Source organism: Ruegeria sp. BHSA163 (genome assembly GCF_059613365.1).
Genome location: NZ_JBXWSJ010000040.1, coordinates 1 through 40,983 on the forward strand (window position 1 = coordinate 1; position 40,983 = coordinate 40,983).

The 40,983-nt window shown below is 53.8% G+C and carries 32 protein-coding genes and 1 pseudogene; 15 read left to right on the plus strand and 18 right to left on the minus strand.

The genetic code is table 11. The features are described from left to right. Positions 1-223, plus strand: a 223-nt coding sequence (locus tag AC2FNV_RS16995; protein WP_496773958.1) for a hypothetical protein, incomplete at its 5' end; no start/stop codon positions are given. A gap of 216 nt (positions 224-439) precedes the next feature. On the opposite strand, the gene AC2FNV_RS17000 is transcribed toward AC2FNV_RS16995, so the two are convergent. After that, positions 440-3,781, minus strand: a complete 3,342-nt coding sequence (locus tag AC2FNV_RS17000; RefSeq protein ID WP_170608512.1) for an adenylate/guanylate cyclase domain-containing protein — start codon at positions 3,779-3,781, stop codon at positions 440-442. Positions 3,782-4,110: 329 nt separating this feature from the next. Between AC2FNV_RS17000 and AC2FNV_RS17005 the strand changes: the two genes are divergently transcribed. Continuing rightward, positions 4,111-5,082: an adenylate/guanylate cyclase domain-containing protein gene (locus AC2FNV_RS17005; protein ID WP_496773961.1), complete on the plus strand. Its 972-nt coding sequence runs from the start codon at positions 4,111-4,113 to the stop codon at positions 5,080-5,082. 170 nt (positions 5,083-5,252) lie between these two features. Here AC2FNV_RS17005 and AC2FNV_RS17010 read toward each other — a convergent pair. The 5 genes and pseudogenes from AC2FNV_RS17010 to groL form a co-directional block, all read right to left on the minus strand. Then, positions 5,253-5,459 (minus strand): annotated as a pseudogene (locus AC2FNV_RS17010) (IS6 family transposase); the annotation flags it as partial. Between the two features lie 301 nt (positions 5,460-5,760). Beyond that, entirely contained in the window at positions 5,761-6,744 is a 984-nt protein-coding gene (locus AC2FNV_RS17015; protein WP_170608753.1) for an ATP-grasp domain-containing protein, read from the minus strand. Beyond that, positions 6,741-8,612, minus strand: coding sequence for a peptidase MATCAP family protein (locus AC2FNV_RS17020; RefSeq protein ID WP_170608752.1), 1,872 nt, complete (start codon positions 8,610-8,612; stop codon positions 6,741-6,743). Before AC2FNV_RS17020 ends, AC2FNV_RS17015 begins: the two co-directional genes overlap by 4 nt. Continuing rightward, entirely contained in the window at positions 8,609-9,430 is an 822-nt protein-coding gene (locus AC2FNV_RS17025) for an N-formylglutamate amidohydrolase (RefSeq protein WP_174823297.1), read from the minus strand. The genes AC2FNV_RS17020 and AC2FNV_RS17025 overlap by 4 nt, the downstream gene beginning before the upstream one ends. Before the next feature lie 537 nt (positions 9,431-9,967). Next, the gene (gene groL, locus AC2FNV_RS17030; protein ID WP_170608751.1) at positions 9,968-11,590 is read right to left on the minus strand and encodes a chaperonin GroEL; all 1,623 of its coding nucleotides are present in this window, start codon (positions 11,588-11,590) and stop codon (positions 9,968-9,970) included. 345 nt (positions 11,591-11,935) lie between these two features. Here groL and AC2FNV_RS17035 point away from each other — a divergent pair, with 345 nt between their 5' ends. The 6 genes from AC2FNV_RS17035 (at position 11,936) to AC2FNV_RS17060 (ending at position 19,028) form a co-directional block, all read left to right on the plus strand. Beyond that, positions 11,936-12,706, plus strand: a complete 771-nt coding sequence (locus AC2FNV_RS17035; protein ID WP_170608750.1) for a sulfite exporter TauE/SafE family protein — start codon at positions 11,936-11,938, stop codon at positions 12,704-12,706. A 375-nt stretch (positions 12,707-13,081) separates the two neighbouring features. After that, positions 13,082-14,788: an AMP-binding protein gene (locus AC2FNV_RS17040; RefSeq protein ID WP_170608749.1), complete on the plus strand. Its 1,707-nt coding sequence runs from the start codon at positions 13,082-13,084 to the stop codon at positions 14,786-14,788. A 3-nt stretch (positions 14,789-14,791) separates the two neighbouring features. Continuing rightward, complete coding sequence (gene pdhA, locus AC2FNV_RS17045) at positions 14,792-15,856, plus strand: pyruvate dehydrogenase (acetyl-transferring) E1 component subunit alpha (RefSeq protein ID WP_170608748.1); 1,065 nt, start codon at positions 14,792-14,794, stop codon at positions 15,854-15,856. Further along, on the plus strand, positions 15,849-16,829 hold the full coding sequence (locus tag AC2FNV_RS17050; protein WP_170608747.1) for an alpha-ketoacid dehydrogenase subunit beta: 981 nt from the start codon (positions 15,849-15,851) through the stop codon (positions 16,827-16,829). Before pdhA ends, AC2FNV_RS17050 begins: the two co-directional genes overlap by 8 nt. Continuing rightward, complete coding sequence (locus tag AC2FNV_RS17055) at positions 16,826-17,911, plus strand: dihydrolipoamide acetyltransferase family protein (protein ID WP_170608746.1); 1,086 nt, start codon at positions 16,826-16,828, stop codon at positions 17,909-17,911. The genes AC2FNV_RS17050 and AC2FNV_RS17055 overlap by 4 nt, the downstream gene beginning before the upstream one ends. A gap of 4 nt (positions 17,912-17,915) precedes the next feature. Beyond that, entirely contained in the window at positions 17,916-19,028 is a 1,113-nt protein-coding gene (locus tag AC2FNV_RS17060) for a Glu/Leu/Phe/Val family dehydrogenase (protein WP_170608745.1), read from the plus strand. On the opposite strand, the gene AC2FNV_RS17065 is transcribed toward AC2FNV_RS17060, so the two are convergent. Further along, complete coding sequence (locus AC2FNV_RS17065) at positions 19,025-21,685, minus strand: cation-translocating P-type ATPase (protein ID WP_170608744.1); 2,661 nt, start codon at positions 21,683-21,685, stop codon at positions 19,025-19,027. The genes AC2FNV_RS17060 and AC2FNV_RS17065 overlap by 4 nt on opposite strands. 543 nt (positions 21,686-22,228) lie before the next feature. Between AC2FNV_RS17065 and AC2FNV_RS17070 the strand changes: the two genes are divergently transcribed. Together AC2FNV_RS17070 and AC2FNV_RS17075 are read left to right on the plus strand one after the other, a co-directional pair. Continuing rightward, positions 22,229-24,019 carry a PHA/PHB synthase family protein gene (locus AC2FNV_RS17070; protein WP_170608743.1) on the plus strand — a complete coding sequence of 597 codons (1,791 nt, stop codon included), beginning with the start codon at positions 22,229-22,231 and terminating at the stop codon, positions 24,017-24,019. A gap of 202 nt (positions 24,020-24,221) precedes the next feature. After that, positions 24,222-25,415, plus strand: coding sequence for a pyridoxal phosphate-dependent aminotransferase (locus tag AC2FNV_RS17075; protein WP_170611149.1), 1,194 nt, complete (start codon positions 24,222-24,224; stop codon positions 25,413-25,415). Positions 25,416-25,689: 274 nt separating this feature from the next. Here AC2FNV_RS17075 and AC2FNV_RS17080 read toward each other — a convergent pair whose 3' ends face one another. Next, a complete protein-coding gene (locus tag AC2FNV_RS17080) occupies positions 25,690-26,160 on the minus strand; it encodes a baeRF12 domain-containing protein (protein ID WP_170608741.1) in 471 nt (156 codons plus the stop codon). A gap of 211 nt (positions 26,161-26,371) precedes the next feature. Between AC2FNV_RS17080 and ppsA the strand changes: the two genes are divergently transcribed. Next, positions 26,372-28,750, plus strand: a complete 2,379-nt coding sequence (ppsA, locus tag AC2FNV_RS17085) for a phosphoenolpyruvate synthase (RefSeq protein ID WP_170611154.1) — start codon at positions 26,372-26,374, stop codon at positions 28,748-28,750. Here ppsA and AC2FNV_RS17090 read toward each other — a convergent pair. Further along, the gene (locus AC2FNV_RS17090) at positions 28,657-29,298 is read right to left on the minus strand and encodes a PfkB family carbohydrate kinase (RefSeq protein ID WP_496773967.1); all 642 of its coding nucleotides are present in this window, start codon (positions 29,296-29,298) and stop codon (positions 28,657-28,659) included. The genes ppsA and AC2FNV_RS17090 overlap by 94 nt on opposite strands. Positions 29,299-29,304: 6 nt before the next feature. Here AC2FNV_RS17090 and AC2FNV_RS17095 point away from each other — a divergent pair, with 6 nt between their 5' ends. Further along, on the plus strand, positions 29,305-29,658 hold the full coding sequence (locus AC2FNV_RS17095) for a hypothetical protein (RefSeq protein ID WP_496773969.1): 354 nt from the start codon (positions 29,305-29,307) through the stop codon (positions 29,656-29,658). Between the two features lie 129 nt (positions 29,659-29,787). Here AC2FNV_RS17095 and AC2FNV_RS17100 read toward each other — a convergent pair whose 3' ends face one another. From AC2FNV_RS17100 to AC2FNV_RS17125, 6 genes are all read right to left on the minus strand, one after another. After that, positions 29,788-30,159 carry a hypothetical protein gene (locus tag AC2FNV_RS17100; RefSeq protein WP_170608738.1) on the minus strand — a complete coding sequence of 124 codons (372 nt, stop codon included), beginning with the start codon at positions 30,157-30,159 and terminating at the stop codon, positions 29,788-29,790. A 231-nt stretch (positions 30,160-30,390) separates the two neighbouring features. After that, the gene (locus tag AC2FNV_RS17105) at positions 30,391-30,636 is read right to left on the minus strand and encodes an acyl carrier protein (RefSeq protein ID WP_170608737.1); all 246 of its coding nucleotides are present in this window, start codon (positions 30,634-30,636) and stop codon (positions 30,391-30,393) included. Continuing rightward, complete coding sequence (locus AC2FNV_RS17110; protein WP_254442658.1) at positions 30,633-31,196, minus strand: 2-oxo acid dehydrogenase subunit E2; 564 nt, start codon at positions 31,194-31,196, stop codon at positions 30,633-30,635. The genes AC2FNV_RS17105 and AC2FNV_RS17110 overlap by 4 nt, the downstream gene beginning before the upstream one ends. A 186-nt stretch (positions 31,197-31,382) precedes the next feature. Then, positions 31,383-31,649, minus strand: coding sequence for a hypothetical protein (locus tag AC2FNV_RS17115; protein WP_170608735.1), 267 nt, complete (start codon positions 31,647-31,649; stop codon positions 31,383-31,385). A 494-nt stretch (positions 31,650-32,143) separates the two neighbouring features. Next, positions 32,144-32,578: a DsrE family protein gene (locus AC2FNV_RS17120; protein WP_170608734.1), complete on the minus strand. Its 435-nt coding sequence runs from the start codon at positions 32,576-32,578 to the stop codon at positions 32,144-32,146. Between the two features lie 113 nt (positions 32,579-32,691). Then, positions 32,692-32,949, minus strand: a complete 258-nt coding sequence (locus AC2FNV_RS17125) for a helix-turn-helix domain-containing protein (RefSeq protein WP_170608733.1) — start codon at positions 32,947-32,949, stop codon at positions 32,692-32,694. Positions 32,950-33,195: 246 nt separating this feature from the next. On the opposite strand from AC2FNV_RS17125, the gene AC2FNV_RS17130 reads away from it, so the two are divergent. Together AC2FNV_RS17130 and AC2FNV_RS17135 are read left to right on the plus strand one after the other, a co-directional pair. Beyond that, complete coding sequence (locus AC2FNV_RS17130) at positions 33,196-34,491, plus strand: sulfite oxidase (protein ID WP_170608732.1); 1,296 nt, start codon at positions 33,196-33,198, stop codon at positions 34,489-34,491. Positions 34,492-34,547: 56 nt separating this feature from the next. Beyond that, positions 34,548-35,255 (plus strand): c-type cytochrome, encoded by a 708-nt coding sequence (locus AC2FNV_RS17135; RefSeq protein WP_170608731.1) that lies wholly within the window; start codon positions 34,548-34,550, stop codon positions 35,253-35,255. Between the two features lie 8 nt (positions 35,256-35,263). On the opposite strand, the gene AC2FNV_RS17140 is transcribed toward AC2FNV_RS17135, so the two are convergent. Next, a complete protein-coding gene (locus tag AC2FNV_RS17140; RefSeq protein WP_170608730.1) occupies positions 35,264-35,971 on the minus strand; it encodes an anti-sigma factor in 708 nt (235 codons plus the stop codon). Positions 35,972-35,973: 2 nt separating this feature from the next. After that, positions 35,974-36,474 carry an RNA polymerase sigma factor gene (locus AC2FNV_RS17145; RefSeq protein ID WP_170608729.1) on the minus strand — a complete coding sequence of 167 codons (501 nt, stop codon included), beginning with the start codon at positions 36,472-36,474 and terminating at the stop codon, positions 35,974-35,976. A gap of 228 nt (positions 36,475-36,702) precedes the next feature. Between AC2FNV_RS17145 and AC2FNV_RS17150 the strand changes: the two genes are divergently transcribed. After that, positions 36,703-37,650 carry a 1-phosphofructokinase family hexose kinase gene (locus AC2FNV_RS17150; RefSeq protein WP_170608728.1) on the plus strand — a complete coding sequence of 316 codons (948 nt, stop codon included), beginning with the start codon at positions 36,703-36,705 and terminating at the stop codon, positions 37,648-37,650. A 353-nt stretch (positions 37,651-38,003) separates the two neighbouring features. Here AC2FNV_RS17150 and AC2FNV_RS17155 read toward each other — a convergent pair whose 3' ends face one another. Continuing rightward, the gene (locus tag AC2FNV_RS17155; protein ID WP_170608727.1) at positions 38,004-40,655 is read right to left on the minus strand and encodes an erythromycin esterase family protein; all 2,652 of its coding nucleotides are present in this window, start codon (positions 40,653-40,655) and stop codon (positions 38,004-38,006) included. Positions 40,656-40,983: the final 328 nt, after the last annotated feature.

Genomic DNA, 40,983 nt, shown 5'->3' on the forward strand with positions numbered 1-40,983 from the left:
ACCTCTGTTTCGCCGACTATACGCAGAGCTGCCACCAACTGCCGAGATCGAACTTCACGACTTACCGGTGACCCATAAGCCCGAACTCATGGCGGAGTTCGACGACTGGCTTTCCAACCATATCGGCCAAATGTTCGCAGAGCGACTCTCAAAGCGGGTCTTTGCCTTGATGGCTTGGGAAACCGACCCTAGAGAACTCGCAGAGCCAATTCGGCCATTTTAGAGGCAGGTTTGTTGATATAGCCGTCGCGCGCTTGGTTTGCTGCATATCGCCAATCGGATGTCGGGTACTCGCGTGTTTGGCCATTTCGAGAAAAGGACATTTTCGACCGCTCTGGGCTCGAAGCAGACGATCGCTGCGCTAGTACGAATGTCCGCTTTGCGGACAAACCAGTCACTCATTCGGAGGTGAATGAGCCGAAATGTGTTTGCAACTTCCTTACTCCAAATTGCATCGATCCAGAATTTCTCTCGCTCTGAGAAAATCCGGCAAATCTCTTCCCTCCGTGAACTTTGTCAGGATTGGCTCCAGATGGTCGCGCGCTGCTTGCAGATCCCCGGACTGCAGGCGCAACTTCGTGAGATCCACCGCCGCCCGCAGCTCGAAAAGCCGCGCTTGCCGCGCTTGGGCTGCTGCCTTGGCTCTCTCGAAGCACTCCTTCGCGGCGTGATGCTCCGACGCGTCTTTGCAAAGAAGAATGTTTCCGCGGATCCGGTTAAATTCCGCATCCCACCAATGACCACCCGTATTTCCACCCATCTCGGACGCAGTCTCAACGATCTGCAGCGCAGCCTCGGCATTGCCCTTTTGGGCGAGCGCCAACGCAAAGGCGGCGTCCAACGGAAAACACCAAGCTCCCCAGAAACCCTGCCATCCGGAAATCGACCTTTCCATACGAGCCAAGCCCTCGGTTTCGGAGCCAGTTTCGGTTTCCACCCAGCCGACAAAACCACTTGCCAGATCGCGTGCCTCCGGCGGTAAACGTCCGGCATCCGTCAACGCGATAAGGCGACCGGCTTGTGAATTGATCGCATCATACTCCGATCTGAGCATCATGACGATCAACGAACAGAAGAGCGTTTCGAGAAGCGAATAGCCGTGGTTCAGGCGAATTGCCTGCCCGATCGCTTTATCCGCAATCTCCTTGGCGCGATCCGGATACCCTAAAACACACAAGTTCACTGCCTTCAGACTGTGGGCACAAAGCCCCGGATCGTGACCACCGTAGTGAAATGTCATCCAATGATGTTTTTCCTCTTCATAAGCCTCAATGCCTTTTTCCGTGGACGTCAGCGCACCGGCAAAATCGCCCAGCAAGGACAGAGCAGCCCACTCGCAGTGGTGACCTTCCAATTCGAGCGCTTCGTCTCCGATTTCCTTTGCCAGTGGAATAAGTCGATTAGCGAGGTCGTGCATCTTTGGCACTGCGCCGAGCATGAAATAGTAGAACCAAAGGCCCCAGAGTGCTTTGAACCGTTGCTCCGGCGCCCCGTGATCATCGCCAAGCTGCAGGGCGGTAAAGTAAGTTTCATACACTTCATCACTGGCGGGGCCGAGCACCTGTACCTGGCACGGTCCAATTGAAAGCAGGACGTCGATTTCCTTTGCGTGGCGCGCTTCGCTCGCCGAAATCTCCCGCAAGTGTTCCAAAGCACGCGAATAGTTCTCAAGTGCTTCGGCAAATCCAGCAGTTTCATTGGATCGATCACCCGCCGCGATCCAAAAATCGATCGCCTCCGGGCGCAGACCAGCCTCCGTCAAATGATAGGCGATCATCGCAGGATCACTGTTTTCGGCGTGTTCCATGAGATGGCGTCCGATACGCTCGTGCAACTCGGACCGTCGCGACTTGAGAAGCGACCCATAGGCGGCTTCCTGGATCAAGGCGTGCCGAAATTCGTAGACGGCTTTGGGCCCCGAACCGCGCCGTGACAAAAGCCCTTCTAGTTCAAGTGTTCTTAGCGACGAAAAAAGTGTTTCTTGATCGGCTTGAGAAGCAACCAGAATAAGATCGGCTGTGAAACGACGACCAATGACTGCGCCAAGCTGTGCAACGTCTTTGACAGGCGACAATCTGTCCAGCCGCGCCATCAGTGTCTCTTGCAACGTCATGGGAATGGCTTGCTGAGGGATGGCACCCGCGACCACAAGGCGGTCCCCATCCTCTCGCAGATAGTCCGAATGAAGTATCGAGCGTGTCAATTCCTCAATAAATAAAGGCACACCGTCCGTACGTTGCGCGATCTGGTCTTGCACGCCGGCGGGCAACGAACGACCTTGCGTAACCGCTTGAATAAGAGCTCGCACCGCCTTCCGGTCCAGTCGCTTCAGCATCATGAATGAAACATGCGGATCGTTGGTCCAAGCCACTTCGACACCTGGGCGTGTTGTGACGACCAGTAAAATCGGCAGTATGGACGCGGCGTCGACAACTCGATTGACGAATTCCAGTGTTGAATCATCGCTCCAATGCAGATCTTCGAACACGATGAGCATGGGCCCCTTCGCGCTGCGCAACTCAACCATTTCCATTAGCTCAACCAGAACACGTTCCCGGCGCAATTCCGGATCAGGTTCGATGTCCGACATCGTACGAGCGTTTTTCAGACGGAGGAGAGACGCGGTTATCTCGTTTGGATTTTCACCAAGCGCGGACTTGAACTTGGACAAGCGTCTTTCAGGGTTGTCGTCGTGGGCAAACCCTGCCACGTGCTCAAAATACCCGATAACTGGCGCAAAAGCGGTTCCCCTGTGAAAATTCGAACACTGGAATTGCAGTCGGGTGATGTCGTCATTCACAATTTCGCGTCGCAGGCTTTTGAGAAGCCTTGATTTGCCAATTCCAGCTTCTCCCGAAATGAAAACAACGGAACCGGTTCCCTGCTCCACCGAAGCCCATCGGCGCCGAAGCAGGTCGGCTTCCTCTGATCTGCCCACCAAGTCCGTAATGTCGGCGCCGCGCAGCACATCGAACCGGTTGGTGCCTGTCTTCTCGTGTAAAACGCGCCATGCGGGCAAAGGATCGGAAAAACCGGAGATTTGTTGCGCGCCCAACGCTTCGTAATCGAAGACATCTCCGACCAACGCGTGAGTTTCTGCCGAGATGACGATTGAACCGGGGTCGGCCAGGGTTTGGAGGCGGGCCGCCAAATTGGGTGTCTCACCGACGACCGAGTCAAAATCAGTCACTGACGCACCCGTCATATCACCGATCACGACCGTGCCTGTTGCAATCCCAATTCTGACTTCCAGACTGTCCGGGGCGCCAGGTCCGACGGGTGAGACTTGGCTTACACTCGAGACGACATGTCGCGCCGCCCGAACAGCGTTTTCACTGTCATTTTCTTTCGCGTCCGGAAACCCGAAGTAGGCGAGGACCCCGTCGCCCAGCAACTTGGCCACATGGCCACCATGATCGACTATCGTTTGGGAAACTGCGTGATGATACTGCTGCATGAGGCGACGGAGATCTTCCGGGTCGAGTTGGGCAGACAGTTTGGTCGACCCCACTAAATCGCAGAACATAACGGTCAATTGCCGCCGTTCGGCCAGCACGTCTTCCTGCTCAGTTCTTGGCTGTTTCTTTTCAGAGGTTTCGTTCGTTTCCAAGAAATTGAGCGCGGCACTCAATTTTCGCCGGTGACCAAGGGAAAGGCCCAACGAGATCAGATCATCATCAGTCAGATGGTGCAGTGTCTCGAAATCCACATCGTTATCGTTGAAAACACTCAGATACTGCCCAAGGGCCAAGCTCTCGAGAAACTCAGTCAGATCTACCATCGGCGCCCCTCTCAAACCTTTAACTCGCGCTCACGGCACTCGTTGCAAAGAGACCCTAGCAATAACTTAGAAAGTTGTCGCTGCTTACTCGCGTTTATCCAAAACCGAAAAAGTTTTCCATTCTAAACATCGTAAGCTTCTACGCCTAGTCCAAACGCCTACGACCGCTCAGGGCTCGGTGCAGACATTCAGTTAATTACGCCCAACGTCTGCCTTGCGGACAAAGTTGCCCTTTGAGTTGCTAGGCAATTCCGGTATTCATTAAGTAGGAACCATTTGCTTAACCGCGGCAACAGCGATAGCAAGCCGCGGCCGCTTGGAAAGAACATGTGATCAAGCCTTCTCCAGAATTGCTTGCTGTCTCGCGTCGCTGGTACATGAACCACAGCAGTGGCAATCAGATAGCTTTGCCCAATTTTCTATCCAACAGCGAAAACCTTCGCTTTCTAGGGTCGGCGAGTGGCGAGAACTGGTGCGGACAGGAAGTAAGAGACGCGGTTGCCGCGTATTTTCAAGATAAGCCTGATATTCTGCACTTGGAGGAGCTATTCGCGGAAGCCTTTGAAACAGGCGGCATTGGATGGGCCACCATCATTAACAAGGTCACTTTAGTGGGCAGGTCCGAAAAACCGTTCGAATTTCGCGATACATTTGTATTCGTGCTGGAGCAAGGGAGCTGGAAAATTGTCAGTCGGCACGGCTCTGTGCCAACACCCAATACAGTCATCAACGGGGCGGAGATGACGTCAATGTCTCTACTGGCCGAGGCCGCGCGTGAGAGTATGTCGTTAGGCCAAACCGAGGGACTTGCTTCCATAATGTTTACGGATGTTGTGGCATCCTCTGTCATCGCAAAAACACTAGGGGACCGTGCGTGGTCTGCAAAGATCAATGCTCATTTTGCGGCAGTAAGACGGGTTATTGAGGAGAATGGAGGCCAATTCGTCAAAACACTTGGCGATGGTACGATGTCGTCTTTTGCGTCAGCTCGATCTGCTATGTCGGCAGCAGGTGAAATTCAGCGTGATCTGGCGAACGAAATTGACGAGCCCCGGCTCGCCGTCAGAGTTGGAATTCACACTGGCGATGTAGTGCAATCCCACGAAGATTTTTTTGGCTCAGTTGTCAATATTGCCGCTCGTATCGCGGCTGTTGCTGGTCGAGGCGAGGTTCTTGTATCTGACGTGACGCGTGCATTGGTTGGTGATGATCCAAACCTGAAGTTTGAATTTTTGGGCGAATTTGAATTGCCGGGTCAACAGGGTACAAGCATTTTACATGCCATGAATTGGCGATCATGACCTTCTGAAGTGATGGTCCGCTTTGGGCTCAAGGCGGTCATCTGAGTCTTTCTGTCAGATGACTGCTTAGGGGCGGATAGCAGTCATAGCTAGGTCGCTTTTCAAGTCACACAATGAGGTTTGCCGATGTCACAGAACTTCCATTTCGAGAATGCACGAAGTTGCTGGACCCGTTTGCGTCTAATCTCAGAAGCAAACATTGGGCCGAACCTGTTCCACCAGTATCGGACGGTTTCATGGCTGACATCGATCCCGCGCTCGTGCAGCAGATCTTCGACATTCCGCAGCGAAAGTGGAAATCGGACATAAAGCATCACGGCCAGGCGGATGATCTCGGGACTGGTTTTGAAGTACTTGAAAGAGGCAGGTTTGGTCATGGGCAAAAGCTACGCAACCGCCCTGCCCTGCTCAAGCCAAGTTCTTCTGACAAGACCGTTCAAACCGGAAAATCCAACCTACCGGTCGCATTCCATAACCTGAATTCTGGACATTAATTACGCCAGGATCAATGCCAGCACGCCTGTCCTGTCTAATCCCTATTGCCTGCCTTGCTCACCAGAGCATAAATTGGCGAACTGCGGTAAAGCGGGACGACAAAAACCGGTAGGCGTGCAACTAAAAGAGAAGTCAGACTCTCCTTTATCGTTCAAACAAAGGGTAACAGAACTAAGTTTATTTCTAGCATCTTGCTTCTAACGCATCAATTACAGTCTGAGCGAAGTTTGTTTTGTGAAGCCGGTTTGCGGACCACATACCTCCGGGGCTGAAAACGTTGATCTCCAGTAGCTTGTCTTCCACGATGTCGAGGCCAACGAGAAACATTCCGTCGTCAACGAGCCGCGGCGCAACCTTATCTACCAGTTTTTTCATGGAAGGCGTGATTGAAGCGGCTTCAACTGTTGCTCCGACTGATATGTTACTACGCACATCGCCCTGTGCTCGCAGGCGTCGTATTGCCGCTGCTTTTCCGTCGCGTTCGAGTATCTGACCGTTCATAACGAAAAGGCGGACATCACCTTTTACTGCCGCTGGCAAGTATTCTTGGGCGAGGATGTGTCCTTCCTCCAGAAGTGTCTCAAAGATTTGGTTGATGTTTTCCGGACGATCAAGGCGGAGGTAAAAGACATTGTGCCCGCCCGATCCGTGTAGCGGCTTCACCATTATCTGTTCGCCACAATTGGTCGCAAAATCCAGTAAATCGGCCTTAGATCTGGTTACAATGGATTTTGGTCGAACATCTGCTGGGAAGAAATGTAAATACATTTTGTTGATCGCGTGAGCCAAGCCGTCTGGATCGTTGACCACAGTCACACCGCTTTGCTTGGCCAAACGACCGAAGTTGATCCCAGCAAGGCGCGCCCACGGCCTTGAAACCACGTCTTCCGCCGGATCATTCCTTAGGAAAAGAGTGTCCAGATTACTGATGTCTATCGAGTTAGAAGCTGCATCGCGAGCCTCTTTTTCAGCAATCAAATCCACGGAAGCGGCTGAAGCGACCTGAACCGCACGGGCTGTTACCTTAGCATCGATATTGCAAGAGAGCGATGCTACATCCATCCTGTATACTTCGTGGCCGCGGTTTGCCGCTGTCATCGCAAGTAGCGTCGTCGTATACCGCTCCTTTTCAGTCTCTAGTCGGTTTACTAGAAATCCCAGTTTCATAATTCCGTGCTCCGCGCCATTTCGAGCAACCCACCGCCGCGTTTCAGCCCCTCGACTATCGGAGTCAACCGTTCTGGTTCGAATACCGCCGGCTTAAAACGCGGAGCCCGTAGCAACCCACGCCAACTCATCTCTTCCAAAATGTCGAGATGATCGTAAGACACTTTTCCAACCAATAGAGGTTCTATGTTCCCAGTGCTTAGAACGTGTTCCACAACAGACTGCAGCCCCCGAAGGTACACCATGTCCTTCGTGAACCCTCCTCCACGAACTACTCGCATTGTCATTGTGAACGCGGCACGCCGTCCAAAAGAGTACTCTCTATTAAGGGTACGAAAAATATCAATAAATCCCGCCCCCGCGACAAGATTCGCCACTGCAACGACACGCCCAGCTATCTGGCGCCAACGAGGGCGTGTTAGGCCGCCTGTGCAATGTTCCGCAAACACGGCGAGACCTTCCTGAAGTTCCTCATAACCAGCCATTCCCTGACGGAGTTGTCCAAAAGGTTGTTCAGCCCCATTGCGGTGCGTCAAAACATGCACGCCGATTTCGTGATCCAGTGTCGCACGCAATCGTCGACGCGGAACCTTTGCGTCGCTTCCGACCAGAAAGCGACCGCGACTGACCATTAGACCGGGGACATCCTCGCGGGTTTCAACCAGTTTAGGATCCAATCCATAACCGAGCAAGTCTTCACGCGCCGCAGCGGCGAATGCCTCTGCATTAAGCGAGTCACTCGCGTGATCATCCTTTGTGTGCGGTGGCACGTGTTCCAGAATGTCTTTGGCCAGAGCGACAAGCCGGTCATCCGGGGCGCCAAAAATCTGACGGCTGACGAGAACAAATCGCTCTGTTTCGCGCTCTTCAAGAAGTGTCGCAAACCGGTCAAGTTCTGTGCGCTTGGTTGCAAAAAATCTATGCAGAGTAGGATCTTCGACTTGTTCAAGTGGGATTTGGTAGATGTTACGCTTGAAACGTCCTGGATCAATTGGCAGGGGACGGTAGTGGAAGTCGGGCTCGCGATCATAGTGGTCCGCTGCGAACCGTCTCCAGGCAGAAGGCGCATTCACCGGGGTTGACAGAAGAAGCGGATCAAATGCTTCGCCAAATCGATAAAGCTCTCGGTCAATAGCTAAAATAGCTTCGCCAACACGAGTCCGTCCCAAAGCGTGATAATGTGGCGGAAGATGGACACGCTCAGAGTGGCAAAAAGAGTAAAGTGCCTTCTTCAGCACTCTTCCGAACAGGGTTTGAAATTCCCGATGCAATACAGGCAGGATTTCTCCTGTAATTTGGTCGAGGTAAATGGGGCTTAATCCCAAACAAATTGGGACAATGTTAGCCTCGATTGCAGCCGATCCTGTCAGCAGCGGGCGTAGCGTCTCGGGATGAGGAACACGCATATAAGCGACCTTAATCTCCGGCTCCTTTGCTCCAGGCCAGTTTTCAGCAAGTATCGCGCGCTCCAGTTCATTCAGGAAGCTGTCGCCGGCGCTGGTTTCAGGAACGTGGCACTCAAATAGCAACGATTGTTCTTTCGAAAAGCCGGAGCCCGCCGCTTCAAGTGAATAAACTTCTAGCAAAAGAACCGAATGGAACTCCTTCGCTAACTCAGCGAGCATTTGTTTTACAACATCAGAAAACTCAGCGCTGTAAGGGGTGGCCATCGGCGCTATTGCAAATGAGGCTTGACCTAAAAGCAGTTCTGCAGTGGCATGATCCTCGCGGTTCTTCGGCCCGCGATGGAGACAGAGAAATGGATGGCGTTCCTCTATCGCAAGCCGTCCACCTACAATCTCCATGTCGAATGGAACCGTTGGAATTGGCGAGACTGACGTGAAATCTAACGCCGATTTTCCTGTCATAATGACGTCCATTCCTGCAAGAGCCCGGCCGAAGCGTAGCGAAAAAGACGGTACAACTCGCTAATTGCCTCACGGTCGGCAAAGCCAGTCCATTCATTCATGAAAAATTTCTTGACCTCGACAGAAAGCACGCAGCCTGTCTCAGGGAACCGCTGATGAACGAACTCCGGAAACCATCCGCCCTTGAATTTAACATTCTCACGCACGTCCAATTTCCGCCCGAGAAACGGGACGGAGTCGATATCACTCATGAAACGATCGATCAAGGGCGCCCAAAGATCGCGGTCTTTCATTGTCCCTGTCCCAACGTTTATTTCCGGGTTCGTCAGGTTCTCTGCCGGGCTAACGTCTGGACCATCTCTTCGGTGATTGTAGGTATGCAGGTCAAGAATAACAAAAGTTCCATGCTGTTGCTCTACCTGCTCTAAATCGCGAGCTAGCGCGTCATAGAAAGCATCGTATTCGGCCAACGAACGTTCGACAGTTCTCTTGCCAAGTGGTTCCCGCCAGACATGGAGCCCCCAAGCCTGCTCGGGCGTTTGGTATACGGCTAAGTCACGCGGACGATTGAGATCCACTTCAAAACGGGAGCGGTCGACGAGAAGGCGTGTTGGACAGGCGGTTGCCCAGTAGTCGGCATAAGGATCCTCCTCGCGAAATCGTTCCGCTTCACTAATAGCTAACAAGGGAACTAATTCGGCGCGAAGGTCATGGCCGGAGTGGATTGCAGCGGCAAGGATTGGTCCTTTGGCCTGATCGATGTGCCATCGCGGCCGAACATCAAAGCTCGCATTCTCTTCTCGAAAACCCGTTTCCAAGATATCACCACTCCCAACTCGGAGATTACGGCTTGGCTTAAGCCTGATTGCCGAATACCGTAACTAAACGTTTATTCAGGCCACGAAAATTTCCCTCGCCACTGCCCATCTCGGCTTTAAATAGGTGAATAAACCGATCTACAGTTCTGCGCATTGACTTCAATCAAACAGTAAATTTACGCCAATGAATGGTTCCCAATCCGTTTGTTTACAGGAAAAATGATGTTCTCCGGGAGTTGGCAACCGGATATTTTAATGCCTTTTATCCGCCTTTCGAAACGAAGAAAGCAACCAAACGTAAAATAATACTGAAAAGTGAATTATTTCGGGTCTCGACTGAACGCAGTTGAAAGCCGAGAGCCTATTCACTGATTAAGGTTTCGAAAGTTTACGCGCCGCCATTAGCCACGTTCTTATGACAAGACCTCAACACTCACCTCGAGGTACTTATGTGGGCCGGGATTGTTCAACTTCGGAAGCTACCAAAGACCTTTGCCCACCTCAACCAAACTGCTCCCGACAATGCGCATCCACCGGTCACAGACCTTGCGGCATCTGTTGTTCCAACTTGTCTTTCTCCTCCTCAACCTCCGTCATTGTAGCTTCTGTAAGCAGCAGGGTTCCTGCCACCGAGACTGCGTTCTCAAGAGCAGTTCTTACAACTTTTGTAGGATCCACAATGCCCGCATTTAAAAGATCGACATATTCGTTCTTGGCCGCATCGAACCCTAGGGCCCCTTTGCTTTCCAGCATGCGCGCGACAACGACGCCACCATCGACTGCAGAGTTGTCCGCTATTTGCCGAGTAGGCGCACTGAGAGCACGGCAAAGGATCAGTAGACCAGTGCGCTCGTCTCCTTCGGCTTTTTCAGCCAGCTCCATTATGGGTTGCGTGCAGCGAAGGAGTGCTAGGCCACCCCCTGGAACAATCCCCTCCTCCATTGCTGCCTTGGTTGCACTGATTGCATCGTCCAGAGCCTCTTTTCGGCTTTTCACTTCTGCCTCAGATGGTGCACCAACGCGAATTACTGCAACACCGCCGGCCAGCTTAGCCAACCTCTCTTCCAGTTTCTCTCGATCGTAGTCACTTGTCGTTGCATCTATTGCCGCTCGAATCTGATTGATCCGCTCAGAGATATGATCTTTGTCTCCTTCCCCGCCAATTATTGTGGTCGTATCACCGGTACAGATCACGCGGTTCGCACGGCCGAGTTGCTCGATCGAGAGACTTTCCAGCGTTGTGCCGACCTCTTCGGATATCAACTGTCCACCGGTAAGCACCGCGATGTCCTCAATCATCGCCCGTCGCCGATCACCAAACCCAGGGGCTTTTACCGCAACAACCCTCAAGCCGCCTCGCAACTTGTTGACGACCAGAGTTGCCAGTGCTTCTTCGGTCACATCCTCGGCGATGATCAACAGTGGTGAGTTCTGCTGAACAACTGATTCAAGAAAAGGAATCAATGGTCGCAGACTTGATAGTTTCTTATCATGAAGGAATACGAGAACGTTTTCCAAGTCGCAGGTTAAATCCTCGGTTTCTGTAACGAAATACGGAGAAATATAGCCACGATCGAATTGCATGCCTTCGACCACTTCAAGCACCGTATCAATTGTGCGAGAGTCTTCTACCGTAATCGCGCCTTCGTCCCCTACTTTTTCAATGGCGTCCGCAACGAGTTCTCCAATGTATACGTCATTATGAGCTGAAATCGTTGCAACCTGAACTTTTTCGACGCGCGACTTAACCGGCTGAGACAAACCTCGAAGCACGTCGACCGCAGCTTTCTTTCCCCTGTCCAAACCACGTCGAATTTCGATTGCGCTCGCTCCGGCGACTACATTTCGGATACCTTCCGCAAATATCGCCTCGGCGAGAAGCGTCGCGGTGCTGGTACCATCCCCTACCAAGTCTCCTGTCTTTTCTGCTGCTTGCCGCAGCATCTGCGCCCCTAGATCTTCCTCCGGGTCCTTCAACTTGATTTCCTTAGCGATGGTTACACCGTCGTTGCAAACGATAGGAGTTCCCCATTTACGCTGAATAAGGACAGATTTGGACTTAGGTCCCAAGGTTACACGCACTGCGTCAGCAAGTGCCTTTGTCCCAGAAAGAAGCTTTTCCCGTGCCTTCGAGTGAAACAAAATCTGCTTGTAAGCCATTTTTCTGACGCCAGATTAGAGTGATTGGTACTGACAAACATTTTTGACAAAGGCGATGGCATTTCTTTGATACAGGTCAAAAGAAACCACGAAGAACCCCGGAACAAATTAAATTAGGAAAGCTTCTTTTATACAAAGATCAGTTGGGAAATACTTTGGATTTCTTTTCGAAACGCAACTTATTCGAAAAGGGTTCCGAACACCCCTTTGCGCGTTTTCAGAAATGCTGTTGAGTTTGGATTTACCTCAACACCGTTCGACAATTCCGTGATACTGGTTGAAAAACTTCTGGTGCGAACCTCGCTAACATACATCTAATTCAGCATAGGAAGCGCTTGTCTTCTAATGGAAAATTTGCTCGACTTTCCTAGCGGTCAAGCGCTTTGGTACGCGGTAATCCTCTTAATGGCGTCTTATATTCGCGGGTTTTCTGGGTTCGGCTTTACTGCAATATTTTTCGCCGGACTTACTTTCATTTTGCCTGTGATCGAAATCGTACCGCTGTCTATCGCCCTGGAACTAACTGCGTCCTCGGCGCAGATGAGCGGTATTCTAAAGCATATCAAATGGCGCGAACTTGGCATCCTGCTTGCAACAGGCATAACTTGCACACCTATAGGAGTTTACCTGCTTGGACACATTGACGACCAAACTCTGAGGTTGACAGCTTTGGTATTCGTCTTCGCGTCCAGCCTCTATTTGGTCTTTTGGCGTGCACGCTTGCGCCGGTTTTCTCCCAGCATGTATGCGCTAGTCGGATCTGCAATTGGTGTCATCAACGGCGCGACGGCTCTTAGCGGCCTTGTTCTGGCTCTGTTTTTCAGCTTTTCAAACGAGCGAGCGGCCGAGATGCGTGCGACGATGATATTCTACTTATTTGCCGCTGATGTATGGGCTTTTTTTCTTTTGATTGAGGCTGGTTACTACGACAGCGTATCCATCATACGCGCCGTAGCCTCTCTACCGTTACTCGCGATTGGCCTCTGGTTGGGAACTAGACATTTCGCTGCTGTAGGAGCTGAATCCTACAGAACGATAGTACTATGGCTCTTGCTGTTGCTAAGCACGGCAGGTCTGGTTGGCGTATTCACGACTTTGCCGAACTTGGGTCAATGACCAGCGGCCAGTTGTCTTCCCGGCGTCACCGCTGCGTGTCCTTTCCAAGAAGATTGACAAACAGTTTACTGCCGAGGCGTTTTCGTCAGCCATGAGATAAGCCTAGTTTAATTCATCGATAACAATGATACGCTGATGAAAGTACACGACCCGAAATTCTCTCTCACATGCAGAGAGTTCAACTTTTAGAGTTCCGACTACCCTGCAAAGCCTCATCGAAATTTCGGGCGACAACTCTTTGCGGACGGAGCTGGCATCACGCATTTGATTTCCATCAATCCCGGATCGCGAATCTGGCGCTATGTTATTTCAAAGCAACTCCGGTACCAGAAGAACCGGAGTCGCCAGTCTTTCAGACAGAGTGGGAGGCTCTGAATGCAAGAGGCTTACCAGTACATCCAGTCGTCGAAGAGCTACGAGCACGGCGTTTCCACTATACCTCTGACCGGTGTGACAGTTGGCAAATTATTGACGAAGACTGCAACAAGATTTCCTGACGCAGAGGCCTTGGTGGTTCCCTATCAGGATATCCGTTGGACATATCAAGAGCTGGAGCACCATGCCGAAAACATTGCTGCCGGGTTGATTGGCCTCGGTCTAAAGCCCGGACAACGGATTGGGGTTTGGGCACCTAACATGGCGGAATGGGTGGTGCTGCAATTCGCCACTGCCAAGGCCGGTTTGATCCTAGTCAATATAAACCCCGCTTATCGGCTGTCCGAGTTAGAATTCGCGATGAGGCAAGTTGAGGTAACGGCACTGGTGTTCGTACCTTCTTACAAGACCAGCGATTACGTCGAGATGCTGAACGAACTGATGCCGGAACTGGCCGAGGCCACGCCCGGACGGTTAAAAGCGGCCAAGATCCCGAGCCTGCGTTGGGTGGTTACCTTAGGCCAAGACCGGTTGCCCGGCTGTATACGCTATTCCGAAATCATTGCCCGAGCCACCCGAGAAACCCGGTCGCAATTAACGGCGCTGATGCCAACGCTACAGTTCGACGATCCTATCAACATTCAGTTCACATCGGGCACCACCGGCCGCCCCAAGGCCGCGACACTGACCCACCATAACATAGTTAACAACGCTTTTTTCACTGGGCTGCAAATGCGTTTGACTGAACGCGACAGGATGTGCATCCCCGTGCCCATGTATCATTGCTTCGGCATGGTGCTTGGAACGCTTTGCTGCGTTGCGCACGCTGCCACCATGGTTTTTGCATCGGCCGGTTTTGATGCTGCGGCGACAATGGACGTAACCGAGTCAGAACGTTGCACAGTGTTGCACGGAGTACCCACTATGTTCATCGCTTCACTCGACAGTACGGGCTTTAAAGGTCGCGATCTGACGCATCTCCGCACTGGTATCATAGCAGGTGCGCCCTGCCCGGCCGAACTGATGAAGCGGATCATGTCTGAAATGCATATGACCGAAATAACCATCGCATACGGTATGACCGAGACCGGTCCTGTCAGCACCCAGACGGCAATTGACGATCCAGTCTTCCGCCGGGTCGAAACCGTTGGCCGAGTGCTTCCATATACGGAAATCAAGATCGTCGACGCAGAAGGCCTGATCGTATCACGCGGGGTGCCGGGCGAACTTTTGACTCGTGGCTACTGCGTGATGCTCAAATACTGGAACGATCCCGAAAAGACAGCGAAGGCGATCAACGATGCCCGCTGGATCGCCAGTGGCGACATCGCGGTCGTTGATGACGAAGGGTTCTTCCAGATTGTGGGTCGTAGCAAGGACATGCTGATCCGTGGAGGCGAAAACATCTTTCCGCGAGAAATCGAGGATTTCCTTTATACACACCCAGGCATCGAGCAGGCCGAAGTGATAGGCGCCCCGGACGAGAAATACGGCGAAGAGGTTTGCGCCTGGATCAAGTTACGTAAAGGCTACCTCGCAAACGACGAGGACATCCGCGAATTCTGCAAAGGCAAAATCGCTCATTTTAAGATCCCCCGTTACATCAAGTTCGTCGATAGCTTCCCAATGACGATTACCGGTAAGGTGCAGAAATATGTGATGCGCGAACAGATGGCGCGGGAACTTTCTGCTGCGAAAAAGGAATAGCCCATGGTCGATCGCGTACAAATCAAGGTTCCTGAACCGCTGCGGTTTGTCGCGCCCGGAGGGGAAGTCATTGGCGTCCTGCCCGATTTTGCCCAAGACCACAACACATTGGTGAGTATGTATCGAGCGATGGTACTGACCCGAGCCTTCGACACTAAGGCGATCGCGCTGCAACGTACTGGGCGGTTGGGCACCTATGGCTCCAGCTTGGGGCAAGAGGCGGTTGGTATTGGCAGCGCACTAGCGATGCGGGCTGAGGACGTTTTCCTGCCTTCTTTCCGAGAGCACGGCGCGCAGATGCTGCGTGGCGTGCCCCTGGAAGGACTGTTTCTGTTCTGGGGTGGTGACGAACGTGGCAATGCCTTTGCCGAGGCGGTGCAAGATTTTCCGGTTTGTATCCCAGTCGCTTCACAATTCCCCCATGCCGCAGGAGTGGCATTGGCAATGGCGCAGCGTGGCGAGCCGCGGGTGGCGGTGGCAGTGGCTGGCGACGGCGCTACGTCAAAGGGAGATTTTTACGAAGCGCTGAACCTTGTTGGAGTGTGGCGCTTGCCGGCGGTGTTCGTGATCAATAACAACCAATGGGCAATTTCCGTCAGACGCACCGATCAGAGCGCGGCTCAGACACTGGCACAAAAGGCAGTAGCGGCGGGTGTGCCTGGGACAATCGTTGATGGCAACGATGTGATTGCTGTCCGCGCAGCCGTCGCCGAAGCGGTAGATAACGCGCGGGTCGGGAAAGGCGGCTGCCTGATCGAATGCCAGACCTATCGGTTAGGCGATCACACTACCGCGGACGACGCCAGCCGTTATCGCGATGACGAAGAGGTCAGCCCGCATTGGCAAGAAGAACCTATTGCCAGGCTGCGAAAGCTTCTCGTCGCGGATCATGGCTGGAGCAGACAGGAAGAAAAGGCGCTCTTGCAGGACTCCGATACTCGCGTCAATGCCGCGGCCGAAGCCTATCTGGCCATTGAACCAGAACCCGCTCGGGCAATGTTCGATCACCTCTACGCTGAGTTGCCCGTCGATCTGGCTTTTCAAGCCGAGGACGTCACCAATGGCTGAACTTACTATGATCGAGGCCATACGGCTAGCACTTGGTCGGGCGTTGCAAGACAACCCCGAGGTGATCATCTTTGGAGAGGATGTAGGCATCGATGGCGGTGTTTTTCGCGCCACCGACGGGCTGATCCAGCGCCACGGCGCGGCTCGGGTGCGCGACACGCCCCTATCCGAAACTGTGATCGCTGGCGTGGCAGTGGGTGCAGCGGCGCAGGGGCTGCGGCCAGTGGCCGAAATCCAGTTTATGGGCTTCATCTATTCCGCCATCGACCAGTTGGTCAATCATGCCGCAAGACTGCGTAATCGCACTAGAGGGCGACTGAGTTGCCCGATGGTGTTGCGTGCGCCTTATGGCGGCGGCATTAAGGCTCCCGAGCACCATTCCGAAAGCATGGAGGCAATGCTGGCGCATATCCCCGGGCTGCGGGTGGTAATTCCTAGTTCACCCGCTCGAGCCTATGGCCTGTTACTGGCAGCGATCCAAGACCCTGACCCAGTCGTGTTTTTAGAGCCGAAGCGGCTCTACCGCGCGTTTTCGGAGCCAGTCGAGGATGACGGAGAGGCGTTGCCGCTCGACAACGCCTTTAGTTTGCGCGCGGGCGGTGATCTGACCCTGATCACATGGGGTGCCTGTTGCACAGATGTAATAGAAGCCGCCAAGCAGCTCTCTAGTGAGGGTGTCGAGGCCGAGGTGATCGACTTGGCGACCCTGAAACCTTATGACCGCGCCGCGGTGCACGCTTCTGTAGAAAAGACCGGACGCTGTGTGATCGTTCATGAAGCACCGATGATTGGCGGGTTTGGTGCCGAGGTAGCCGCCGATTTGGCGGAACATCGCCTGACCAGCCTTCTGGCGCCGGTTCGACGGGTTACTGGGTATGACACCATAACTCCGTATTCTCGGCTCGAAGATCATTTCTTTCCCGACGTCGCCCGCATCTTGACCGCCGCCCGGGAAACTATGGAGTTTGCATGAGCATATTTTACTTACCCGATCTTGGAGAGGGTCTGAAAGAGGCGGAAGTTGTCGCTTGGCATGTGGCTGCAGGCGATCATGTGATTGCCGACCAGCCATTAGTATCAGTCGAGACCGACAAGGCGGTGATCGAAGTGCCCTCGCCCCTTAGCGGCACCGTGTCCCGGCTCATGGCGAAAACCGGCGATGTCGTGCCAGTCGGGGGAGCTTTGGTAATGTTCAACAGCGAACTGGCTACAGACAAGGGTGCTATCGTGGGTGAGATCGATGCTGCGGCACCAAAACCCAAACCTACACCGAAAGAACCCAGTGCGGACACAGCGACTCCGGTCAAAGCCAGCCCGGCGGTGCGCAAGTTAGCAGCCGAGCACAAGGTTGATCTGGCGATGGTGACAGGCACCGGTCCCGGCGGTGCGATCCAGTCTGCCGATGTATTAACCGCCATCGATGGCTTGGGCGAAGCGCTGCACGGGCCGCGCCGAGTCATGGCCCGGAAGATGGAGCGCTCTGGCACAAGCGTAGTGCCCGCGACCGTTATGGATCATGCCGACATATCCGCCTGGGCAAAGGAAGCCAATGCGACGCAGCAGCTAATTTGCGCCATTACCGCTGCATGCGCCGCGGAACCCGCGCTGAACGCCTGGTTCGACGGTAAACGTCGACAATTGCACGCGCATGTGGACTTGGCCATAGCTATGGACACGCCCGATGGTTTATTCGCCCCGGTGCTGCGCAGTGTCGAAACCCCTCGTGATCTGGCGCCCGAATTAGCAGCGCTCAAAGCCTCGGTCCACGACCGGACCATCGCTCCAAATGCGATGACCGATGCCACAATAACACTTTCGAATTTCGGTATGATCGGTGGTGAACATGCGGTGCTGGTGGTCGTCCCGCCCCAAGTTGCTATCCTCGGCGCCGGTCGCATCGGTACTCGCATCATCATGAAGGACGGTAGGCCACAGGAACAGCAGCTGCTGCCCCTGTCGCTCAGCTTCGACCACCGCGCCGTCACAGGTGGCGAGGCGGCGCGCTTTCTTGCAACGGTGCGAGCCCGATTGGAAACGCCCTCGGAAAAGGGATGATGCAGTGAGCGAGATATTCGCATTGTGCGACGATTTAGGTCCACAAAAGATCATTCACCTGCATAATTTTCAAGCAAGTTTGCAGGCAATCGTGGTTGTCGACAACATTGCTGCTGGACCCTCGATCGGCGGGGTTCGCATGGCACCTGACGTAACCCTAGCGGAATGTGCCGGACTGGCCCGAGCGATGACGCTGAAGAACGCCGCCGCTGGTTTGCAGCATGGCGGTGGAAAGGCGGTGATTTCTGCAGACCCGGCCATGCCGGCTGCAGCAAAACAAGCGCTGATGCGCGCTTTTTCCCAGGCAATCATGCAGATTGAAGACTACATCCCCGGCCCTGACATGGGCACCAACGAAACCTGCATGGGTTGGGTTGCCGACGAGATTGGCCGCGCTGTCGGCCTGCCACGGGTTCTGGGTGGTATTCCGTTGGATGAAATCGGCGCCACCGGTTTTGGACTCGCTGCAGCCGCCGAAGTGGCTCTGGATTATTGCGACCTCGACCTTGAAGGTGCGCGGGTGGCGGTTCAGGGCTTTGGCGCGGTCGGCCAAAACGCGGCGCGGTTCCTAACCGAAAAAGGCGCAAACTTGGTCGCTGTCTCTGACAGTCATGGCAGCCTGGTGGACGCAGGCGGCTTGCCGCTGGCCGAATTAAGGGAATTGAAAAGCGCGGGAGAAAGCGTGACTGCGCTTACCGGCGGTAAAGTATTGCCTGATCCCACAGCGGTTATCGGAGTCGATTGTGATATTTTGATTCCTGCCGCGCGCCCCGGTGCCATCCATGCAAGGAATGTCGACAGCATCAAAGCCCGGTTGATTCTGGAAGGCGCAAACATCCCAGCAAGTGCCGAGATCGAAGTTCAGCTTCATAACCGACGAGTGCTCGTAGTACCGGACTTCATCGCCAATGCCGGCGGGGTAATTTGCGCCTCGATTGAGTATCACGGCGGGTCCGAAGCGCAAGCCATGCAAACTATAGCAGGGAAGATCCGACACAACACTCGCGTGGTACTGGAGGTGATGCGCGAAAATCGAGTTCCGCCGCGACAGGCGGCCTTAGATATTGCGCACTCAAGGGTGCGCGACGCGATGGCAATGCGCCGCAACTTTGTCTAGATGCCTAGAGCGCGGGTCAGTTTAAGCCACAGCGAGCCTCCGATCAGCGGGAACAAACTCGTCCCCGCCGCTAAGACAAATTCTTCGAACGATAGCGAGGAAAGTTGCAGTACCCCTGCCACCGAAGGCAATTGAAATGCAGCCGTAAGCAGAGCCAGGCACAAGAGCAGTGCAGAAAAGACCCAAGGGTTTTTCGAAACCGAATTGATCAGCAGTCCTTCTCCGCGTTCCCGCATATTGAAAACGTGCCAAAGTTGCCCCAACGCCAGTGTTAGAAAGGCCACTGTCACCGCTTCGTGCACCGGAAGCGCAAGATGGATCAGCGCCAACCAATACGCGCCCAGAGTGGCAACCGTGATCAGAAGGCCAAATACCGCGATATCGATCCATTGCGGACGGCCGACGATCGGATCCTGTGGGTCGCGCGGCGGCCGTTTCATTACGTTGCGATCACCCTCTCCCAGACCCAAGGCAAATGCGGGGAACACATCGGTGACGATATTGAGAAACAGAATTTGCAACGGCACCAACGGCGCGGGAAGACCAGCGGCTATAGCAAGCCCGACTATCAGGATTTCGCTGAAATTGCATGACATTAGATAGACCACGAAGCGGCGAATGTTCCCAAATATCACGCGACCCTGCCACATCGCTGCGACGATCGAGGCGAATGCATCATCCTTAAGCACAACATCGGCTGCATCGCGCGCCACTTGAGTTCCACGTTGACCCATGGCGATGCCGATATCGGATTTCTTAAGTGCAGGAGCGTCGTTAACACCGTCGCCGGTCATAGCCACCACGTGGCCCTGATTCTGGTAATATTCGACCAGCCGCAGCTTGGTTTCGGGCGCCACCCTCGCGAATACGTTCGTCTCAGCCAGTTGACGGCACAACACCTTGCCGACCTTGCCTTTTTTCAGTTCTTGCAGCGACTGCTCGGACATTGCGACAATGCGGCCATCCACACCCAGCCCGGCCTGAGCCGCGATCTCGGTTGCAGTGGCTATATGGTCGCCGGTCATCATCACCACTCGCACGCCGGCGCTCAGGCATTCCGCGATCGCCGCCGGTACATCCGGTCGCAGAGGGTCCAGCAATTTAACGAGACCGACAAACGTCGGTTGCTCAAGTAGCGGCTCCTCTACGCTGTCGCTATACTTGTACGCAAGGCCGATCAGGCGATAGCCGGCCCCAGCCGCCGCCTCGATCCGGTCCAGCCATTGCTGCCGCTGGGCCTCGGTCAGAGGCTGAGGGCCGGTCGCGGTCAGCACCGCGATCGAGCTTTCCAATACAGCCTCGGGAGCCCCCTTGACCGCGACGAAATAGCGACCTTCAGCGCTGTGCTGAGTCGCCATCATCTTGAAGGCTGGGTCGTATGGATGCTTTCCAACCTCGGGCCGGTCGTCGGGGTCGAGATCGGGGCGTACCCCCAATAGCGCCGCTACGTCCAACAGCGCCAGTTCCAGCGGATCCCCAATGCCGTCCTGACCGCTGTGGGTTAGTTCCGCAGTGTTGCAGAGCGCCCCTATTTCCAGCGCCATGCGCAAGTCCGGTGCATCGGCCACGTTTCGTACTAAATTCTCGGTAGTCAGATCGCGATCTTCTAATAGAAAGCCCGCTACCGTCATCTGGTTTTCGGTTAGGGTGCCGGTCTTGTCTGTCAGGATCATTGTAGTTGCGCCTAAGGTCTCGACCGCTGACAGACGTTCTATTAACGTGTTGCGCCGGGCCATCCGCAGCATGCCGCGCGCCAGCGCTAGAGTAGCAACAACGGGCAAGCCCTCAGGCACTGCCGCTACAGCGAGCGCTATCGCGGTCTCAGTCATCGCGACCATCCCGAGGCCGCGCATGAACCCAATCAGCCCGATCAACCCTGATAAGACGATAGTAATCAGCACTAATGCCTGACCCAGCTTGTCGAGACGTTTCTCTAGCGGGTTCGCCGCTGCTTCCGCGGTTTGGGCCAGGGTAGCAATCCGACCTATTTCCGTCTCGGCACCGACCAAGGCGACGACGCCGATACCGGCGCCACGCGTCACCGCTGTACCTTTGAAGGCGATATTTGTTCGATCTGCGACCAGAGTATCAGGGACCAGCCGCTGCGACGTTTTCGTAACGGGAGCCGACTCCCCAGTCAAAGCGCTTTCGTTGCATTGTAAATTCTCAACCTTGATCAACCGCAAGTCGGCAGGCACCACATCTCCAGCTTCGAGGATCACCACGTCGCCCGGGGTGACCTTGGCTACCTGCAGCAACACCGATTCTCCGTCCCGCCGCACTCGGGTGGTGAACGCGGTCAGTTGAAACAGTGCCTCCATCGACCGCAGCGCTTTCCAGCTGGTGAAAAAGCCTATAGCGGTGTTGATAGCCAAAACGCAGAAGATCGCAATCGCTTCAGGGTAGTCGGAAACCATCATTGACAGCACCGCGGCCGCAGTCAGAAGCCAAACAATCACGCTGCGGAACTGATCAAGTAGAAGCGTCAGCACTGTAGTACGTTTCGCTCGTTCCAGTTGGTTTTCGCCATAGATCTTCTGTCGGCGCGCCGCCTCTTCCGCACTCAGCCCGCGCTCCAGATCAACTTCCAGCAAAGCAAGTGCGCCCGCGCTGTCCTGGGCGTGAACCTGTCCCCTTGTCCGGGGGTCTAAATTCATCGGCGGCTCCTTGCTGCAAACTACCGTTTGGCTCACTGGAATCGGGGCCGATCCGGCCAAAGGTGGATTCAACGCACCTTTGCTAAACGCTGAAAGACCGGCTCTATCAGGTTCCCACCGCTGGGACTTCCACGCAACCTGAAAACGTGCTGCTACCTCAGCATGAGTCTAGTTCTTCACACAATGCCCTTTTGCGGACGAAAGCAAAGTCCGCCGAGCGGTCATTTTAAAGAAACAGATCTAGTTGCTGCAGCTAGCCCAAAGTGGTTGTATGTTTGGAGGGAGCGATTGCGCTCGATGCGAACGACTTTTTTTCTGCCCAAGACAGTTAGGCATCAGACCTTCGCATGCCGCTCAGCGGCGAACAAAGCCCCGCGTAAAAATCGGATACTACCAGCATTCATTTGCGAAAATTGGTTTGCTAGGCTGGAAAAATCATGTTGACAGCTTGGCCACTAATGACATGGGTCAACGTCGCGACCTGTATCTTTCTCTAAAGCTTGGTCAACTCTCAGGACCTGGGAATAGGAAAGGGTGCAGACAATGGCCAAAAAGATTAAGTATCAAAAAGGCAACCGCCATGCATCTAAAATCTCTGACGGAACTGAATTCCGTGAGGTGACGAGTGACCACCCACATCAATTGCTGGATCGCACGTTACGCGCCGGTCTTGCGCAATCTACAGGAGGCGTTTCACCCTATTCGATCTTCTCAGCGTGGAATGATTGGGCTTTGCACCTCAGCCGGTCACCGGGTAGGCAACTCGAATTGATGGAACGCGCGCATAAAGACGCAGTGAAGCTGTTGGTTGAAGCATCTGCGAAACCATCCCAGCCCTTGTTTGCATCGCAACCACAAGATCACCGTTTCGATCACCCCGCTTGGGAACACCAGCCCTTCCAGTTTTGGAAGCAGAGTTTTCTGGCGATGCAGGACTGGTGGGATGCTGCTACGGAACCAATGCCGGGCTTGGGCAAGCGAGACGTAGATCGGATACGTTTCCAAGTGCGTCAGATGTTAGACTTGGTGTCGCCGTCAAACTTTCCTTTTTCGAACCCTGAAATCATTGAAGAAACGGTTCGGAAGCTAGGCATGAACCTAGTAGAGGGTGCTCAGCACTGCGCCGAGGATTGGATCCAAACGATGACTCAAGCCCACAAGCCCGCGCCTGAAGGCTTTGAAATCGGAAAAGACCTGGCTTGCACGCAAGGAAAAGTCGTTTTTCAAAATGATCTGTTCGAACTGATACAATACACTCCGCAAACTGAGAAAGTGCACCCTGAACCGCTCCTTTTTGTGCCCGCCTGGATCATGAAATACTACATTCTCGATCTTTCGCCGCAAAATTCGATGGTCAAGTATTTGGTGGATCAAGGGTTTACAGTATTCATGATCTCGTGGTGCAATCCAACAGCGGACCAAGCCCAGTTGTGCCTTGAAGACTATCGCAAAAAAGGCTTCATGGCCGCTTTGGATGTTATCAACGGGATCGTTCCGGGACAAAAAGTGCACGCAAACGGCTATTGTCTCGGCGGCACGTTATTGGCTCTCGCGGCGTGCCTGATGGCACGCGACGGTGATGACCGACTAGCCTCACTCACCTTGATGGCAGCACAGATAGACTTCGCGGAGGCTGGAGAACTATTGCTCTTCGTGGATGAAAGTCAGGTCTCTTTCATCGAAGATTTGATGTGGACGCAAGGGTATCTTGACCGACCTCAGATGACCCGAACTTTTGCGACCATACGCGCCAAAGACCTGATCTACTCGCGCGCGGTCAAACGCTACTTTCTTGGGCAAAAGGATCTACAATCAGACATTCTGGTTTGGAATGGCGACACCACTCGCATGCCGGCGCGTATGCACTCGGAGTACCTGCGGGGCCTGTTTCTTGAAAATCGGCTCACCGCGGGTCGATTTGCCGTCGAAGGCAGAGTCATTGCTCTTAAAGACATCTCAGTTCCAATGTTTGTCGTTGGCACGGAAGCTGACCACATTGCGCCATGGCGGTCTGTCTACAAAACACGTTTGTTCACCGATTGTGATTTGACCTTCGTTCTCACCAATGCAGGACATAACGGCGGGATTTTAAGTGAGCCGGGACACTCGGGAAGGCATTATCGCGTGGGACGCCGAAAGCGAGGCGGTCTCTATGTCGACCCAGATAGTTGGCTTGAAAGCCACCATCCAGTTAACGGATCATGGTGGCCAGAGTTGGTAAAATGGTTGCGGAAAAGATCAACTGACGCCATGCTGCCCTCAAATCTGTTTCATAAAACTCGGCCTCGGCGCCCCTATGCCGATGCTCCAGGCGAATACGTTTTTCAATGCTAATCCGGCAAGCATGCCTTTGTCCTTTGCGTTTGCTGAGCGGACGTCCGGTCATTCAAAAGGTACTCATAGACGAGCCCGAAACAGTCTTAGACATGCCAGAGAACCAGCTTTTTCGAAGAATCCGCAGAACCCGAAAACTAACACTTGAGTTTACTGGTGTATTCAAGACAGAGAATCTTTCTATGATCTACAGAGAGCGTCCATGAGTGCGCAAAGAAAACAGTTTGAACTTATCTCGAGCAGATCACGCCGCCTAGCGATGTCGGCGATCAAGGAAATGTCTATTCTGAGCGCCAAAGTTTCTGGAGCAGCATCGCTTGCTTGGGGATTGCCTTCTTTTCGCACACCTTCCTACATTCGCGAGAGCGTAGCGCGGGAACTGGAACGTGATCCCACGATGGGCATGTACACTTTGCCTGCCGGTTTACCGGAACTTCGCACGGCCGTTGCACATGAGCATGAACGTCGAACAGGAATACGAGTCGATCCAGAACGAAATGTGACGATCACCTCAGGCAATATGGAAGCGTTGAACAGCCTTCTACACGTTCTGGTCGAAGCCGGAGACGAAGTGATCGTGACGGACCCAGGTTTTGTATCTCATATAAGTCAGATCGAGTTTTGCGGCGGAACGCCTGTGTTCTGGTCTATGCATGAGGATAAAGGCTGGGAACTGGACGTCGATGCGCTCGAAAAACTGATTGGGCCCCAAACCAAAGCCATAGTACTGGTCTCCCCTTCTAACCCAACGGGTCGGATCATTAAGGAACACACTTTGCGCCGCACTGCAAAGATTGCTGCCCGGCACGGTGTATTGATTATTCTCGACGACCCTTACAGCCTATTCACTTACGAAAACAAAACGACATTCTTTAACCTGGCCTCGGCGCGAGAACATGTTGAAAACCTAGTATACCTCTTCACTTTTTCAAAAGCCTACGCGATGAGTGGGTGGAGAGTAGGCTACATGATCGCTCCCGAAGTGATTTGCGGTGAGGTAGCCAAGGTGCATGACCTTACAATGATTTGTACGCCACGGATTTCTCAGGTTGGCGCTTTGGCGGCCTTGTCTTCGGAGCCAACCCACTTGCAAGACTTTGAGACGCGGCTGGATCGCAGGCGGGAACTGATCTGTGATCGGCTGGATGCTGTGTCCCATATTTTCGATTACGCGCGGCCCGAAGGGGCGTACTACGTTTTCCCTCGCCTTCGCGGGTCGCAAGTGGAAGATGTAATGTTTTCACATGAACTGCTACGCGACGCGAAGGTCACCGTAACGCCGGGCAGCGCATTTGGCCCTTCTGGCTCAGGTCACGTTCGGATGGCATACTGTGTAGCTGAGGATGTGATAAACCTCGCGTTTGACCGTATCGAGAAACACTATGGCTATTCTTGAAAAACTTGATCGAGTTGTTTTTCTGAATGATGGAAGATGTTCTGGTTTATGGCTCTGCCATTGTGGAGTGTTCAACTCAGACTGCCTTACATGCGTTTGAGCGCAAACTACGCAAAAGGTCTATCATTTTCTGTTTTGTTGGATCGTACCATTCTACTCCGCTCCGGAATACGTAACCCCAAGAGCGTTGCAGAACGATTTATTCTGGTACGATCGTCACAATAAACGATTTCTTAAAGGGAATTTACCAGCGCGCGAGCAAATTTAAACTTTGTCACAGGCTGTTAAGCAAGCCCTTCTGAATTTCCGACAATGGCATTTCGGCAAGTTCTTTCGCCACTTCATCGCGGATGAGTTGTCGAAGATCATGATCCATGTTCTGACGCAGAATTCCAAGAAAATTTGGTGGTGCAGCGATTATTAGCCCCCCTATTGGATTTTTACGGTGTCGTTCACCCAGAGCCGAAACGATACTTACTGCGAATGCTTCTGCACGCTTCGCTTCGACGTCGGTTGCTTCCATGGCGCTGCGAGAACTACCAGAGACTGCCGCGGCGCCACCATCAAACCTTCGGCCGGGTCGATCAGGGTTGCCAACCTCGCCCGCATGTTTGGGTCGCTCGATGCTTTTTTCGGTTTGCAATACCGGTTGCGCGACCGCCCCAGTGTTTTTGAGAAGCAGCGCTTTCTTTGAATCGCAAACCAGAACAACGACGTCTTCAGGTACTCGCAAGATTTTCGACACGGGCAAACCTCCATCATCTTGGGCCTTACAGCCTCGTCAGACGAAGCATTGTTAAACAATGCGCAAGACGATGCATTGATCTACGTCAGTTCTGGCTTGTTCACATAGCTTTCGTCTAGGTTTTCCGATTGCATTTCTCGGATGCTGACATGGATCAAAACTCGCTTGAATAGAGATGTTACAGTTTCGAAGTTTCCAAGAGGAGGGGATCATGTCCAATCGGGACGGCTACGTTATCGGCTTTGAGCACGTTATGCACACCGACACCGATATAGTCGGAGGAAAGAATGCCTCTCTAGGGGAAATGGTTCGCACCTTGGGTCAGAAGGGCATAAAGGTACCACCCGGCTTTGCGACGACTGCAGGTGCATTTCGGGATTTCATCGAACGCAATGAACTGGAGATCCAAATCGCGCGCGACTTGCAAAGACTTGCCATTGGTAAAGTCTCGTTAAGCGATGCCGGAAAATCCATCCGGAACGCGATAAGAAACGGCGACTGGCCGGACGAAACTGCACAAGAAATCCGCTCGCACTATCGGCGCCTCAGCGATGCGCTCGGGCAGAAGAACGTCGCGGTCGCCGTGCGTTCCAGCGCGACTGCAGAAGACTTGCCCGACGCGAGTTTTGCCGGTCAGCAGGAAACGTTCTTAAACGTTTGTGGGGAAAACGCTTTGCTGGAAGCCTGCCGCAATTGTTACGCTTCACTGTATACGGACCGCGCAATCTCTTACAGGCAAACCAAAGGATTCGAGCATCAGAAAGTGGCCCTGTCTGTTGGTGTCCAACAAATGGTCAACGCCGGAAAAGGCGGATCCGGAGTGATGTTTTCCATCGATACAGAGACGGGTTTCCCGAATGCTGTGCTAATAAATGCGGCGTGGGGTCTCGGCGAAACCGTTGTCCAAGGCGCGGTCGACCCTGATGAGTACCAGATATTCAAGCCGTTTCTAAACGATCGGGCGCTATGTCCGATTCTGGAGAAAAAGTGCGGACGAAAGGAAATCAAGATGATCCTCGACGCCAGCGGGGACGCGCGAACCGTGGCCACATCCACTGCGGAGCGGGAAAAATACGTTCTAAGCGACAGCGAAATCCTGGAACTGGCTCGCCAGGCAAGCATTATTGAAGAACATTACGGCCAGCCGATGGACATGGAATGGGCCCGCGACGGCGATACCGGCGAGATGTTCATCGTGCAGGCCAGACCGGAGACAGTCCAATCCCGCCGCGATTTGCCTGCGCTTAGAACTTATGCCGTTGAAGCGCCCGGCGAGGCACTGACGACCGGGCTGAGCGTAGGCGATGCCGCCGTAAGCGGGCGGATCAATATCATCAAGAGCGCTAGGGACATCGACAACTTTGTCGATGGTTCCATACTGGTGACATCAACAACCGATCCGGACTGGGTGCCGGTTATGAAACGGGCGGCAGCGATCGTCACCGATCATGGGGGCAGGACGTCACACGCCGCGATCATCAGCCGCGAGCTTGGACTACCGGCAGTGGTCGGATGCGGGGACGCAACCCATGTGCTGCATGATGCACAAGAAGTGACTGTTTCGTGTGCTGGCGGAGAGACCGGCACAGTCACAGAAGGCCTGTCAAAGATTACCGTGACCGAAGACACAATAGACGACCTGCCGGACACGCGTACCGATGTCATGATGAACTTGGCAAACCCGTCTGCTGCATTCAGATGGTGGCGCTTGCCCGTAAGGGGTGTTGGACTTGCGCGCATGGAGTTTGTGATAAATTCAACCGTCCGCGTACATCCGATGGCACTTGTTCATCCGGAACGGGTGGCGGACAGCAACGCGCTGGACGAGATTGAACGGCTTACACACTCATATGACAGCAAAGAGGAATTCTTTGTCGAACGGCTCTCACGCGGATTGTCTCGGATTGCCGCCTTCTGCCATCCGAAACCGGTCATAGTGCGCATGAGCGATTTCAAGACGAATGAATACGCAGATCTGTTGGGGGGTCGTTCCTTCGAGCCCAGCGAAGCAAATCCAATGATCGGTTTTCGGGGCGCATCGCGGTACTACTCTGAGCACTATAGGGAGGGGTTCGCGTTAGAATGCCGGGCAATCGACCGTCTGCGGCGCAAGATTGGCTTTCAAAACGTGATTGTCATGATCCCCTTTTGCCGAACCCCAGCGGAGGCCGACCGGGTTCTCAGGGTCATGGGCGAAAACGGACTGGAACGCGGCACCGGCGGTTTGGAAGTCTACGTGATGTGCGAGATCCCTTCGAACGTTGTGTGCGCCGCAGAGTTTGCGAAGCGCTTCGATGGATTCTCGATCGGGTCCAACGATCTGACACAACTGACACTGGGCATCGACAGAGACTCTGAAGACTTGTCCGAGCTATTCCGTGAGGATGACCCCGCAGTGCTCTGGATGATCGAAACCGTTGTTCGCAAGGCACATGATGCAGGTGTCAAAGTTGGCTTTTGCGGGCAAGCGCCAAGCAATGACCCGGCCTACGCGCGTCAATTGGTGAAGTTGGGGATCGATAGTATTTCGGTGACACCGGACAGTTTCATAAAGGTACTCCATAATGTCGCGAATGCGGAAATTGGCTGACTCATGGAACTTCGACCTGGCACATTGGAAGAAGCGCCAGAAAATCTTTTTCCTTGCATAGCCCCGTACCCTCTGTCGCCATTGTTGCGGAAGAGGCAGACCCCCCCCCACCGCAACGCATCTCGCAAACCATCTCCACGTTGCAATGCAAGGGTGAGCCCCCCAATGAAAGCGTCGCCTGCCCCGACTTTACTGACGACAGGAAGCTTTGGGGTCCGGCATATGTATAGCGTCGCGGAGGTCACGAGCAGCGATCCTTCCGCACCAAGACCCATCACCCGCGTTTCTGCCACGACCCGCGTAATCATGTTGGTTAGAAACCCGATGCTCTCCTGCAGATCTGCAAGCGGCCGCATCGCGGCGCGTTCAGCTTCCCTTTGGTCGAACCGCAGAACATGAAGAGGAGCAATAGGCTCGGAAATCAACCGTTGCAGCGCGCCCTTGGAGGTATCAACGACGAGCCTGTGTGTAATTCCTTCAAGAGCGGTACGGACTTTCTCTGGAAAACGATCGGCAAGACCGGGCGCGACGCCACCACTTAGTACCACTAATCCATGGCGCGGGGCTTGCGAAACGATTTCCTCTATCAGACGCTCGCCGATATCTCCCGTCAGCGTGTCTCCGGGAAGGCTGAACCGGTATTGTTCACCGCTGCTCTAGTCCGTCACAGCGAAGCTCAGTCGAGTTTCGCCGCCGACGTCCATTGCATGAAGCGGAACACACTCGGCTTCAAGCAAAGTGCACAGTTTCTGGCCGCTAGCGCCACCTGTCGCGACCAACGCCTTTGCCCGTCCACCAAGCATGCGTATGGCTCTGGCTACATTGACGCCACCGCCCCCGGATCGACCCTCGGTGCTTTGCAGTATAGCTTCGGACCCGGAACGACAGCCTCAATGGAAGTGGCATAATCCACTGCTGTGTTAAGAGTTATGGTGAGAATTTCATCCAAAATGCACGCACGAAAATTGGAGATATCAGCCCGTTTTTATCCCGCTACTCATTTCCTTGCCCAAGCTCAATCGGCGGTCGAAAGCGATTCAATCCGGGTGTAATGACATTGCAAGCCGCATGGTCGCGGCAAGTATGGCTTGGGACAAGACAGGTGAACTGCCGATACCAATCGCGGCGTCATTGTCCCTGGCATCGCTTTCCCGCAGCGAACATCTCCAGTGTCCATCTCTTTCATTGGCTCGACCGTGAATATTCACCGACCAGTTCGGAAAAGCCACATCTGCAATATGTATTGCCTGCTCTGCGCCTGCCACATCCTGTGCGGAAAGGCCTGCAAGGCTCTCTTGGCCTGAAAACAGGAAAGTTAGACCGTGGGCAACTCCATCGAAGTCAGCTACAGACAAATCTGATCTGGTCTCAAGTTCTTCGATTAGGGTCGAAAGTTCCGGATCTTTCATGTTTGTCTCTCCTTTTGAGCACCGTTTCATAAACCTGTGAAGAAGTTACGTCTCAATAGAAACTCAGCGGCAAGGTTTGGTTCTTTTTAGCAGAATGCGCCTAGTGCTTCCTTGATCAAACGCAAATGATGCGAATCGTGAGCCACTGGCCGCCATTATGTCTGCCGATTTTGTTGAATACTGCTGAATGATGGCTGACCGCTACATTGCGACCACTCAAACTACTTGTTCTTAGGTAAGTTTTGAAAAGATATAAGCTGCTGCAGACGGCAAGGTTGAAAGCTTCGGGTAATCGACTTCCGGAATATCCACTCCTACACGGCTATGCAAAGCCGTGACCAAATTCAGGACGTCCATCGAATCCAAACCAAGGTCATCTTGAAGGTGATCATTATCGTCAATGTCGTCCGGCGCGATGTCGGGCGCGATCCTTACGAGTTCTTCAACAAACGCGACGCGGATTTCTTCTTCGGTCATAGTTTCTCCGGTTCAAACACAGCTGTGATGAACGCTGCAATTAACTGGGCGGCCTGACGGCCATCACTCACGCGGTGGTCAGCGCTCAAGGTCAAGGTCACAACGCGACGTGGAACAATCTCGCCTGAGACCACCCAAGGCCTGACCTGAGGGGCTCCAAGACACACCAGCGCCACCTGGGGAGGAAAGATAACACCGGTCATTGCTTCAGCGCCATCTTCACTGAGACTGGAGACGGTTATCGTACCTTCCGTCATCTCAGAATTTCGAAGCCTGCCTGCACGGGCACGGCCAACAAGATCCCGCATGCCGCGCATGGTTTCCTGCAATGTCATTTCATCCGCGCCAATTAGCGCCGGTACCACTAGTCCACCTCCGCACAAAGCCATCGCGACGCCTATATTCACGGTCTCCGCAGGCAGAAATTGGCCATTTTCATAATGACCGTTCATTACGCCGACTGCCTTGGCGGCATGTACCGCAGCAAGCACAAATAGTGCTCCTATGAGAATGCGCTCCGACGGCGGCACACCCTCATTATGTGCGGCAAGCCGATCCATCGCAGGCTGCACGTCAATTTGCTGGGAAAGATAGAAGTGTGGAATTTACCGTTTGGACCGTGTCATGGCCGACCCGATCGCCTACCGCATGCTCTCTGAAGCGACCAGTGGTTTGTTCGGCCTATGGATCGGTTCCCCGGACGCAGCAGCCTCGACATTAGAGAGAACAATGCGCCCGCCGGGGAACTAACCCTTGATCTCTCCCAAGTTGACGTTACGGTTTCGTGCCCTGCGGCGCGCCGCGGGTGACGCAGCGACCGTTTCCGGGTGTGGCACTACCACTTGGGATTTACTCGGGGCCATCGGCATTCTTTTTCCCGGTGTTTTTGGTACTGTTTCCGTCTGCGGGCTTTGAGGGGCTTGCTTGTCGGCTTCGGCCAAATCGTCGCCCTTTGCGCGGATGCGGGCGAGAGGGGTTCCAACGGGGAGTTTATCGCCGGTTTCTACCAGCAATGCCTCAACTGTACCTTCCTCGAAACACTCGATCTCGATGGCGCCCTTCTCTACATGGTATGACGTCCTTCGGTGTTTCTGGCGACGCGGACAATCAATTCGACGTCGCAGCGGAAGTGCGCTGGCAATGGACAGACCGCACTGAACTGGCGCCGGGGGGCCCGATACCTAACGCTCGATTTTGATCAAGATGCAGTGTTAGTAGATTCTGGTTTGTATGGACCTTATGCCGCGATAAACTTCAACTTCTGACTGTCGCTTTTGGCTGTAGTGTGGATTTACCAGTCAGAGAAACATGCTCTTCAGAGCGTTTGCTTTCTGTTCGAAACTGGTTTGCATTGTAGTTGTTCAATGTGACTGGAAGGTTCGCTTTTGGTCATTACTAAATGGTATGCAACCGCCCTACTCCGCTCAAGCAAAGTTCTTCTGACAAGACCTGTGGTTGAGCCTTTGAACTCAGCGGTTGCTTAGAAGCCCTGTTTTAACGCTAGCCTTCAAGGCCGCACGTAGGCGTATCCCTGTTCCTGCAACTCAATCAAACGCACGACTCCAGAGGGTACAACTGACGCCTCGTCCATCAAAACTACGTCCTTTCCAGCTTTCTTGGACATCTTGCGGTGGGTATTTCCACATGCGGCAAAGGACAGGTTTTCAATTTCAAGGCTCATTGTCGAAATTCGATCTGCAACGGGTGATTTGTCAGGGATCAGCATGTTCAAGCCCGGTCCGTATGCAACCAACTCAATGACGACGTTGTCTCCTTGCTCCCCATAGTACTTGTTTACGTTGGCTGCATTGTTGAGCGCCATATTCATCACACCGGGGTCATTTTCGTTAACATGAATGGCAACATAGTGGGTGTTGCCCTCTGCAAATGCTCCAGTACAAATCGCCAGTGACAGCGCAGCGGCAGCAATAATACTTTTCATAGTTTTCTCCCGGATGTACAACGTCGGACTCACCAGTTTTTAGCAGGAAGCCCAGTCAGTTTTAAATTTGTTAGCGGCCATTTTTTGAACAAACCAGCCAACGAATGCCCAAGTTAGGTATCGGTTTCCTTGTTTTGGGAAATTCCTTCCTCAACGACGTCGGATAACGAACATTTCAGCGTGCTGCACAGCTTAGGTAGCTCTTCAGCGTACAGCCGAATTCTTCCGAGTTCCACCTGGTTAACTCTGGTCGAACTGTTGTGGCCCAATGACTCGGCAAGTTCACATTGTGTCAGACCAATTTTCCTTCTGAGCCGCCTTATGCGCTTGCCGATTTCAAGCCTAGTTTGATATGGCTCCTCACTATGCATGCAATTATTCGAATACTTGATTTTTTAATTGTCAATGTTTTTTTGCCGAATGCGAACGGCAAAACCGCAATAGTTCGCAAGTTTTTTGTACGTCGCGCAATGAATTCTTAACCAGGCCTTGCACAGCTTCTGATTGCGAGTTTCAAAAACCAATATTCAAAATGGAATAAAACATAACTCTCTCACGTTGGTTTCCGAAAGAAGGTGCAGATAAGCACATTTGTAGACAAGCATAGGGAGGATGATATGGCGCTTGATGACGACAATAATCGCAAAGTGGGACAGAAAGCTGCAGATCGGTCGGAGGTGGACGTCTCTCGGCACTTAGGCGATGCTACCGATCCGGGACGGCGAAGATTTCTCAAGAACACAGGCCTCGCGGGTATGGCTGCTGTCGTAGGGACGTCGATCCCCTTCCATGAAAATTTACCTTTGGGCTTCGTTCCAGCAGCTCACGCACAAGGAGATGTTCTCGTTGGTAAGGACGGCCTGACATTGCTGAATGATCGACCCGTCAATGCCGAAACGCCGCCGGAATTTTTGGATGATCCGATTACACCAACAAACCGTCACTTCATCCGTAACAATGGGTTGTTGCCGGATGATATGGATCCTGCAAGCTGGACCCTGACAGTTGATGGATTGGTCGATAACTCGATGGAATTGACGATCGCCGACCTAAAGTCGCAGTTCGAGGTCGTAACCATGGCGCTGACCATAGAATGCGGAGGCAATGGGCGCGCTTTCTTTGATCCGCCTGCAAAGGGTAACCAGTGGACATATGGCGCAGTGGCGTGCTCGGAATGGACAGGGGTACGCTTAAAAGATGTTCTTGAAAAAGCCGGTGTCCAATCGAACGTGGTTTACACCGCACATTACGGGGCCGACAGTCACCTGTCTGGAGACCCTGAGAAGTTACCAATCTCGCGCGGCGTTCCGATCGACAAAGCGATGACCGACAATATCCTCATTGCCTTCGAGATGAACGGTGAAGCGTTGCATCCGATGAACGGCGCTCCACTGCGTTTGGTGGTACCGGGTTGGCCAGGATCCTGTTCACAGAAGTGGCTTCGCCGGATCGAGCTCCGTGATCAGGTTCATGATGGACCGAAAATGACCGGGACATCCTACCGGGTGCCGGGCTATCCGGTCGCGGCAGGTGATGAAGTGCCAAAAGAGGCGTTTGAAATTATCGAACGGATGCCAGTGAAATCGCTTGTGACCTTCCCCGCAAATGCCGCGGATATTGGATTGTCTACCGAAGTGCGCGGACACGCTTGGTCTGGTGACCGAACGATCGACAGCGTTGAGATTTCGATTGATTTTGGCGCAACTTGGATGAAGGCGGAACTTGACGACCCTGCAAATTCCGGGGCTTGGCAGAATTTTCGGGCCAATGTTAGCCTCCCAGTGGCCGGATACTATGAGATATGGGCGCGGGCTACAGACAGTGATGGCGAGGCACAGCCACATGCCATCGACTGGAACCCGAAAGGCTATCTCAACAACACTATGCACCGGGTAGGTGTGCGAGCCAGCTAAACTCGACAGTTGGGGCGGCACGCAGCCGCCCCTTATCTCAAAAATAGGAGAACTACATGCGTCCCCGCTTTCTGGCGCTAGCTGTGCAGTGCCTTGGCCTTTTTTCTTCCCCCACCCTAGCCGACACGATTGAAGGCCTTGCGACAGCCAATCCCAAGAACGGTGCCAAGGTGTTCAAAAAATGCACGGCCTGCCACACGGTCGAACAGGGAGGCAAGAATAAGACCGGGCCGAACATTTATGGCATAGTTGGTGGCCCCGTTGCTGCTCGAGACGACTTCAAATACTCGAAGGCGCTGACGAACGTCGGCGGTGAATGGAATATTGAATTGCTGGATGCATTCTTCGAAGCGCCGCGCAAGGCTATAAAAGGAACGAAGATGAGCTTCGCCGGGCTCAAAAAACCCAGTGACCGGGCAGATTTGATTGCCTACCTCAATTCATTTTCTGACGCGCCGATCGAATTCGGTGCCGATACGGAAACAGCGGCAACTGAAGATACGGCAGAGGAGCCGGAATTCGGCATCCTGCATGTGGCCGAGGGCGTAGAGGAAACCTACTATTCTTGCACCGCTTGCCATTCGGAGATGATTGTAGCGCAGCAAGGTCTAACGCGAGCACACTGGGATGAAATGTTGGAATGGATGGTTGAGGAACAAGGTATGTCGGAGATCGACGAGCCTGATCGAACGGTCATCTTGGATTATTTGGCAACGCACTACAACGAAGACAGACCCAACTTTCCAGGCAAGGCAAACAAATAGTATTCTGATCAAGTGCAACGATTAGCTTTATTCGTTGCTTCTCGAAGTGCCAAGACAGTCGTTGGGAGAGTCGCTTTTCGCGTTTCTTCTTTGAGGTATTCTGATATCGCGACAAATTTTCCGTGATCCATGCCGCTTGCCAAAATTGCAAAATAGTTGTCGCCATAGTTCCACTGCTGAACCTGCATTTTTAAGTGCGATGGAACCTTAGCAGTGCTGGACATAGACAAAAAAGTAAGGCGGCAACCATTGCGGCCTGTGTAATGGGCTGCTGTTCCCACTTCTATAGTACGGGAAGCAACGAAAGTCAGATTTGCAGCGCCGAGATCTGGAAAGTGTGCAATCCCAGCAACCGTTTGCAGATCTCCGGATCCAAACGCGAAGGTTTGATCAAGAAACGCTTGGTGGATTTCATATACGCCCAACTCTTCGTCTGACAAAATAGTAAAGGCTATCCCAAGGATGAGGCAGGCCGCGACGGCACCGCCCGCGGCCCACTTCCGTAGACGCTTATTGGTCGGAGTAGTTGCTTTAGAAGCGGCAGTCCTTGGGCTTAATTTTTCTAAGCTGACAGACACCTGCTTGACACATTCAAGTGCAGCCGCAAGTTCCGGTTCGCTTCTCAATCGCCTCTTCAAAGACGCGGCACACTGCTTGTCCAACTCGCCGTCGTGGTAGGCGTTCACCAATTCCCAATCTTTATCACTCAGCGCCACTGTCACTTCCGTTTCTTCGCTATCGCGTCGCGGTCTTCAACACCAACCAACTTCAAAAGTGCGCGTCTTGCTCGACTCACGCGGCTCATCACAGTCCCTTTCGGAACGTCGATAACTATTGCAGCCTCCGCATATTTCAGGCCTGTCACGTCCACAAGAAATAAAATTTCTCTGAACTCAGGGCTGAGTTTTTCGAAAGCAAGACGCAAAAGGACATCCCTTTCCTGGTTCGATCCGTCAACCTCACTAGAAATACGTCCCTGCACCCGTGAATATTCCCTTCGTACCCTGTACTTTCTCAATTCATCGAAAAAAAGGTTTCGCACCACCCGGAACATCCATGGGCGCAGATCGTTAAGTTCGTCGGGCTTGTTGTCAGCTCTCAACGCTCTTTCTACCGCATCCTGGACAAGGTCTTCCGCTTCTACAGACGATTGGCAGATCGAATATGCGTAGGCCCTGATTTCCGGCAAGAGGATTTCGATTTTTGTCAGGGCAGCCATAGTTCGAGAATGCCTTAAGCTCTCGCGCAGGTCAAAGCCGCCAGAAAACAAACGTTCAGATCCGTCGTATAAACAAAAATATTTGCCAACTTACCCGCAGATCATGTGATATTTCCCTAGAGGCAGCTTTGGGCTCGAGGCAGTCATCCGACTATTTTACTCAGAGTACGGCTTCATCATGGTAAACTGCCATCGCGATAGTAACCACCGAAATTGGGGAAAACCCTCTTGCCCGAAATCCTGACGATCACCCTGAAGCCGGCTGTCGATTATGCAACCTCTACCAAACATGTAGAGCCCGGGCCCAAACTATATTGCGCGAAGCCGCGGATTGATCCGGGCGGTGGCGGCGTCAACGTCGCACGATCGATCATAAAATTGTGCGGAAGCGTCAGCGCTTTGGTCGTAGTTGGTGGAACAATGGGACATCGTCTACTTAGATTGCTGGAAGCGGAAAATGTTCCGACCGTTGAATGCCGGGTTGCCGGTGAAACGGGTTATAGCCTAGCGGTTACCGACGCGACATCGGGTGAGCAGTTTCGTTTCACGCTGCCCGGAGAACCGGTGAGTGAAAATGAAGCGCAGATGATCCTGGATCTGGTCTCAAAGACCGCGCCTCAGGAAGGCTTCGTCGTATTGAGTGGTGGCGCAGCTCACGGCCTTCCAGATGAATTTCCCTCAAAAGTGCAGGCGGTTGTATCGCGGTTCGATGGACGTTTGGTCGTTGACACGTCCAAGGCGCCGCTGTTGCACCTAATCAACTCACCCGCTTCCCCCTTAGACGTTCTAAGGCTTGACCGCAGCGAAATGGAAAAAGCGACCGGTCGCCCAATGCGGACAATCGCCGACAATCTCGCTTACTGCGAACACCTAATTGCGCGTGGCGTCGCGCGGATTGTGGTTTGCGGCCACGGCTCAGAGGGTTCTGTCATGGTTAATGGCAACCAAAAGTATTTTTGCAGTGCCCCCCAGGTACCGGTCCGCAGTAAGGTTGGCGCCGGGGATGCGCTGGTCGGCGCGTTCACACTATCGCTCGCGCGTGGAATCGCTCCCGAGCAAGCGCTGAGATGGGGAGTGGCGGCAGCCAGCGCGACTGTCAGCACCGAGGGAACCGCACTTTTCGAATGCGCAGATGCCGAACGCTTGCTGTCTGAATGTAGGCTGGAGCGGCTATAGGCCCTGGCCTTGCTGCGGAGCGGTACGCCATGGTCGATTACATGGCGACTTTGGGCTGGGACCGGCCAATCACCGCGCTCGATGTGAAAGACTGCTATGCGGACAAAACCGCCATTCCAAAAAATTGCCTCGGTTCCATTCTGGGGTTGCTTCGCACCATGAGGACCATTTTTGCAGAGAGCCAAAATTTACGCCGACAGATTGTTTTTTGGTCTTCGCCACAGAGATTTGGCTTGCAATGATGCGGAACAAGACCGCCCACGGCAGCGCCCAACCCGACCTTGGACCGCATGTATTCGAGGACTGCGGAGTCATATCTATGTGGCAGCACTGTCCGATAATCAGGGATCGTCTCACAGACCGAACGGGAAGGTATCCTTCGACCCAGGCACGGGTTCCGCAGGTAACGGCACCACAGCTTGTGTGCGGTCAAACCAGACATAACCGTCGTATTGAGACGAGAGGATCGCATGGCTGTAGTGGCTCCATCTCTCGGTCTCTGGCCGATAGATCACGCCGATGTACCGTTCAAGCCGCGGCTCTGACATTGCGGATCGGAGCGCCTCATTAACCCCGGGCCGCAGGTCGAGCAGAAAGCGCTCGCCCCCAGCGGAATGGCAGACCCCCTCATGGCTGTCAGGACGCGATGGACGCACTGCCTTGATCTCCATGGGGCCATCCCAGTCCGACGCGCAGGCCACCGTGCCGGTATGGGTTCCAAATCCGATGAGGGCGGTGTCTTCGCCCCATTCTTCACGACAAAGCTGGCCAATGTTGAACTCGCCTCGGTTCGCCCCCATGTCAGTGACCCTTGCGTCGCCGATGTGAGAATTGTGCGCCCAGACCACGGCCCTCGCGTCCGGTCCAACATGGTCCATTATCTGCTTCAAGGTTTGGAACATGTGCATGTCCCGCAAGTTCCAGCTTTCGGCCGAACCGTAGTACATCATTCGATAGTACTGCTCGGCACCGGCGACGACCCGGGCGTTCTGCACTGCATTGAACAAGTTGTCGCCATTGCGCCGCGCCTGAGAAAGCTCTCTTGTAAGTAAGTCAACTAAGACCCGCGTCACCGGCTCCTCGCACAGTGCGTGGCCACGGGACAAAGCTTCGCGACCATAGGCTGCGGGCTCGTTTGACCAAGGCGCAAGACATTCGTACCGCCGCCGCGCGAGCGCTGCGGCTGCAGGGTCGTGAGTGTCCAGATAAGACAAAACTTCCGCGATCGAGTTGAACATGCTGTAAATATCCAACCCTTGGAAACGAACGCGTTTCGCGTCTGGCAGCTTGGTGTTGTAAGCGCAAAGCCAAGAGATGAAGTCATCCACATCACGGTTGCGCCACATCCAAACAGGGAAACGCGAAAACGCAGATACGTTGCGGCTCCGCTCAGGCAACCCTCGTACGCGGCGATCAAGGACCGCGGCGTCAGGCCAATCTGCTTCAACAGCGACAATGTTGAAGCCATGCTCTTCGATTAGCCGACGCGTTATCGCTGCGCGGGCGCGGTAGAATTCCGATGTTCCGTGCGACGACTCTCCGAGCAAAACGACCCGAGCCGCGCCATAACGATCAAATGCTGTGCCGAAGTTCGGATTGTCCAACGCAGGCAAGGCCTCGCCTGCGGCGCGGACGACCTCATTCGGAGTGGCGGGCACCCGTTCCTCTGTCGGGGGAGGCACAAGAGGCGCCTCCGACTTGACCAAATAGTGCTGGAACCAGGCGCCAGCTATATCGGTAACTTTCTCCAACTCACCTGGCCCTTCAAACAGATGGCCAGCGCCCGGTACGATCCGCAATTGTTTTTCACAGCGCAGCTCTGCGAGGGAGCGGCGGTTGAGTTCCAGAACCTGAAAATCCTTGCCTCCAACAATTAGGAGTGTCGGCGCCATGACCTCGGAAAGCCGTTCCCCGGCGAGATCAGGACGACCCCCGCGGGATACTACAGCTGAAATACGCCCGCTCAGTTCGGCGGCAGCCAACAAAGCAGCACCCGCTCCTGTGCTCGCTCCAAACAGGCCAAGGGGCAGATCGCCCAGTTCCGGTTCCGATGCTATCCACAGATCTGCGTCAAGCAACCTCCCGGCCAAAAGAGGAATGTCAAAGACATTGCGTCGGTCCTCGGCCTCTTGCGCCGTCAGTAAGTCCATGAGCAATGTCGCAAAACCGAGCTCGTTCAGCCGTTCCGCGACTTCCCGGTTGCGCGGGCTCAGTCGGCTTGACCCGCTACCATGGGCAAATAGGATGACGCCACGCGGATCGGGTGGGACGACCAGATCACCCAGCAACCGCAAGGGAGAAATTTCAACGGTGCGGCTCAGTACCGGACCGTCCACGCTTGCTTGCTGAACAGTCCATGCCCGGCGTAAATAGCCGACAGTCTCTTCATCGCTGAGTTGGTGAAAATCGGCGTAGGCGCCACCAACACCACGGAACTGAGGGTCCGGGACCAAGCAGATCACTTCATCCGCAATCTCTTGAAGTCGAGGTATTTCCGAGGCGGGCGCGACGGGTATGGCCACCACCACTTTTTCAGCACCCCAGCGTTTCAGCGCGATCAGCGCAGCCTTCATTGTGGCTCCCGTTGCAAGACCGTCGTCTACAACGATCGCCGTCTTGCCTTCAACATCGGACCTGCCACGCTCGCCCAAGTACCTTTCACGACGGCGCTGCATTTCGGCTGCTTGCTGTTCGGTGGCCCTCTCCAGATATGCCTGATCGGCACCCGACCGACGCATCACCTCTTCGTTGATAACCCGCTCGGGTGGGTCCCCCTCAACGATTGCCGCAAGCGCGACCTCCGGATTGCGCGGCGCACCGATTTTTCTCACGAGGATCAGATCAAGCGGTGCACCAAGAGCTTCTGCGACTTCCGCAGCAACCGGCACGCCGCCGCGCGGCAATGCGAATACCACTGGTGCGTTAAAGCTCCGCTTAACCAGTTCTGCAGCAAGCCTGCGTCCAGCATCATCGCGGTTTGAGAATATTAAGCGCCCATCAGTCACAGCAGCCCCTCCCACAGATACTTCTTCGCGATGAAATCGGACTCCTTTTAGCAAAAAGTCGTCAACGGCTCTTTGATCGAACGCAAACAGGGCAAGCAGACGCGAAAGGCCCTAGCTAATCGGTAAAACTTTGTCCTCACGACTTCATTCCGATCATCAAATGCACCGCGTGCCGAGTGTCCCCCGGCGGATCGCTTTGTGTGAACCGACGGGGAAGCTTCTGTTCAGTTTTCGGATGATTACTTATCCCGAAGACTCGATTTTGATTTTCTTTGCTTTCGCCACCTGCTCGGGTGGTTTTGGAATCGTAACGGTCAGCACGCCGTCC

What these genes read in the sequence shown, in the direction of transcription:
- AC2FNV_RS17075 (WP_170611149.1), top strand. Translation starts at nt 24,222, where the DNA reads ATGAGTGCGCAAAGAAAACAGTTTGAACTTATCTCGAGCAGATCACGC.
- AC2FNV_RS17145 (WP_170608729.1), bottom strand. Translation starts at nt 36,474, where the DNA reads ATGGCTGCCCTGACAAAAATCGAAATCCTCTTGCCGGAAATCAGGGCC.
- AC2FNV_RS17070 (WP_170608743.1), top strand. Translation starts at nt 22,229, where the DNA reads ATGGCCAAAAAGATTAAGTATCAAAAAGGCAACCGCCATGCATCTAAA.
- AC2FNV_RS17120 (WP_170608734.1), bottom strand. Translation starts at nt 32,578, where the DNA reads ATGAAAAGTATTATTGCTGCCGCTGCGCTGTCACTGGCGATTTGTACT.
- AC2FNV_RS17040 (WP_170608749.1), top strand. Translation starts at nt 13,082, where the DNA reads ATGCAAGAGGCTTACCAGTACATCCAGTCGTCGAAGAGCTACGAGCAC.
- groL (WP_170608751.1), bottom strand. Translation starts at nt 11,590, where the DNA reads ATGGCTTACAAGCAGATTTTGTTTCACTCGAAGGCACGGGAAAAGCTT.
- AC2FNV_RS17020 (WP_170608752.1), bottom strand. Translation starts at nt 8,612, where the DNA reads ATGACAGGAAAATCGGCGTTAGATTTCACGTCAGTCTCGCCAATTCCA.
- AC2FNV_RS17095 (WP_496773969.1), top strand. Translation starts at nt 29,305, where the DNA reads ATGGCGCGGGGCTTGCGAAACGATTTCCTCTATCAGACGCTCGCCGAT.
- AC2FNV_RS17065 (WP_170608744.1), bottom strand. Translation starts at nt 21,685, where the DNA reads ATGAATTTAGACCCCCGGACAAGGGGACAGGTTCACGCCCAGGACAGC.
- AC2FNV_RS17050 (WP_170608747.1), top strand. Translation starts at nt 15,849, where the DNA reads ATGGCTGAACTTACTATGATCGAGGCCATACGGCTAGCACTTGGTCGG.
- AC2FNV_RS17125 (WP_170608733.1), bottom strand. Translation starts at nt 32,949, where the DNA reads ATGCATAGTGAGGAGCCATATCAAACTAGGCTTGAAATCGGCAAGCGC.
- AC2FNV_RS17110 (WP_254442658.1), bottom strand. Translation starts at nt 31,196, where the DNA reads ATGGATCGGCTTGCCGCACATAATGAGGGTGTGCCGCCGTCGGAGCGC.
- AC2FNV_RS17105 (WP_170608737.1), bottom strand. Translation starts at nt 30,636, where the DNA reads ATGACCGAAGAAGAAATCCGCGTCGCGTTTGTTGAAGAACTCGTAAGG.
- AC2FNV_RS17035 (WP_170608750.1), top strand. Translation starts at nt 11,936, where the DNA reads ATGGAAAATTTGCTCGACTTTCCTAGCGGTCAAGCGCTTTGGTACGCG.
- pdhA (WP_170608748.1), top strand. Translation starts at nt 14,792, where the DNA reads ATGGTCGATCGCGTACAAATCAAGGTTCCTGAACCGCTGCGGTTTGTC.
- AC2FNV_RS17000 (WP_170608512.1), bottom strand. Translation starts at nt 3,781, where the DNA reads ATGGTAGATCTGACTGAGTTTCTCGAGAGCTTGGCCCTTGGGCAGTAT.
- AC2FNV_RS17135 (WP_170608731.1), top strand. Translation starts at nt 34,548, where the DNA reads ATGCGTCCCCGCTTTCTGGCGCTAGCTGTGCAGTGCCTTGGCCTTTTT.
- AC2FNV_RS17100 (WP_170608738.1), bottom strand. Translation starts at nt 30,159, where the DNA reads ATGAAAGATCCGGAACTTTCGACCCTAATCGAAGAACTTGAGACCAGA.
- ppsA (WP_170611154.1), top strand. Translation starts at nt 26,372, where the DNA reads ATGTCCAATCGGGACGGCTACGTTATCGGCTTTGAGCACGTTATGCAC.
- AC2FNV_RS17130 (WP_170608732.1), top strand. Translation starts at nt 33,196, where the DNA reads ATGGCGCTTGATGACGACAATAATCGCAAAGTGGGACAGAAAGCTGCA.
- AC2FNV_RS17055 (WP_170608746.1), top strand. Translation starts at nt 16,826, where the DNA reads ATGAGCATATTTTACTTACCCGATCTTGGAGAGGGTCTGAAAGAGGCG.
- AC2FNV_RS17015 (WP_170608753.1), bottom strand. Translation starts at nt 6,744, where the DNA reads ATGAAACTGGGATTTCTAGTAAACCGACTAGAGACTGAAAAGGAGCGG.